At 71.2% G+C, this 56678-nt stretch carries 51 protein-coding genes and 1 pseudogene (1 of these 52 running past the window's edge); 22 read left to right on the forward strand and 30 right to left on the reverse strand.

Features of this window, described 5'->3' with window-relative positions; translation table 11 throughout:
• Positions 1–731: 731 nt before the first annotated feature.
• Positions 732–995, forward strand: coding sequence for a hypothetical protein (locus ACIPXC_RS08795; RefSeq protein WP_401614999.1), 264 nt, complete (start codon positions 732–734; stop codon positions 993–995).
• Positions 995–1927 carry a ribosome-inactivating family protein gene (locus ACIPXC_RS08800; protein WP_401615002.1) on the forward strand — a complete coding sequence of 311 codons (933 nt, stop codon included), beginning with the start codon at positions 995–997 and terminating at the stop codon, positions 1925–1927. Before ACIPXC_RS08795 ends, ACIPXC_RS08800 begins: the two co-directional genes overlap by 1 nt.
• 46 nt (positions 1928–1973) lie before the next feature.
• Here ACIPXC_RS08800 and ACIPXC_RS08805 read toward each other — a convergent pair whose 3' ends face one another.
• The gene (locus ACIPXC_RS08805) at positions 1974–4736 is read right to left on the reverse strand and encodes a LuxR C-terminal-related transcriptional regulator (protein WP_401615005.1); all 2763 of its coding nucleotides are present in this window, start codon (positions 4734–4736) and stop codon (positions 1974–1976) included.
• 289 nt (positions 4737–5025) lie between these two features.
• On the opposite strand from ACIPXC_RS08805, the gene ACIPXC_RS08810 reads away from it, so the two are divergent.
• Positions 5026–5937, forward strand: coding sequence for a helix-turn-helix domain-containing protein (locus ACIPXC_RS08810; protein WP_401615008.1), 912 nt, complete (start codon positions 5026–5028; stop codon positions 5935–5937).
• A gap of 10 nt (positions 5938–5947) precedes the next feature.
• Here ACIPXC_RS08810 and ACIPXC_RS08815 read toward each other — a convergent pair whose 3' ends face one another.
• The 7 genes from ACIPXC_RS08815 to ACIPXC_RS08845 form a co-directional block, all read right to left on the reverse strand.
• Entirely contained in the window at positions 5948–6820 is an 873-nt protein-coding gene (locus ACIPXC_RS08815; RefSeq protein ID WP_401615011.1) for an alpha/beta hydrolase, read from the reverse strand.
• 48 nt (positions 6821–6868) lie between these two features.
• Positions 6869–7729, reverse strand: a complete 861-nt coding sequence (locus tag ACIPXC_RS08820; protein ID WP_401615014.1) for an alpha/beta hydrolase — start codon at positions 7727–7729, stop codon at positions 6869–6871.
• Positions 7726–8247 carry a DoxX family protein gene (locus ACIPXC_RS08825; protein WP_401615017.1) on the reverse strand — a complete coding sequence of 174 codons (522 nt, stop codon included), beginning with the start codon at positions 8245–8247 and terminating at the stop codon, positions 7726–7728. Before ACIPXC_RS08825 ends, ACIPXC_RS08820 begins: the two co-directional genes overlap by 4 nt.
• Before the next feature lie 19 nt (positions 8248–8266).
• Entirely contained in the window at positions 8267–8941 is a 675-nt protein-coding gene (locus ACIPXC_RS08830) for a hydrolase (protein ID WP_401615019.1), read from the reverse strand.
• Positions 8942–9014: 73 nt separating this feature from the next.
• Entirely contained in the window at positions 9015–10913 is a 1899-nt protein-coding gene (locus ACIPXC_RS08835) for an amidohydrolase (RefSeq protein ID WP_401615022.1), read from the reverse strand.
• 43 nt (positions 10914–10956) lie between these two features.
• Positions 10957–11676, reverse strand: a complete 720-nt coding sequence (locus ACIPXC_RS08840; protein WP_401615024.1) for a hypothetical protein — start codon at positions 11674–11676, stop codon at positions 10957–10959.
• Positions 11669–12646 (reverse strand): alpha/beta hydrolase, encoded by a 978-nt coding sequence (locus ACIPXC_RS08845; RefSeq protein WP_401615027.1) that lies wholly within the window; start codon positions 12644–12646, stop codon positions 11669–11671. The genes ACIPXC_RS08840 and ACIPXC_RS08845 overlap by 8 nt, the downstream gene beginning before the upstream one ends.
• A gap of 223 nt (positions 12647–12869) precedes the next feature.
• Here ACIPXC_RS08845 and ACIPXC_RS08850 point away from each other — a divergent pair, with 223 nt between their 5' ends.
• From ACIPXC_RS08850 to ACIPXC_RS08870, 5 genes and pseudogenes are all read left to right on the forward strand, one after another.
• Positions 12870–13919: a helix-turn-helix domain-containing protein gene (locus tag ACIPXC_RS08850; protein WP_401615030.1), complete on the forward strand. Its 1050-nt coding sequence runs from the start codon at positions 12870–12872 to the stop codon at positions 13917–13919.
• A 433-nt stretch (positions 13920–14352) separates the two neighbouring features.
• Positions 14353–14682, forward strand: a pseudogene (locus tag ACIPXC_RS08855) (polyphosphate kinase 2); the annotation flags it as partial.
• 943 nt (positions 14683–15625) lie between these two features.
• Positions 15626–15811, forward strand: a complete 186-nt coding sequence (locus tag ACIPXC_RS08860; protein WP_401615033.1) for a hypothetical protein — start codon at positions 15626–15628, stop codon at positions 15809–15811.
• Positions 15808–16728, forward strand: a complete 921-nt coding sequence (locus ACIPXC_RS08865) for a pyridoxamine 5'-phosphate oxidase family protein (RefSeq protein WP_401615036.1) — start codon at positions 15808–15810, stop codon at positions 16726–16728. The genes ACIPXC_RS08860 and ACIPXC_RS08865 overlap by 4 nt, the downstream gene beginning before the upstream one ends.
• A gap of 233 nt (positions 16729–16961) precedes the next feature.
• Positions 16962–20447 carry an AAA family ATPase gene (locus ACIPXC_RS08870; RefSeq protein WP_401615039.1) on the forward strand — a complete coding sequence of 1162 codons (3486 nt, stop codon included), beginning with the start codon at positions 16962–16964 and terminating at the stop codon, positions 20445–20447.
• Between the two features lie 5 nt (positions 20448–20452).
• Here the strand turns inward: ACIPXC_RS08870 and ACIPXC_RS08875 are convergent, their stop codons facing one another.
• The gene (locus ACIPXC_RS08875) at positions 20453–21358 is read right to left on the reverse strand and encodes a TIGR03619 family F420-dependent LLM class oxidoreductase (RefSeq protein ID WP_401615041.1); all 906 of its coding nucleotides are present in this window, start codon (positions 21356–21358) and stop codon (positions 20453–20455) included.
• A gap of 76 nt (positions 21359–21434) precedes the next feature.
• Positions 21435–22067 carry a hemerythrin domain-containing protein gene (locus ACIPXC_RS08880; RefSeq protein ID WP_401615044.1) on the reverse strand — a complete coding sequence of 211 codons (633 nt, stop codon included), beginning with the start codon at positions 22065–22067 and terminating at the stop codon, positions 21435–21437.
• Positions 22068–23835: 1768 nt separating this feature from the next.
• Here ACIPXC_RS08880 and ACIPXC_RS08885 point away from each other — a divergent pair.
• From ACIPXC_RS08885 to mdlC, 4 genes are read left to right on the forward strand one after another with little or no spacing between them, the layout of a single operon-like run.
• Positions 23836–25605 carry a CocE/NonD family hydrolase gene (locus tag ACIPXC_RS08885; RefSeq protein WP_401615047.1) on the forward strand — a complete coding sequence of 590 codons (1770 nt, stop codon included), beginning with the start codon at positions 23836–23838 and terminating at the stop codon, positions 25603–25605.
• Entirely contained in the window at positions 25602–25970 is a 369-nt protein-coding gene (locus ACIPXC_RS08890; protein WP_401615050.1) for a nitrile hydratase, read from the forward strand. The genes ACIPXC_RS08885 and ACIPXC_RS08890 overlap by 4 nt, the downstream gene beginning before the upstream one ends.
• The gene (locus ACIPXC_RS08895) at positions 25967–26350 is read left to right on the forward strand and encodes a hypothetical protein (protein ID WP_401615052.1); all 384 of its coding nucleotides are present in this window, start codon (positions 25967–25969) and stop codon (positions 26348–26350) included. Before ACIPXC_RS08890 ends, ACIPXC_RS08895 begins: the two co-directional genes overlap by 4 nt.
• 48 nt (positions 26351–26398) lie before the next feature.
• Positions 26399–27985 carry a benzoylformate decarboxylase gene (gene mdlC, locus ACIPXC_RS08900; RefSeq protein WP_401615055.1) on the forward strand — a complete coding sequence of 529 codons (1587 nt, stop codon included), beginning with the start codon at positions 26399–26401 and terminating at the stop codon, positions 27983–27985.
• Positions 27986–28187: 202 nt separating this feature from the next.
• Here mdlC and ACIPXC_RS08905 read toward each other — a convergent pair whose 3' ends face one another.
• From ACIPXC_RS08905 to ACIPXC_RS08925, 5 genes are all read right to left on the reverse strand, one after another.
• Entirely contained in the window at positions 28188–28454 is a 267-nt protein-coding gene (locus ACIPXC_RS08905; protein ID WP_031004254.1) for a metal-sensitive transcriptional regulator, read from the reverse strand.
• A gap of 55 nt (positions 28455–28509) precedes the next feature.
• Entirely contained in the window at positions 28510–29406 is an 897-nt protein-coding gene (locus ACIPXC_RS08910) for a sulfite exporter TauE/SafE family protein (protein ID WP_401615058.1), read from the reverse strand.
• A complete protein-coding gene (locus ACIPXC_RS08915; RefSeq protein WP_401615060.1) occupies positions 29403–29987 on the reverse strand; it encodes a rhodanese-like domain-containing protein in 585 nt (194 codons plus the stop codon). Before ACIPXC_RS08915 ends, ACIPXC_RS08910 begins: the two co-directional genes overlap by 4 nt.
• 179 nt (positions 29988–30166) lie before the next feature.
• Positions 30167–31555, reverse strand: coding sequence for a rhodanese-like domain-containing protein (locus tag ACIPXC_RS08920; RefSeq protein ID WP_401615062.1), 1389 nt, complete (start codon positions 31553–31555; stop codon positions 30167–30169).
• 106 nt (positions 31556–31661) lie between these two features.
• A complete protein-coding gene (locus tag ACIPXC_RS08925; protein WP_401615064.1) occupies positions 31662–31988 on the reverse strand; it encodes a rhodanese-like domain-containing protein in 327 nt (108 codons plus the stop codon).
• 192 nt (positions 31989–32180) lie between these two features.
• On the opposite strand from ACIPXC_RS08925, the gene trxA reads away from it, so the two are divergent.
• From trxA to ACIPXC_RS08955, 6 genes are all read left to right on the forward strand, one after another.
• Positions 32181–32552, forward strand: a complete 372-nt coding sequence (gene trxA, locus ACIPXC_RS08930) for a thioredoxin (RefSeq protein WP_401615066.1) — start codon at positions 32181–32183, stop codon at positions 32550–32552.
• A 196-nt stretch (positions 32553–32748) separates the two neighbouring features.
• Positions 32749–33147: a DUF302 domain-containing protein gene (locus ACIPXC_RS08935; RefSeq protein ID WP_401615068.1), complete on the forward strand. Its 399-nt coding sequence runs from the start codon at positions 32749–32751 to the stop codon at positions 33145–33147.
• Positions 33148–33429: 282 nt separating this feature from the next.
• Positions 33430–33786, forward strand: coding sequence for a carboxymuconolactone decarboxylase family protein (locus ACIPXC_RS08940; RefSeq protein ID WP_401615070.1), 357 nt, complete (start codon positions 33430–33432; stop codon positions 33784–33786).
• A gap of 910 nt (positions 33787–34696) precedes the next feature.
• On the forward strand, positions 34697–36055 hold the full coding sequence (locus ACIPXC_RS08945) for a rhodanese-like domain-containing protein (RefSeq protein WP_401615072.1): 1359 nt from the start codon (positions 34697–34699) through the stop codon (positions 36053–36055).
• A 68-nt stretch (positions 36056–36123) separates the two neighbouring features.
• On the forward strand, positions 36124–36489 hold the full coding sequence (locus ACIPXC_RS08950) for a rhodanese-like domain-containing protein (protein WP_401615275.1): 366 nt from the start codon (positions 36124–36126) through the stop codon (positions 36487–36489).
• Positions 36486–37229 (forward strand): sulfite exporter TauE/SafE family protein, encoded by a 744-nt coding sequence (locus ACIPXC_RS08955; protein ID WP_401615074.1) that lies wholly within the window; start codon positions 36486–36488, stop codon positions 37227–37229. The genes ACIPXC_RS08950 and ACIPXC_RS08955 overlap by 4 nt, the downstream gene beginning before the upstream one ends.
• A gap of 570 nt (positions 37230–37799) precedes the next feature.
• Here the strand turns inward: ACIPXC_RS08955 and ACIPXC_RS08960 are convergent.
• Positions 37800–39131, reverse strand: coding sequence for a class I SAM-dependent RNA methyltransferase (locus tag ACIPXC_RS08960; protein WP_401615076.1), 1332 nt, complete (start codon positions 39129–39131; stop codon positions 37800–37802).
• Between the two features lie 101 nt (positions 39132–39232).
• Entirely contained in the window at positions 39233–41287 is a 2055-nt protein-coding gene (locus ACIPXC_RS08965; RefSeq protein ID WP_401615078.1) for an APC family permease, read from the reverse strand.
• 307 nt (positions 41288–41594) lie between these two features.
• On the opposite strand from ACIPXC_RS08965, the gene ACIPXC_RS08970 reads away from it, so the two are divergent.
• Positions 41595–42263, forward strand: a complete 669-nt coding sequence (locus ACIPXC_RS08970; protein ID WP_401615277.1) for a potassium channel family protein — start codon at positions 41595–41597, stop codon at positions 42261–42263.
• Complete coding sequence (locus ACIPXC_RS08975) at positions 42260–42922, forward strand: TrkA family potassium uptake protein (protein ID WP_030958102.1); 663 nt, start codon at positions 42260–42262, stop codon at positions 42920–42922. The genes ACIPXC_RS08970 and ACIPXC_RS08975 overlap by 4 nt, the downstream gene beginning before the upstream one ends.
• A gap of 505 nt (positions 42923–43427) precedes the next feature.
• Here ACIPXC_RS08975 and ACIPXC_RS08980 read toward each other — a convergent pair.
• The 7 genes from ACIPXC_RS08980 to ACIPXC_RS09010 all read right to left on the reverse strand — a co-directional run bounded on the left by ACIPXC_RS08980 (position 43428) and on the right by ACIPXC_RS09010 (position 50127).
• Positions 43428–44165, reverse strand: coding sequence for a DUF3159 domain-containing protein (locus ACIPXC_RS08980; protein WP_401615080.1), 738 nt, complete (start codon positions 44163–44165; stop codon positions 43428–43430).
• 6 nt (positions 44166–44171) lie between these two features.
• Positions 44172–44591 carry an OB-fold nucleic acid binding domain-containing protein gene (locus tag ACIPXC_RS08985; RefSeq protein WP_075971173.1) on the reverse strand — a complete coding sequence of 140 codons (420 nt, stop codon included), beginning with the start codon at positions 44589–44591 and terminating at the stop codon, positions 44172–44174.
• Positions 44592–44616: 25 nt separating this feature from the next.
• Positions 44617–45303 (reverse strand): response regulator, encoded by a 687-nt coding sequence (locus ACIPXC_RS08990; protein ID WP_401615082.1) that lies wholly within the window; start codon positions 45301–45303, stop codon positions 44617–44619.
• Positions 45300–47939: a DUF4118 domain-containing protein gene (locus tag ACIPXC_RS08995; protein ID WP_401615084.1), complete on the reverse strand. Its 2640-nt coding sequence runs from the start codon at positions 47937–47939 to the stop codon at positions 45300–45302. The genes ACIPXC_RS08990 and ACIPXC_RS08995 overlap by 4 nt, the downstream gene beginning before the upstream one ends.
• 271 nt (positions 47940–48210) lie before the next feature.
• Positions 48211–48996: a DUF3710 domain-containing protein gene (locus ACIPXC_RS09000; RefSeq protein ID WP_401615086.1), complete on the reverse strand. Its 786-nt coding sequence runs from the start codon at positions 48994–48996 to the stop codon at positions 48211–48213.
• 1 nt (position 48997) lies between these two features.
• On the reverse strand, positions 48998–49543 hold the full coding sequence (gene dut / locus ACIPXC_RS09005; protein ID WP_401615088.1) for a dUTP diphosphatase: 546 nt from the start codon (positions 49541–49543) through the stop codon (positions 48998–49000).
• Positions 49543–50127, reverse strand: coding sequence for a PaaI family thioesterase (locus ACIPXC_RS09010; RefSeq protein ID WP_386454469.1), 585 nt, complete (start codon positions 50125–50127; stop codon positions 49543–49545). Before ACIPXC_RS09010 ends, dut begins: the two co-directional genes overlap by 1 nt.
• Before the next feature lie 58 nt (positions 50128–50185).
• Here ACIPXC_RS09010 and ACIPXC_RS09015 point away from each other — a divergent pair, with 58 nt between their 5' ends.
• Positions 50186–50644, forward strand: coding sequence for a DUF3093 domain-containing protein (locus tag ACIPXC_RS09015; RefSeq protein WP_386454471.1), 459 nt, complete (start codon positions 50186–50188; stop codon positions 50642–50644).
• Between the two features lie 64 nt (positions 50645–50708).
• Here the strand turns inward: ACIPXC_RS09015 and ACIPXC_RS09020 are convergent, their stop codons facing one another.
• From ACIPXC_RS09020 to ACIPXC_RS09035, 4 genes are all read right to left on the reverse strand, one after another.
• Positions 50709–51638 carry a hypothetical protein gene (locus ACIPXC_RS09020; protein WP_401615090.1) on the reverse strand — a complete coding sequence of 310 codons (930 nt, stop codon included), beginning with the start codon at positions 51636–51638 and terminating at the stop codon, positions 50709–50711.
• 12 nt (positions 51639–51650) lie between these two features.
• Positions 51651–51947 (reverse strand): DUF4193 domain-containing protein, encoded by a 297-nt coding sequence (locus ACIPXC_RS09025; RefSeq protein WP_030036261.1) that lies wholly within the window; start codon positions 51945–51947, stop codon positions 51651–51653.
• Positions 51948–52329: 382 nt separating this feature from the next.
• Positions 52330–53574 (reverse strand): sensor histidine kinase, encoded by a 1245-nt coding sequence (locus ACIPXC_RS09030; RefSeq protein WP_401615092.1) that lies wholly within the window; start codon positions 53572–53574, stop codon positions 52330–52332.
• A gap of 4 nt (positions 53575–53578) precedes the next feature.
• The gene (locus ACIPXC_RS09035; protein WP_030036265.1) at positions 53579–54232 is read right to left on the reverse strand and encodes a response regulator transcription factor; all 654 of its coding nucleotides are present in this window, start codon (positions 54230–54232) and stop codon (positions 53579–53581) included.
• 246 nt (positions 54233–54478) lie between these two features.
• On the opposite strand from ACIPXC_RS09035, the gene ACIPXC_RS09040 reads away from it, so the two are divergent.
• On the forward strand, positions 54479–54658 hold the full coding sequence (locus ACIPXC_RS09040) for a hypothetical protein (RefSeq protein ID WP_392578225.1): 180 nt from the start codon (positions 54479–54481) through the stop codon (positions 54656–54658).
• Between the two features lie 97 nt (positions 54659–54755).
• Here ACIPXC_RS09040 and ACIPXC_RS09045 read toward each other — a convergent pair whose 3' ends face one another.
• A complete protein-coding gene (locus ACIPXC_RS09045) occupies positions 54756–55559 on the reverse strand; it encodes an inositol monophosphatase family protein (RefSeq protein WP_401615095.1) in 804 nt (267 codons plus the stop codon).
• Between the two features lie 16 nt (positions 55560–55575).
• Positions 55576–56678, reverse strand: the 3' portion of a protein-coding gene (locus ACIPXC_RS09050) for a ferrochelatase (protein ID WP_401615097.1). Its footprint extends 52 nt past the window's final position; only the last 1103 of its 1155 coding nucleotides appear in the window; its start codon lies off the right edge, out of view; its stop codon occupies positions 55576–55578.

The following is a 56678-nucleotide window of genomic DNA, read 5'->3' on the forward strand; positions in this document are numbered from 1 at the left end:
GACCAAGTCCGCCGACGAGATCTTCGAACGCCTCGCCGGCTACCTGAACCGCCTGCCGAACCCCAAACCCTAGATATGCACCTCTTCCGAGACTCGGGACACTAGCATCGCACCGAACCTGTCTGGCGGTTTACGGCCGAGGTGCAGCACTTGTGACGGACCCGCCACAGACCTCATCACGTTCCGCGCCCATCGCGAGCCCTGCTTCTCCGCTTCAGAGCCGGCGTGACGCCGTGGCCCACTCTGGCGGGCATCCGCCCGCACGTCAGCTACAGAGCGTTATCGCGCCCGGGGCTGTCCGGGACACCCGCAGGGAAGGGGCAGCACCACCCAACTACGGGAAAGCCACCTCCCCGACGGGACACACAGCCGTCTCAGGAGGTGGCTTTCCGACCATGACGGCCCGTCAGGGAAATCGTCCGGCGTGCGTCAAACGTGCGTCATGCGTGCGTCACGTGCGTCGAATTTGCGTCAAGATATCGCCCGTAACGCACCTATTGCACATAACGCACACTCGCCAAAACCGCAGGTCAGCGGGCCTTTTCGGCGGGCTCAAGGATCGCGACGCACTCAACATGATGGGTCATCGTGGAACACGTAGAGCCCAAAACAGGTTAAAGATAACCCCAGGTCAGCGACGCGCGAATCGCAATTCGGCCTCAAGATCAATGTGCACAGCGTGCACTACGGGCGCTACGTGCAACCTTTGACGCACCCCTGGAGGGCGTCAAATGCTCCGCGCCACCGAGAATCGCGTGCCCGATGAGCAGCTGCTCCGGTTCGTGTACGACAGCCACCTTGCGGTGGCCGCCGTCAGGGAGTTCAGCTCTTCCGCCATGAACGGCACACGGTCGCTGGCAGAGCAGGCCCTGTCGCTCCGGGACGACCACGCGCTGCGCGTCCTCCCTATGGTCACAACCTCCATGTTCATCAGAACGCGGTCCGCCCATGCCTCAAGACGGCTCACGGTGAACTGCGTTCAGAAGGAGGAGTGATGAAGAGAGCGACGGGCCGGGCCAGGGCGCGAGCGGTGATCGGCACCGCCCTGGCCACCCTGGGAGCACTGCTGGTGGGCCTGCTCGGGTCTGTCGGGACCGCTCACGCGGACACGGCTCCCTTCCAGGCTCGCCGTGTGTACGTGAACCTGTGGGGGCCGCCTGGCATCGGACTGCGGGACAGCTACTCGTACTTCCTGCAGAGCGTCCGGGATGCCGCCGGCCATGCCGGCCCCGGGGAGGTGATGCAGACACAGCACGAGGGCGTCGGCCTGATCTGGGTGACCCTGACCGCACGCAACGACCACAACCAAGAGCGCCGCATCCACCTGTGGATGAACCCAACCAACATGTACATCCTCGGCTTCACCACGCACGACGGCCGGACGTACGAGTTCAACGACACCGGCCGGGTCGGCAGCAACGACACCACCCTGCGCTGGCGCATGCGCAACACCCACGGCCAGGAGATCCAGGCCGCCGGGATCTCGAGCGATCCGATCCAGTTGAACTTCGGCGGCGGTTACGGCTCTCTGGAGAACACGGCCCAACGCAGCCGGGACCGGATGCCGGTGGGCTACTTCGACGTCCAGGCGTCCATCCTGCAGCTGGCGACGATCGCCAACCCCTCGGGGGTGGGCCGCATGGACAGCGCCCGGTCCCTGATGCTGATGATCCATTTCGTGTCGGAGGCCGCCCGGTTCCACGACATCGAGGGCTCCTTCCGGACGGCCATGGCCACGTACGAGCAGCGCCCCCTGCCGAGCTGGCAGGTGGTTCTCGAGAACGCCTGGGGTGCACTTTCCGCCTACTGGCGGCGCCTGCTCGACCCGCGAGTGGATGACAATCCCCCGTTCCTGCCCGGGGTGAGCAACTACTACGGGTCCGACAACGTGCGGCGCTACCTTTCCATCGCCAACAGCGGCGCCTGACCGCGTTCGGTCCCGGCACCGCGGCGGGCTGGGACCGACGGACAGGTCACCCGGGCAGGGCGGCCCTCAGGTGTCTTCGGGAGGTGACACCGAGCTTCCTGAAGACCTTGGCGAGGTGGTACTCGACAGTGCTCGCGCTGAGGAAGAGGTGAGTGGCGATCTCCTGGTTGGTGGCTCCGTCCGCGGCCATCCGCGCGATCCGTGTCTCCTGCGGCGTGAGGTCCGCGGCTGCGGGGGCGTCACGCCGCCGAGGGCGCTCACCGGTGGCCAGCAGCTCCGACCGCGCCCGTTCGGCGAACGCGGTCGCCCCCATCCGGGCGAAGGCCTGGTGGGCGGTGCGCAGATGTACCCGGGCGTCGGCGCGACGTCGCCGCCTTCTGAGCCACTCCCCGTGGAGGAGCTGGGTGTGGGCCTTCTCCGTACCGAGTGGAGTCGGTTCCAAGTGGGCGGCGGCGTCGCGGAACAAGGCGTCCGCTTCGGCGCCGGCGGCCATGAGGGCACGGCTGCGGGCGAGCAGCCCGAGCGCCCAGGGGGTACCGCAGGCCTCGGCCCGCTCCGCAAGCCGGTCCAGAGCCCGTTCGGCCGTGCCGGTGTCGTGATTGCGAAGAGCTGCTTCGACGAGTCCGGGCAGGACGAGGCCGCCGCCGTGCGGGGGCGGGTCGTCGAGGACCGGGGCGGCCGCCGCCTGGGCCTCGGCGTAGCGGCCCTGCCCCAGCCTGAGCACCACGTGGGCGGCCCGAACCAATTGCACCGGGACGCCGCCCGGCCGTTCTGGGTACAACTCCTGCTGGGCCCGTACGGCCGCCAGGGTGGCGGCTTCGTCGCCACGCCAGCCGTGCAGCATGGCGTCGGTGGGGTGGGAGAAGCGGGAGTCGGCGCCGGTCGCGTCGGCGACGTCCTTGAATTCGGCGAAGTGCAGCTGTGCGGTCGCCAGGTCTCCGCGGAAGACCTCCGCTGTGGCGTTGGCGTGTGCGGCGATCTGGAGCATGCGCAGGGCGCCGTGCGAGCGGGCCGCGTCCGCGTAGCGTCGTCCGCATGCGGACAGTGCGTCGATGTCCCAGGTCTCGATCGCGGCGAGCATGCCGAGCAGGCTCCAGCGGACGGCTCCACCATGTTCGGCTCCCGGCGCTCTCATGGCGGTCAGAGCCGCCTTCAGTACGGGCGCCGCCTGGGTGTGGCCGACCGCCGCCAGACGGGCGTGGCCTTCCAGGAGGAGATCGGCCGGATCGGTGGAGTCCTGTCGCTCTCCGGTACTCGGTTCACACATTTCCAGCGCGGTGCGGGCTATGCCGGCCAAGTCCGTGGTCGGACCGATCCAGGGGACGACCATGGCGGCGTCGACGGCTTCGAGCAGGGTGTCGCGACAGCCTCTAGGGTCGTGGGACGACAGTGCCTGTGCGGCCTGGTGCAGCAGTCCCACGGCGCCCTCCTTGCCGACCATCAGGTGGACCAGGCCGCGCAGGCGGTCGGCGTGAGCGTGTACGGCCGACAGCTCGGGGCCGAGTACCAGCCGCGTGAGGAGTTCCCCGGCGCGGTGCGGGGCGCCGCCCATGAGGGCTGCCGCACAGGCCTCCAGCAGGCGGACGGAGCCCGTGGCCGGGTCCTCGGTGAGTTCCGCCGCACGATGGAGGAACGCCGCCCGCGCGAGGTAACCACCGTTGTCCTTGGCCCGTTCGGCGCAGGCCTGCAACTCGTCGGCCACCCGTGTATCCGGGCCGTCGGCGGCCGAGGCGAGGTGCCAGGCACGCCTGCCCGGGTCGGCGAGCGGATCGGTGACGGCGGCCAGGGCGGCATGGGCGGCGCGACGCTCTGCCAGGCCCGCTCCCCCGTACACGGCGGACCGGATCAGGGGATGCCGGAACGACAGGCCCGCGATGTCGGTACCGAGACCGAGAACGTCCGCCCGTTCGGCTTCCTCGAAGGCTGCGTCGATCTCGTCGGGCGTCGAAGGGACCTGGCGCTGCACGGCACGGCGTACGAGGTCATGGTCTCCGGTGGCGTCCGCGGCGGCGGTCAGCACGGCCCTGCGGGTCAGTGCCGGGAGGAGCCGGAACCGCTCCAGGAACCTGTTCTCCAGGCTGCGGCTGACGGGAAGGGGCCGGCCGGCGGCACTCGGCGGGAGGGAAGCGGCGCCACGGGCCAGCTCGCGGATCGCGAGGGGATTGCCACCGGCCTCGGCGATGATCCGATCCCGCAGGAGGAGGTCCGTCGTGGAGTCGAGGTGTTCGGTGAGCAGGGCGCGGGCGTCGGCGTCCGCCAGCCCGGGAACCGACAGCTCCGGCAGACCTGCCAGGACCGCGGCGGAGCTGGGCTCCTCGCGCAACGCGAACAGCATGGCGATGCCCTCGGCGTGCAGGCGGCGAGCGACGAAGGCCAGGACGTCGAGGGATTCGCGGTCCAGCCACTGGGCGTCGTCACCTATCACCAGCAGCGGCTGCCGACGGGCCGCACCGGCGAGGAGGGTCAGCACGGCCAGTCCCACCAGGAAGCGGTCGGGGGCGGTCCCGGCCGCCATACCGAATGCGATCTCCAGTGCGGCGAGTTGGGGCCCTGGCAGGTCCGCGCGCCCTTCCAGGAACGGCAGAAGGAGTCGGTGCAGCGCCGCGAAGCCGAGCTCCTGCTCCGCCTCCACACCGGCGATACGCGCCACCCGGAGCGACGAGGCGGAGGCCACCGCGTGGTCCAGCAGTGCGGTCTTGCCGATCCCGGCGCTCCCGCGCAGCACGAGGACACCGCTCATGCCGGCCAGAGCCTCGGCGACCAGTCGCTCAAGCTCGGCACGTTCCGTCCGTCGCCCCTTCATGATCATGAGGTCGAAAATACCTCGTCGCACCGCGACATCGGTGTCCGTCCGACCCCCGCCCTTCCTCAGTACCGAGGGGATAACGGCGCATGGGGACTGGGGTGTTTCCAGGATTCGGGGACGGTCAGGTGCCCGGCACGCTGCGGGTATGCCCTGGACGACACAAGCACGTGCACAGCTCCCCGGCAGGGGCCCTTCCCCTGCGCATCGCAACCGGCCCCCCTTCGAGGAAGGCGCCGGGGCCGCCAAGGTGCTCCGGGCCGCAGGCTCCACGGAACCGGACGACGTCGACTTCTTGTCCGAGGCGCTGCGCAACGCGGTGGGCCCGTCGGCGGTGTCACCCAGGCATCAAGAGGCCCTTGCAAACCGGTTGACCGTCAACGACCACGGACTTCTGCGCGTGGTGACGCTCGACGCGGACGCCCACCTCATCCGATGTGCTGCCGAGCCGGTCAAGGTGCGGCAGGGCGCCGGCACTGATTTCGTCAGCATCGCGGTCCAGGTCTCGGGCACCAGCGTTCTCGTGCGTAGCGGCCGCAGGACGCGCCTGGAGCCGGCGGACGCGGCCTTCCTGCTCCCCGGCCACGCCTTCGGCCTCGAGTTCCTGGACAAGGGCCGGCTTCACCTTCTGCGCGCGCCCCGTGGGTTCCTTCCCCTGCCGGACGAGCACGTCCATTCCGGGTCAGCCGACGAGGCGGGCCAGGCTGTCGCGCCGCTCCTGGCGGGCCTGGCCGAGACGCTGACGCGGCTGCGGCCCGGAACCGGTGCCTGGATCGCAGAGTCCCTCGCGGAAGCCCTGGGTACCCTGGTCGCCCCGCGGGCGTCGTCCCGGTCCGACGCGGCGTGCGCGCTGATGGCCGGTGTGCGTGCCCACATCGATGGCCGGCTCGCGGATCCGGAGCTCTCCGCCGCGTCGATCGCGGCCGCGCATCACATCTCGGTCCGATACGTGCACCGGCTCTTCGCACAGGAGGGGACGACCGTCGGCACGTGGATCCGGCACCGCCGACTGGAGGAGTCCCGCCGCGACCTCACTCGTTCCGGGCCGTCGTCGCCGACGATCGCTGCCGTCGCCTTCCGGTGGGGGTTCGTCAGCGCGAGCCACTTCAGCCGTGTGTTCCGCCAGACGTACAGGATGGCGCCGCACGAATGGCGGGAACTTCACGCGCGGCCCGTGCGCGGCGGCCGGCGACCATCCGCGCTGTGACTGGCGGTCATCACACCGCGGGGTCCACGAACCGCCGTACGAAGGCGAGTGCGGTATCGGCGACCTCGCGCCAGCCGTGGTCGATGGTGAGAGCGTGACCGCGTCCCGCCATCTCCGTGATCTCGGTGACGGCGTGCTCGTTCTGCGCCTGCTTCTTGTACGAGGCGTTGGCGATGGCCCAGGGAACGGTGTTGTCCTTCTCCCCCGAGATGATCAGCAGGGGGCCGCGGTCGTCGGCGGTCGTGTCCACCTTGACCTCCGTCCACGGGTTGACGTTGGCGGCGGCCGCCTGGAAGAGGGGCTCGCCGGGGGCGGGGACGGCGAAGGTGTCGTACAGCTGCCGGGCTTCCTCCTCGGTCACGGCGTTCGCGAAGGAGTAGCGGAACTGGTCGTAGGTGAGCGGTACGGCCCGGTGGTAGTTGGCGGGGTTGCCGAGGACCGCGCTCGCCGCCCGCAAGGACGACAGCGGGAGCGGCAGGACTCCGCGGAACGGGGCCGGGTCGATGGCGACGGAGGCCTGTGAGAGCCCTCGTCCGGCGGTGATCTGGGTGATCAGGCCGCCGAAGGAGTGGCCGATGATGACGGGCCTGCGCTCCAGCTTGCCGATCAGGTCGCAGAAGTGGTCGGCGACCTGCCCGACGCTCTTGCCGGCGAACACCTCCGGGTGGGCGTGGGCTTCCTCGACCGTCTCCGGGTCGTCCGGCCAGCCGGCCAGGACGGGGGCGAAGCCGGCGTCCTCGAAGACGGCGGCCCACCGGTCCCAGCTGGTGGGCAGCAGCCACAGGCCGTGGATGAACACGGCGGGAACGCGGCCGGTGGCGTTGGCCCGTTCTATCTGGGCGAGGTCCCTCGCGTAGGAGGGGCCGGACGGAGGGTTGCTCATGTGGTCTCCTCGGTCGGTGGGGTGGGTGGGTCGGGAGGAGTCGTCGGGTCAGACGGTCCGGGCGGCGGCGCGGACGACCGACACGACGGCATCGGGCTTGCTGTGCAGAGGCAGGTGGGAGGAGGCCACTTCGGTCGTGCGGGAGCCCGCCCGACGGGCCTGGAAACGCTGGAGTTCCGGGACGATCCCCCGGTCCTGGCTGGAGACCAGGGCCCAACTGGGCAGCGTGCGCCAGGCCGCGGCGGAGCAGCGGTCGGTGAACGCCGTCGCGGAGAGCGGGCGTTGGCCCGCCGCCATGATCCGGGTGACGGAGCCGGGGACGTCCTGGGCGAAGACCTCGCTGAACCGGTCGGGCCGGATGTACAGGTCGGCGGACGGGCTGCCGTCGGGGCCGGGAACCGGGACCTGGGTGAGGGCCGCCTCCAGCCGGGAGCCGGGGAAGCGCCCCGCGAGCTCGCCGAGAACCTCCCCTGCGTCGGGCATGAAGGCCGCGATGTACACCAGGGCCTTGACGTTGCCCGCCGCGGCGGCGGCCTGGGTGATGACCGCCCCGCCGTACGAGTGGCCGACCAGGACGACCGGGCCGGGTACGGCGGCGAGGTGAGCGGCGAGGTGAGCGGCGTCGTGGGCGAGGCCGCGCAGCGGGTTGGGGGCTGCGATCACCTGGTGGCCGCAGCGCTGGAGGCGCTCCGTCACCGGGGTCCAGCCGCCGGCGTCGGCGAAGGCCCCGTGCACCAGGACGACGGTCGCCCGCGTGCCGTCCGGGACCGGGACGTGCACGGTCCCGGGGGCCGCGGCGACGGAGGTGGCCGCGGCGGCGGAGGTGGCCGAGGCGCCGAGCAGTCCGGCTCCCGTGGCGGCTGCTCCAGCCAGCGCGGTGCGCCGGGAGAGGAAGCGGTGTGCGGTCATCGGGGGCGGTCTCCTTCGAGTGAGGCGGGTGCGGGCGGAGGGCGGTGGAGCAGGGCGCGAGTAGCCAGGCCGGCGAGCACTCCGCCGGCCACGGCCGCCGGGGCGAGCCAGGGCGGCCAGGGCAGCAGTTCCAGGGCCCGGTCGAGGGAGTGGCGTCCGGGGCCGGTGAGCGCGAGGACGGCGGCGGTGACGACGAGGACCAGCGGGTACTCGTAGCCGTCCTTCTGCACCCAGAGGCCGTTGTGCCATTTCACGGTGAGGGCGACGGTCATCACGCCGATCGCCCCGGCGGCGGCGAGCGGGGTGAGCGCCCCGGCGGCAAGCAGCAGACCGGAGCCGATCTGGCCGGCTCCCGCGGCGAGGGCGGTGAGCGCCCCGCCGCGGAAGCCGTCGTGCCGGAACTCCTCGGTCCCGCCCGCCAGCCCGCTGCCACCGAGACGGAAGCTGACCTTCTGGACGCCGTGTCCGGCGATCAGCAGGCCCGCCACGAGGCGGAGGATGAGCAGACCGGTGTCCACGGGTTCGCGTTCCCGCCGCTCAGCCGGCCGCGTGCGGGTCGATCATGGAGTGGGCGTAGTGCACGCCCAGCCCGTAGGCGCCACCGTGCTCCTTGACCACGTCGGTGGTCGCCACGTACGTCTCGGTGCGGGCCCAGTCGCGCTGGAGCTCCAGCAGGACCTGGAGCCAGGTGACGGGTACGGCGCCGGCCGCGGTCATCCGCTGCATGGCGTGCTCGTGGGCGGCCGGGGTGACGCCCGCGGAGGCGTCGGCGACGACGTAGACCTCGTACCCCTGGTTCAGAGCCGACAGGGCGGGCAGGACCAGGCAGACCTCGGTCCACAGGCCGGACAGGATGATCTTGCTGCGGCCGGTTGCCTTGACGGCCTCGACGAGCGCCGGGTCCTCCCAGGCGTTCATGGAGGTGCGGTCGACTATCTCGTGCTTGGGGAAGACCTCGCGCAGCTGCGGCAGGATCGGGCCGGAGAAGGACTCGGCGGCCACGGTGGACAGGACGACGGGGACGTCGAAGACCCGGGCGGCCTTGGCCAGTCCGACGGTGGCGTTGATGACGGCGACACGGTCGGTGCTGCCCGCGCCGAAGAACATCTGCGGCTGGTGGTCGACGAACAGCATCATCGCGTTGTCGGGAGTGATCAGGTCGGGGCTGGGGGCGGCCTGCACCGAGTCGAAGTCGAGCGTGAAGTCGGTCATGAAGGGTTCCTCTCGGTAGTGATCCGGGATGGGTGCGATGAGAAGGCTCAAGGGGCCTGAGTGGTGTGCCTGGTCACAGCACGAAGCAGGGGTCGAAGGCGGGCGCGGGACCCACGGGCGCGGAACCGCGGGCGACCCGCCACAATCGGTGCCGCTCGGACTCGGCGGCGGCCTGTGCCAGCAGGTCGGCCTGGCGGGCCCCGGTGACGGACGGAGGCGGCGTGGCCCGGTAGCCGCCGAAGTGGGCGACCGGGCTCCAGGCCGGGCTGACGGGCGGTACGGGTTCGTCCAGGCCCTCGTAGGTGTCCGCGGCGTACACGATCCGGCCGCCGGTCACGGTCAGCACGGCCTCGATGTGCGGGATGTCGGCGGCCGGGACGGTGAGGTAGTCGTGGGAGAGGACCGCGAAGTCGGCGAACCGGCCTTCCGCCAGAGCGCCCTTCTCGGTCTCCTCGCCGGTGATCCGGGCCCCTCCGAGCGTGTACAGCTCCAGGGCCTGCTCGCGGGAGAGGAGCTGTGCTGCCGGGCGCAACGGGAGGTCGCCGACGGTGCGGCCGGTGACCAGCCAGTGCAGGGCGACCCAGGGGTTGTACGAGGAGACGCGGGTGGCGTCGGTTCCGGCGCCGACGGGGATGCCGAGCCGCAGCATGTCCGTGACGGGTGGAGCCGCCGCGGCTGCCTCGGCGCCGTACCGTTCGGCGAAGGCACGGCCCTGGAAGGACATCCGGTTCTGGACGCTGATCCCGCCGCCGAGAGCGGCGATCCGCTCCAGGCTCTCCCCTGAGACGGTCTCGGCGTGGTCGAAGAGCCAGCGGTTCCCGGCGGGGAACAGCCCGTCCGCGGCGAGTTTCTTGAAGACGGCCAGGTCGCGCCGGATGGTCTCGTCGTACGTCGCGTGGAGCCGGAAGCCCCAGCCGTGCTCCATGAGGAGTCTGACCGCGGCCTCGAACTCGCCTTCGTAGCCGGCCGCGAGGTCGGGCCGTGGTTCGGAGAAGTTCTCGAAGTCGGCTGCCGCCCAGGTCAGGTTCTCCCCGGCGCCGTTGAGCCGCAGCCACTCGTCGCCGTCATCGGGCCGGACCGTCTCGGTCCACCGGCGCAGGTCGGCCAGCTCCTGCCCGGCGGTCTGTGGGAAGAGGTGGTAGCCGATCCGTACGGTGAGTTCGCCGGCACGGGCCAGTTCGGTGACGGTGGCGTAGTTCTCCGGGAAGTTCTGGAACCCGCCGGCGGCGTCCACGGCCGAGGTCAGGCCGAAGCGGTTCAGCTCGCGCAGGAAGTGCCGGGTCGAGATCCGCCTGTCGGGCTCGTCGAGGGCGGGTGCCTTCGCCAGGGTGGAGTAGAGGATGAGCGCGCTGGGCGCGGCGAGCAGCAGTCCGTTGGGCTCACCGGTGCGGTCGCGGACGATCTGGCCGCCCTTGGGGTCGGCGGTGTCCCGGGTGAACCCGGCGGCTCGTACGGCGGCACGGTTGAGGATCGCGGACTGGTAGAGGTGCAGCACGAACACCGGGGTGTCCGGTGCTGCCGCGGTGAGTTCGGCCGGGGTCGGCATGCGGCGCTCGGCGAACTGCTCCGCCGTCCAGCCGCCGACGACGCGGATCCACTGGCCCTTGGGGGTGCGCCCGGCCTGCTCACGCAGCATCGCCAGGGCGATGCCGAGCGAGGGGACCCCGTCCCAGCGCAGCTCCAGTACGTAGTTGAGGCCGCCTCGGATGACGTGCAGGTGGGAGTCGTTGAGCCCGGGGACGACCCGCCTGCCGAGGGCGTCCACGACCCGCGTTCCGGGCCCCACCAGGTCGGCGACATCGGAGTCGTCGCCGAGGGCCGTGATGCGGCAGTCGCGTACCGCGAGGGCGGTCGCGGCGGGCCGGGCGGGGTCCTGGGTGTGGATCTTCGCATTGCGCAGGACGAGGTCGGAGTGCTTCCCGTCCGACGGACCGTGGGCGGGGGATATCCCGCCGACGGGCATGCTGGTCATGGTGCTCGCTTTCGGTGCGTACGGGAGAGGAGTCGGACCAGGGTCAGAGGGTGCGGCGTACGCCGGCCTGGCGTTCGAGGTCCCGCAGCTGTACGGACAGATCGCCCTCGACGGCGTGGCGGGCGGGACCGCTGCGGCCGATCGGCAGGACCTCCTCGCCGCGCATGTCCTCCAGCATCAGCGCGAACGCCGTGTACAGGGCGACGCCGGCCAGCAGCAGCCCGAGCCATCCGGAGAGCGTGCCCGTCCAGGCGGTGCCGGTGAGGTTGGCGAGGGCCGCCACCGCGAACCGGGGCACCGCCGCACACAGCACCAGCCACAGCGCCCGCTTCCGGCCCGCCACGGACGCCATGAGAACGGCGAAGAGGGCGAACATCGCGTTGAGGACTCCCAGCACCCGCACCCCGCCCGGAGGCTCGACCACGAGGGTGAGCGAGGTCGCGAGCCACAGACCCGAGAAGCAGGCCATCAGCGTGGCCGCCACCACGTCACGGGCTCCGAACGCGAACCAGCTCACCAGCAGTTGGAGCACGAAGGCCGGCAGCACCGCCAGACCGACGGCTCTGCGGGCGCCGTCCTCGAACACACCCAGCTGGAAGCAGCCGACGACCACGGAGGCGATGGCCACGGTGTAGAAGCCCAGCGGCATGGGGGAGGCGATCGGGCGCAGGTTGATCCGGGTCATCCGGCGCAGGTCCGCCTCGAAGTGCCGTCCGCCGTCGGGCGGATCCGCGCCCGGCACCGAGGCCGCCGGCTCAGTCATCGGCGAGGGCCTGCCGGAGGGTACGGACGGCGAGGTCGATCGCGGACTGGGCGGCGTGCGTCCCGCGCAGGGCGTTGAGCATCACGAAGTCGTGGATGACGCCCTGGTAGCGCACCGCGGTGACCGGCACTCCGGCGGCGCGCAGCTTGTTGGCGTAGGCCTCGCCCTCGTCGCGCAGGACATCGGCTTCGGCGGTGATGACCAGGGCCGGGGGCAGTCCGGTCAGCTGCTCGGTGGAGGCCCGCAGCGGGGAGGCGGTGATCTCGCTCCGCTGCTGTTCGTCGGTGGTGTACTGGTCCCAGAACCACTGCATGCCGTCGCGGCGCAGGAAGTACCCCTCGGCGAACTGGTGGTAGGCGCCGGTGTCGAAGGAGGCGTCGGTGACCGGGTAGAAGAGCACCTGCGCCCGCAGGTCCAGGCCGCCGCGCTCCTTGGCGATCAGCGTCAGCGCGGCGGACATGTTGCCGCCGACCGAGTCGCCGGCGACGGCGATCCGGGAGGCGTCGAGGCCGTGGGCGGCGCCGTCGGTGGTGATCCAGCGGGCCACCGTCCAGTTCTGCTCGATGGCCACCGGGTAGCGGTGCTCGGGCGAGAGGTCGTACTCGGGGAAGACGACCGCGGCGCCCGTACCGACCACGAGTTCGCGCACGAGACGGTCGTGGGTGTGGGCGTTGCCGAACACCCAGCCCGCGCCGTGGAGGTAGACGACGACGGGCAGCGCGCCAGAGACACCCGCGGGACGTACGATGCGGGCCCGGACCTCGCCGGTGGGACCGCCGGCGACCGTCACCCACTCCTCGTCCACGGCGGGCAGGTCGGCCGGCCCGGACTGGACCTCGTCGACGGCCTTGCGGCCCTCGGCCGGAGGGATCTGGAACAGGAACGGCGGCTTCGCGGTGGCCTGGGCGAACTCGGCCGCGGCCGGTTCCAGAACAGGAGTGACGGGCGCGTACGGGCTCTGGTCGGTCATGATCCGGCCTCTCACTGGGGCAGGCACGGTGCGGGCGGCAGGCGCCGGCGCACTGCCCTGCACGGGTTGCGGGGGCAGTCCGAAAGCTAGACGTGTTCAATCGGGCCGGGTCGCCCCTGTGTGCACGGATCTGGCCCGTGCGTGCAGAGTCCTCCACGCATGTGGCAGCGGGTACCGAACAATGAACCGCGTGCACCAATCGGGCTGCTGAGGGGGGAACTTCATGCTGCTGCTAGATCTTGAGACGATCCCGCCGGAGGACCGGGTGGAGGCCTTCCAGCACGCGATGAACGACACGTCGGTGCCGAACGACGTGGTCCACGAATCGCCCGAGGCAGGGGTACGAGCCCGCTTCGAAGCCTGGAGGGTGGGGGCTCTGGACCTCTTCGACGCCCGCAGTACCGGGTTCGAAGTCCGCAGGACCGACCGGCACGTGCGCTGGCACCGCGAGCGGCCGGTCGTCTCGATCTCCCTCCAGACCCGGGGAGTCCACCGGGCCGAGAACGGCGGCGAGCGATACCTGCTGGGGCCGGACGACATCAGCGTCTTCCACGAGTTGGCGCCCCGCAGGTACGGCTGGTCCGGAGAGGGGGCCTCCCGCGCCGTCACCATCGACACGGAACACCTCGGTGTGCCGGTCGACACCGTCGTAAGTGCCTCCATACGGCTGCGGGCCAGCCCCCTGCACGATGTGATGCTCGGGCACCTGCGGGCGCTCTGGCAGGACCCGGCCCGGTTGGAGTGCGACCCGGGTGCCGCCGCCCTGGGCAACGCCACCACGGAACTGGTCCGGGCCCTGCTGACCTCGGCAGCCCACGGAGAGGACGACCAGCGGTCCCGCTCCACGATGGACGACAGCCTCGTCCCCAGAATCACGGCCTACGTCCGCCGCCACCTCACCGACCCGGACCTCTCCCCGGACCGCATCGCCAAGCAACACGCGGTCTCCCGGCGGCACATGTACGCGGCGCTCAGCAGCGCCGGAATCAGCCTGGAGCAGTGGGTCATCGGCGAGCGGCTCGAAGCCGCGTGCCGCCTCCTCGCGTCCCCCCGCCACGTGGGACTCCCGGTGTCGGCCGTGGCGGCCCGCTGCGGCTTCGCAAGTCCCAGCCACTTCACCCGGCGGTTCCGGGCGGCGTACGGGGTCACGCCCCGCGAGTGGCGGCGGCACCGCTGCCAGGAAGCGGCCGGCGTGGGAGCCGGGGTGAGAGAAGGTGCCCCGTCGAGCGGCCCGGCAGCAGATCGCCGCAGTACGCCGACTCCGTCCCCGTGAGCAGGCAGCCGGCCGGCACGGCAACCTGACGAGTTGGCCTGAAGGACGCCCGTGCCACCCGCAACGTTCACCCACACGGGGAATCGTCCGCGCCACCTCGGCACACGTGCCTACGATGACAGCCGACGCGCGTGAGCCAGGCGGCATCACGGGCAGTCGGCGCGTAGGGCGGCCCCGAACCGTCCGCTCGCTCCCGAGTGGTCCCGGTGACGAATCGGGGCCACTCGGCTTTGCACATCTTCCCCGGACCGGCTCCGGGGCGAGCCCCCGTCAGTCGACGACTGCGGTGGCCTCGACTTCGACGAGGAGGCCGGGGGCGGCCAGAACGGCCCTCACCATCCGCAGTGTCGCCGAGCGGCTGGTGAAGGCGCACCCTCGTCTGGACGCTGCCGTGGTGCACGGGGCGGTGCGGACGGCGTACGACGAACTCCCGGCCTCACTGGACCGTTGGGACGCCTACACCACCACCAAGGTGGAGATGTTCCGTACCACCGACACCGCCCATGCGCCCTGGACCGTGGTGAAGAGCAACGACAAGCGGCGCGCACGCCTGGAGGCGATGCGCAGCCTGCTGTGGCGAATCGACTACACCAACAAGGACGAGGCAGCGGTCGGCCACCCCGACCCCCTGATCGCAGGGGCCGCCGACACCCTGCTCGAAGCCGGTGAGGCCCCTGCCGACCTCTCCTCAACACCTCTGACCGGACTGACCGTCGGCCCCGGCCACCACCCTCCCACCTCTCCACAGGAGGGCGCGCCCTGACAGGGCCTCCAGGCACCCGCGGAGCCAACGCACTCGCAGCGGTTGCGTGCGGGTCGACCTATGGGCCACCGAGGCTGATCAGGCCTGCGCGTAACCGTCTGCTGGTGTGGGAGCAGGCCGGCGACCGCCTGGATCGTTTCACTCACATGCTCGCGTGGCCATGGTGGCGGGCGAGTGCCCGCCAGTTCTTCAGGCGCGCGTGCGCTGGCGTCCGTAGACCTTCTCCTGCCAGGGCGCAGCTGCGGGCTGGGCCGCAGGAAAGGACTGCCAGCAGCGTCGGTGAGAACCATGGCTTTGACCGCGCCCCTTTCCTCCCTGCATTGCCGCATATGGGACCCCGTCCCGGAGCTGTCGATGACGACAAAGCCAGCGCGGGCGGCTACGACTGTGTCCACACTGGAGGCCAACGGGGCAGGCGGCCCGCAGCCAGCGCCACGCATGGAGCGGCTCGCCTCACTGAACACAGCGCCCCGGCTGCCCGACATCCCCGAACCACCAGTCGAAACCCCTGGCCGGCCCTTGCTCAGGGCATGGAGTTCCTGAGCCCCTGACACCACACGCTCCGGATTCCAACCTAACGTTACGGAACGTTACTACCGGTTAAGCCCGTGCCAACACCATCCACGCCCAGCAGTTGGGCCCGGTCAGACACCGGCTGACGACAGACTCGTGGAGATCCTCGCCGATGCGGGGCATCAGGTCCTGGGCGCGACCACACCCTCCAAGGGCGTGGTCGTACGTGATTGACAGGCCGGGGCGTTGACCGCGTACGGACCTGCGGGCGCCGGCAAACACGGAGCGGATGACCGTAGGCGGTGGGGCCTTCTGCATCCCAGGCCACACGTGAGGGCGGCGTCGGCAAGTCGACGGCAAGTCGCGGTCAAGCCGGTGCCGACACCGTGGGATCCCGCATGACCGCCTATCGATTGGAGAGGAACCGAACGTGTCGCCTTCTCTCGGCACCGACGCACACTTCGGGGACCGCCACCCCCTCGCCCGCCGGACCAGCGTCCCGGTCCTCGAACCGTCCGCAGCCGCCCGGCCGGCCCAGGCCATGACCGGCGCCGTCAAGGCTGCCCCTGCTGTGCGTGTCCGGCGCTGCCTGACTGGGGCCGGGGCCGCGTCGTGACGCTGCTCGGCCACGCTCTGGGCCAGGTTCTGGACTCCTACCGCACCTGTGAGTTCGCCACTCTGGGCAAGGGCGGTGCGCCCGCAGCCTGGCCCACCGCCGTCGAACGCCGCGACGACGGCACGATTCTGCTGACCACCTCGCTGGCTTTCGCTCAGAAGGCGCTGAACATACGGCGGGACGGCCGGGTCGCGCTGCTCTTCTCGGACCCGACCGGCTCCGGTCTGCGATCCGCCCCGCAGATCTCCGTCACGGGCCGGGCCCGGTGTCCCGACCTGGTGATGGCGGGCCCGCAGGGGGCCGAGGAGTACTGGCGCAGGCTGTTCCAGCGGCAGCCCCACAGCCGCTCCTACCTGTCACGCCCTATGAGGCCGCTGATGTCCTGGTACTACCTGCGACTGCTCATCACCGTCGAACCTCAAGAGGTCCTGACGCGACCCGCTCTGGACGAACTGCCCGCGGCCGGGGCGCCGGTGCACACACCGGGTGGGCGCCCCCTCCCCGGGGCCGCCCAGCTGGCAAGTCTCCCCACGGCCGTCCTGGCATGCCGGGACGCCGCCGGGGCGCCGCTCCTGGCCCGGACCCGGCCGCTGCCCACGCCGGAGGGCTATCTGGTGGAGGTACCGGGGGACTGCCCGGTGGAACCGGGGCCCGCCAGTTTGCTGGTCCACCGGCACGACGAGCACCTCAACCACATGTACAACGCCCTCGTACGAGGTGACCTGCGGCCCACCGCGGACGGCTGGGTACTGGTGCCCGCCAGAGTGATCGAACCCATGGGGTCGGGCGGTCCGAAGGACGCGCTGCGGGTCCTGCGGCAGGCGAAGCGGGCCACCGACCGATACCTCGCCCGGCGCGGCCTGGAGCGTCCGAAAGTGGAGTGGGACCGCTTCCGCAGTCTGGCGGAGCGGAGCTGACCATGCCGTTCCCGTTCCCGGTCCCGTCTCTGCCCCGGATTCTGGCACCCCTGGTCGCCCGCCTGCCCCTCACAACCGGCCGCCCCGCCACCCGGGCGTCGATGCGGCGATACCGCCCGCCCGCACCACCCTCCTCCCCGCCGGTTCCCGAGCGGCCCTGGCCGGTCCTGCGCTCACCGCACCACTGAGAGGTGCCAGGGCCACCACGGGGCGCCCCCTACGATGTTCCTGTCATGATCACAATGAAGGTGCTCGGCCCGTTCCGGGTCGAGGTCGACGGGCGCCCGGTCGACACACGAGGCCGCCTCGCGCGCATGGTCCTGGTCCAGTTGCTCCTGGCACGTGGCTCGGTCGTGCCGACGGAGCGGATCATCGAGAGGCTGTGGCCGACACGTGTCCCAGCGAGTGCGCAGGCATCCCTCCATGCCTATATCGCCCGCCTGCGGCGCACCCTGGAACCGCAACGGGCGCCCCGCACCCCGGCCCGGCATCTGGTCAGCGCACCCTACGGCTACGCCCTGATCCTGGACGGTGAGGCGGTCGACGCCTGGGCGTTCGACGCACGTGTGGCGGCCGCCTCGCAGCCGGGGACACCCCCACGCGAGGCAGCCGCCGCCCTTGCGGCAGCGCTCGAGGCCTGGGGTGGACAGCCGTACGCCGAGTTCGCCGACGAACCCTGGACGGCAGGGGAGCGCACCCGCCTGGAGGAGACCCGCCGCACCGCCCGTGAACGGCTGTCCGCCGCCCACCTCGCGTGCGGCCAGCTTGCCCAGGCGCTCGCCGAAGCCACCGCGCTCACCCGCGAACAGCCGCTCCATGAGGAGGGCTGGCGGCTGCTGGCGCTGTCCTTGTGGGCCCGCGACCGGCAGGGGGACGCCCTTGCCGCACTGCGCCAGGCCAGGCACGTCCTGGACGAGGAGCTGGGCATCATGCCCGGAGCAACACTCCTGGAGCTCGAACACGCCCTGCTGAACCAGCACCTGCCCTTCCTGCACCGGGCCACCGGCGGGTCCGCGGAACCCGCCGCCGACACGCAGCCCGCACCGCGGCCTTCCGCCACGCTCCGCGGCCCCGGGCAGCCCGGCTCGGCACCCGAACGTCCCAAGCCGGGCAGGACCATGACGACGGTGGAGACCACCGCCACGGCCTCGGCCGACGCGGATCCCGTACGCGCTACCGGTGCGGAACCGGCGGCCGGCCGGCTTCTGGGCCGTGACGCGGAGCTCGCCTCCCTCACCGCCGCCGCGGAACAGGCCCGCGCCGGCCGGGCTCAGGTCGTCCTGGTCTCCGGCGAAGCCGGCATCGGCAAGTCCAGCCTCTTCGAGACCGCCTTGCGGCACCTGGACCGGCAAGGATGGCTCACCGCTTCCGGGAACTGCCCCGAAACCGAGGGAGCCCCGCCCGGCCGGGCCTGGTTCGACATACTGCCGCGCCTGGCCCGGGAAGCCGCCCCGCCGGACGCGGACGCCGTCGAACTCGCACCGCTGCTGGAACCGGGCACGGCCGACACCGCACAGGACGGCAGCCCGGCCCGGCGGTTCCGCCTGCACAGGGCGCTCCTCAACTGGCTCCGTCACACGGCCCACCAGCGACCGCTGGCGATCTTCCTGGACGACCTGCATCGCGGCGACCAGGAAAGCATCGAACTGTTCCTGCTCTGCGCCGAACAGCTGGCCGACAGCAGACTGCTTCTGGTGGGCTCCTACCGCACCGGTGAGGGCGACCTGACCGCGGCACTCTCACGCCTGGCCGCCCGCTCCCCCCTACGACTCCGGCTCGTCGGTCTTACGGACTCGGAGTCGACGGCGCTCCTGCGCAGCGTCGCGGCCGGCATCAGCGACCACGCCGCGACCGCCCTGACCGCACGCGCCGGCGGCAACCCCTTCTACCTCAGGGAAAGCTCCCTGCTACTCATCGGCGAGGGCGAGGAACAGGCCCTGGCCCGCGTCCCTCAGGGTGTCCACGACGTCCTGCGCCGCCGCCTGGCACTCCTCGCACCGACCGTCACCGCCGGACTGCGCCTGGCCGCCGTCGCCGGACGCGAAGCACCCGTCGCCCTGCTGATCCACGCCGCGGACACCGACCCCGACCAACTCCTCGACGCCCTCGACGCCGGCATCACCGCAGGACTCCTGACCGAACCCCGACCCGGCACCGTCCGCTTCAGCCACGCCCTCGTACGCGACGCCCTGGAAGCGGACCTGACCCGGCTCCGGCTCGCCCGCATGCACTCCCGCCTGGGCCGAAGCATGATCGCCCTGGGCTCTGACGACATCGCCGCCACGGCCCACCACCTCCTGCGGGCCGCCACAGTCGTCACCACCGACGCCGTGGCCGCCGTCCACCACGCCCGCCTCGCCTGCGAACAGGCCATCCGTCGCTACGCCCCGCAGAACGCCGAATCCGTCGTCAACGCCGCCCTCGGCCTGTTGGACACCCACCCGACCGCCTTCGCCGACCAGGACCCGACCCTGCTGCGCGTGCTGCTCCTGGGTCAACTCGTCGACTGCCGCATCCGGATGGGTGCCGTCGTCTCCGCCCGCGAAGCGCAGCAGCACGCGGTGCGCGCTGCCCGCGCCGACGGCCGCCCCGAGCTGCTGACCGCCGCCTACACCACCTGGACCGAGCCCACTCCCTGGCGCGTGCGCCCCTACGCCGCCTCCGACGCCCAGGCGGTCGGCGAACTCACCGGGCTCCTGCGGAACGCGGACCTGAGCGCCCGGGAGCGGTGCCTGCTCCTCGACCAGCTCGCCGACGCCCTCGACGACACCGACCCCCGGGCGATGGAAGTCGCCCGCCGTGCCGTGGACCTGGCCCGCTCCCTGGACGAGCCCCGCCTGCGGGGCCTGACCCTCACCTCGCTGCTGCGCCGGACCGACTGCGAACTCGAGCCCGACACCTACCTCGCACTCCACCAGGAACTCACCGAGGCGGCCGCGTCCCCGGAACGTCCCGAGTACTCCTGGATGAGCGCCTACACCGCCGCCCGCATCGCCGCCGCCCGCAACGACCCGGGCACAATGGAGCAGTGCCTCCAGGACGCCGACCGCATCGCCCGCGTCTACCACCTCCACGGCGTGTCCGCGGTGAGCCGGCTGCGCCATCCCATGCTCGCCCTCGCCCAAGGCCGCTTCGAGGACGCCGAGCGCGAACTGGACACGGCCGTCGCCGAACTGCGGGCCCGCGGCTCCGTCGACGTCAGCGGTCTCGCCGGCCTCGCCCTCGGCTGCATCCGCCTGCAACAGCAACGGCTCACCGAAGTCCTGCCCGTACTGCTCGCCGTGTGGGAGCAGTACCAGCCACACAACGAGTCCCTCACCGCGCTCGCCCTGCTCGCCGGGGGCCGCCCGGAGGAGGCACGGGAGGTCTTCGAGCGGCGTAGGCCGTTGCTGCGCGATTTCGCCTACTGCATTCTGGCCGCTCTGCGCGGAACGGCCGCCATCGCCTTCGGCGACCGTGCGGCAGCAGACGAGGTCTACCAGGAACTACTGCCGCTGCGTTCGCTGGCCGGCGGCGCCAGCAGCCTCAGTCTCGTCTTCAGGCCCGTCGCACAGACCCTGGGCGACCTCGCCGGATTCCTGGACCGGCCCCAGGAGGCCCGTCACCACTACCTCGAAGCGGCGCGGGTCGCTGCCGCCTGGGACTCGCCGCACTGGGCGGAGGCCGCCCGCACCGCCTTGGCTGCCCTGCCGGATGACGTCTCGCCGCCGCCGTGCTGACCCGGTCAGGCCAGTTCGGCCATGAATTCCGCCGCCAGATCGAGGAACCGGCCTGAGCAGTCCACCGTCAGCTGCAGGTCCACCAGCACCTCGTCGCCCGGCGCCTCGCACATCGACTGCAGGTGGTCACAGATCTGACGTACCGTCCCGCGCCGGTGCTCCTCCCCCTGGGGCGCTCCGGTCGCGGTCACCTCAGGGTTCACCCGGAAGACCCGGCGCAGGCCGGCCGGATCCCGCCCGGCCCGTTCCGCCGCCTCCACCGCCACCGACCACAGATCGCGGAAGTACGGCAGGGGCATCGACGCACCGAGCCACCCGTCGGCCCGGCGCCCGACCCGTTCCAGCGCAGCCGCGGTGAAACCGCCCAGCAGAATCGGCGGCCCGGGCCGCTGCAACGGCTTGGGCAGCACCGTCGACTCCGCGATCGTCCACAACGGCCCCGCGTGCGCGACCGTCGCCGCACGCCACACCGCCTCCAGGACGTCCAGGGTTTCCTCAAGCCGGGCACCGCGCCCCCGCCAGGGCACCCCGGTGGCCTCGTACTCCTCCCGCATCCAGCCCAGCCCGAGCCCCACCTCCAGCCGCCCGCCACTGATCAGGTCGAGGGTCGTCAGCGCACGGGCCATTACCAGCGGTGGCTGCCACAGGGCATTGAGCGTGCTGCTGCCGAGCCGCACGCGTTCGGTGGCCGTGGCGGCCATGCCCAGCGTCAGCAGAGGATCGAGGTGGGTCCCGTACCGCACCGGCATTCGTCCGCCCGCATAGCCCACCGGCGCGATCAGCGGGGACAGCAAGCGGTCGGCCACCCAGAGGCTGTGACAGCCGATGGCCTCCAGATCAGAACACAGGGCGGCCGAGCGGTGCGGGTCTGCGAACGGGCCGAACTGCGGAACGCTGAATCCGATGCGCATCGGCAGAGACTCCTCGACAGGGACACGGGGCTGACGGAAGGCCGGCAACGGCGTGGTGAAGGACACGTCCACACCGTCACCGGAGCGGGCGTCGCCCCCGGATCCGCACCGTCTCGCGGTGGTACTGGCGCCGCCCGAGCAGCTTCCAGAGCACACGCGCGGGCACCGGCAACCGGGCCAGGAACGCTCGGCGCTCCTCGGGCGAACAGTCCTCCAGAATCGCGCCCAGCGCGATCATCAGCCGGTCGCGGGGGGTCTCGGCGAGACCGCGCTCACCGACCGCGTGCCAGTCCTTCTCCGACACGTGCAGTGCCACCAGGGGCATGACCTCCCGCTCCTCCTCATCGAGATGGGCGCACAGGTGCCGGTGATGCCGGCGCAACGCCTCCGCCAGCTCGTCGCGGTCCTCCGCCCGCGCCCCGGCCTGCCACCGGTCCATCAGCACCTGCACCTCCGCGATCCCCTCGCTCAGGTCACGGTGCTGGGCCTCCATCGCCAGCACCTGCTCCGCGTCGAGGTCGAGGTGAGGCAGGAGCACCGGCCACAGCATCTCGTCCTCCCCGGTGTGATGGGCGTGCAGACCGATGGTGTAGAGACGCCAGTGCTCGGCCAGGACCCGCGCGCGGCCGTTGTCGGCGGCCGGTACGTCCTGGACGAGTTCGGCCAGCAGGCGCGACTCTCGGCGGAACACCTGATGGATCATGGCCATCTCGCGGGTGTAGGGGTGAACGGAAAGATCGGAAGGATGTGCCTTGGTCATGCCCCCAGCCTTGCGAACAGGGATTGCAGCCCACTTGCAGCCGACTTGTCCACGGGCCCATGTGCCGGTTGGACGGCGCAGCTACGGGGTTCCACTCTCGGCAGGCGCGACGCTGGTGGTGGAACCGGGGATGGCAATACAGGCGTGGCCGTCGTCAACCGCTCTTCGGGAGCGCACGCGGGGGAGAGATTGCGGCCACCCCTGCGTGACCAATCCCCCGGATGAGGAATCCGCGGAATCCCTCTTTTGCCGGACAACCATGCGGCCCACAGAACCCGACCATCGAAACCTGGCTCCTGACTCACCGCCCACGGCGTCACCGGCGCCGCGTACTGAGACGTACTGACTTCCTTCACAAGCAACCGTGTAGACCAGGGCTCCTGGACCAGGATCCCGGCTTCGACTGCACTCCTCCCGGACACCTCAGCCACGTCCTCAGCAGCGGTCGGCCGCGCAGGTCGAGCGAGTGGGCCGAGACTCCAGGCAGCCCCTCACGCTTCGCAGTGAAGCCGCCGAACGTCGGCGCCTCGACGAGATCGAAGCGGCGCGTCAGAAACGTATCCGCTGGGAAACCGCCCTCGAAGAAGCGCGCGTCCAGTGCGCCGAGGCGCACCGAATCGGGCGCTTCGAGGCGCAGGGAGCCGAATGGCGCCACGCCACCCGACTCGCGGAGTACGTGAGCGCCTTACGCGCGAGGAGAGACCATCCCCGCAAGGCAGACCCGAACGGGGCTACGACAAGTACCGCCGCCTGCTCTGGGAGATGGGAGTCGAACCGGTGATCGCACGCTGCGGTGCGCCGCACGCTTCCGCCGCCTACGCATCCGCTGGGAACGACGGGACGACATCCCCGAGGCCTCCCTCGTCCTCGACACCTGCCCCATCACTCACCGACACGTTCGACGCCTTGTCGGGACCTCTTACTGGCGACTGCAATCACCGCCCCGTCGAACGACTCGACCCGCTGAGCACACCACCCCGACTGCCCGACATCCCCGAGCCACAAGTTGACGGCCTGCCCCAGCATCACGGAACGTCACGACCGAGAAGCGAGGGGGCGGGGCCGACCCACCGCGCGGCAGTCGGCCTCACCACCCCGCTGCGGAGGCCACTCCTCGCGAGCGCGCGCCTCGGACGGCACCCTTGAGCCACACATGACGTCCCATCAGTAATCACGCCGCCCGTGCGTCAAACGTGCGTCACGTGCGTCAGATATGCGTCAAGATATCGCCCGTAACGCACGTAACGCACATAATGCACACTCGACAAAGCCGCAGGTCAGCGGCCCTTCTCGGCAGGCTCAAGGATCGCGACGCACTCGACATGATGGGTCATCGTCAAACATGTAAGGCCGAAACAGGTTAAAGAAAGCCGCAGGTCGGCGGCACATGAGACACAGAACGGGCGCAAGATCAATGTGCATTACGTGCACGGTGTGCGCTACGTGCGATCCATGACGCACGACCGGGCGACACTCAGGGCTCCGCGCCACCGAGAACCGGCGATCCGGCCGATCCGAAGCGGACGCCCGAGGGGCGGAGCGCCGTGATCATGCGGTGTTCGGCCGGTCACGCACGCCCGGACCGGGACCTGCCCGACCGGAACACGCACTGACGCACAGAAAGAGCAATAGCCGCTAATTGCCTAAAATGCCCTGTTAATGTCTCGTCAGGTGCCGCACTTTGTCGACCGAACAGGGAATGAAGCTTGTGTCCAGGGTGGCAGGAGTCGAAGCGGGTCAGCGCCGCCTGAACGGTCCACAGACGACGGGCCGCGAGTACCGCAACCTGTCGGAGCCGGTGCACGGCATGCGGTGCGACCGGGACGTCACCGTGGGGATGCGCGACGGTATCGAGTTGCTGGCCGACGTGCATCGGCCGGACAGCGACGGCCGGTTTCCCGTACTGATCGCGGCATCACCGTACCCGCGCCAGATCCAGGACCTGGGCGCGCCGATGGGCTTCATCGAGGCCGGCGCGTCCGATTTCTGGGTGCCGCGCGGCTACGTGCATGTGATCGCCAACCTCCGGGGGACGGGGGGATCCGGGGGGACGTTCGGGTTCTTCGACGCTCAGGAGCGTCGCGACCTGCACGACCTGGTCGAGTGGGCTGCGGAGCAGCCGTGGTGCGACGGCAAGGTCGGAATGATCGGCATCAGCTACTTCGCCATGGCCCAGCTGGAGGCGGCCGTCGAGCGCCCCGCGCACCTGCGGGCGATCTTCCCGGTGGCTGTCACTACCGACCTGTACGAAGCGGCGATGCACCACGGGTTGTTCAGCTCCAGCTTCGTGACGCCCTTTCTCGCCATGGTGGGGCTCACCTCGGCTCGCAGCGACCGGTTCTGGCGCAACCGGCTGATCGATGCGGCCCGAGACGTTCTGCGTACGGCGCCGCTGCACAAGAAGTTCGCCACGATGAACGGCGAGTCGTCGGTCACGCTCCTGCATGCCGCGCTCAAGCTCCACCACGACCCGCACCCGTGGGACGACCTGTGGCGCGCCATGGCGGTCGAGCACCCGCTGCGTGACGCGTGGTGGGACGAACGTAATCTCCTGCCGCTCCTCGACCGCATCGAGGTTCCCACCTATCTCGGCTGCGACTGGCAGAACGTCCCGCTCCACCTCCCTTCCACGTTTCCCGCCGTGCGGGCGCTGACCGGTGCTCCGGTCGTCCGGGTCGCGATGCTCGGCGAGTTCGGACTCACATGGCCGTGGGAGAGCCTCCATGTCGAGGCACTCGCCTGGTTCGACCACTGGCTGAAGAATCACGACACGGGCATCCTCGACGGCCCCGCGATCCGGTACTGGATGCCCGGCGCCGACGAGTGGCGCACAAGCGATACCTGGCCCCCCGAGGGAACTGAGCAACGCGAATGGAGCCTGCGTGCCGACGGCACGCTCGGCGACGAACAGGACAGTCCGGGCGAGCGGTCGCTCATGGTGCTCGGCGCGGGGCTCGGTCGGTCGTGGTCGAGCGACGCCGACCCTCCCACCCAGCTGGCATGGACCAGCGAGCCGCTGACCGAGACGCTCGACTTCGTCGGCGACGTCGAGGTCGAACTCCACGCCTGCGCCACCGCCACCGACACCGCATGGATCATCACCCTCCAGGACGTGGCGCCCGACGACACCGCCGTCGATATCACCGCCGGGTGGCTCCGGGCCGGCCTTCGCCGGGCCGACTCTCACGCCGACGCGGCCGCGCCGCTGGAACTCCCCTGCCGCGGATCCGAGACTGTCGTCCCGGGCTCGGTCACCACGTATCGGATTCCACTCGTCACCAACGCCCGGAGGTTCGCCACCGGGCATCGCATCCGGCTCGTGGTCACCAGCGACGACCAGGACGAGAGCACCCCGGCCATCATGGGATTCCGCCACGCGCCCGTCGGCACGAGCAGCCGCAACACCGTGCGTTCGTCGTCGAGGCTCGTGCTGTCCGTGGCCGGGCGGCCCGACCGGCGCACCCCGGAAGCGGGCGTGAACTCGTGAAGGATGAGCCTGAGGAGAACGCCGGCTCCGACGGCCCGGGCAGCCTCGACCTCGAGCAGGCCCTGACCATCCTCGCCTGGAGCGATCCCGCACTGACCGAGAACCCCGGCGCGGCGTTGACCCGGCTCGGCATCGACGTACCTCCCGCCCTGCGGTTCGACGTGAGGGTCCAGCGTCCGGACACGCTGTACCTCGTCATCCCGCCCGTGTCCTGCGAAGAAGACGGCGGCGAGAACGTCGTGAACCAGATGGACCTGTGGCGCAGCGGCGAGCAGTTCGTCTGGATCCTGCCGCAGGACGCGAAGACGTCACTGCTGGGGATGCGCGAGCAGTACCGCAATCGTGGCGGCGGGGAGGGCCGATGAGCGGTGCCGATCGTTTCACCGAGCACTACCGGCTGCTCAGCACTGACCCGGCGATGAGGGCAGCGCTGCTGGCCGATCCCAAGGCGGCGCTCGCCGCCTACTTCGGCTCCGTCGTCGACGGCGCGTACCGCATCGAGGTCATCGAGCAACGGGCGGACACGATCACCGCGGTCATCCCGGCTCCTCCCGGGCCGGGTGTTGACCCGGCCGCCCGACTGGCCGACGTGTCCGGACGGATCTACGACATGCTGCACAGCAACGGCATCGGTGGCTACCTGATTCCCGACGAGGCACTCACCTGGGTGCTGCGGGACATGCGAGCGCTGTGGGCGGGAGGAGATGCCGCCGATGGCGGCGACGGTTCCACCCCGGGTCGCTGATCGTGCCGAGCGCGCACTGTGCTCCGTACTGTGGGAAAGGAAGGTGGCGTGAAGGTACGCGACGCGTTTTTCGAGGTGCTCCGGAGCCACGGCATCACCACCGTCTTCGGCAATCCCGGCTCGAACGAGCTGCCGCTGCTGCGTGACTTCCCCGACGACTTCCGCTACGTCCTCGCACTGCACGAGGGCGCGGCGATCGCGATGGCGGACGGCTACGCCCTGGCGACCGGTCGACCCTCACTGGTCAACCTGCACGCCGCGGCCGGCACCGGCAATGCCATGGGGAACCTGACCAACACCCAGTCCGGCCACGTGCCCGTGGTCGTCACCTCCGGACAGCAGGCCCGACGCTACACCGCCCTGAACGCGCTGCTCACCAACGTCGACGCCACGGCACTGGCCGACCCGCTGGTGAAGTGGAGCCGCGAACCGCTGCGCCCCGAGGACGTGCCCCAGGCGCTCTCCCAGGGCATCCTGCTGGCAGGAGCCGCCCCCGCCGGCCCCGTCTACCTCTCGCTGCCCCTGGACGACTGGGATCACCAGGCGGATCCCGGCGCACTGAAGCACCTCAAGGCCCGCACCGTGCAGGGCGACCCGGTCGTCTCCGAACCTGCCCTCGACCTCCTGCGCCGCCGGCTCGCCGTCGCGGCCAGCCCGGTCATGGTCGTCGGGCCCGGCATCGACGACGCCACCGGATGGGACGGAGCCTGTCGGCTCGCCGACCGGCTCGCCCTTCCCGTGTTCGTGGCGCCGAGCCCGTCCCGCTGCCCGTTTCCCACCCGGCACCCCGGCTACCGCGGTGTCCTGCCCTCGGACATCCCCGGGGTCGCACGCCACTTCGACGGACACGATCTCGTGGTCGCCTTCGGCGCGGCGATCTTCCGCTATCACTCGTTCGAGGAAGGCGACTACCTGCCTCCGGGCACCGAACTGTGGGCAGTGACCTCGGATCCCGACGAAGCCACCCGAGCACCGTTCGGGCAAATCCTGGTCGGCAACCCCTCCGACGCCCTGGCCCGCCTCGCCGAGACCGTCCCCGCCCGCCACCGACCGCCGCCACCACAACTCGAACGAACCAGCCGCCTCGACGAGACCGGCCCGGCATTCAGCGCGGAGGCGATCGTCGACGCCCTCGACGCCGCCAAGGACGAGAGCACCGTTCTCGCCCACGAATGGACGTCGGTCGACACGACCTGGGACCGCTTCGACATCTCACGACCGGGAAGCCTGTACTTTCCGGCGTCCGGAGGCCTTGGCTGGGGCCTGCCGGCAGCCATCGGCCTTCAGCTGGGCGATCCCTCGCGCCGCGTACTGGCCATGCTCGGTGACGGCGCCCTGCATTACACCGTGAGTGCGCTGTGGACGGCAGCCCGCTACCGCGTCCCCGTGGTCTTCGTCGTGGCCCGCAACGGCGAGTACGGGGCGCTCAAGAAGTTCACCGAGGCCATGCGGGCACCCGGAGTGCCCGGGCTCGACCTGCCAGGCATCGACTTCACCGGCCTCGCCGCGGCGTACGGGATTCCCTACACCCGTGTCGACACCCTCACCGGACTGACATCAGCGGTTACCGCCGCGCTGGCCATGGACGAGCCACACCTGATCGAGGTGCCTCAGCGGCCCCTGGGAACCGGCTGATCGGGATCCGGCCCGACCCGCCGGGGCGCGGGGACTGAGCCGGGCGCGCGTTCATCGTCGGACCCGTCCGCGAGCAGAGCGGCAGGCCTCGTGCCGTCAGGTGCGGCAGGACCCGTGCCGTTGGAGGCCGGGCGCGAGCGTCTCCGCCCGCGGCGTGACACACGACGGCGGCCGGCGGATGTCCGCCGGCCGCCGTCGTGTGTCACGCGAGCGTGAGGAAGAGCTTCTCCAGTTCCTGCTCGCTCATGGGGGGTGCGCCTTCCTCGCTCTCGGCGAGGCACTGGCGCATCCCGCTCGCGACGATCTTGAATCCCGCCCGGTCGAGGGCGCGGGAGACGGCCGCGAGCTGCGTGACGACGTCCTTGCAGTCGCGGCCGGCCTCGATCATGGCGATGACGCCCGCGAGCTGCCCTTGAGCGCGCCTCAGCCGGTTGAGGACCGCGGTCGCCGCCTCTTCTTCCACCTTCACCGAGTTCCTCCTTCATACCGACCATCGACTCAAGAATACCCCTGCGGGTATAACGCTAGGGGTGTGCGGCCGATTCCCGGGAGCCTACCCGGGGCGCGTCCATGGCGGGCCGTGGGCGGCGTACTCGCACTGCGCCCCAGGCCACCGCCGTCCCTGCCGCGAGTCCGAGGGCGGTCCAGGTGAGCGGGCTGGCCCAGATCGCGTGGGGCAGTTGCTGGCCGAGGACGAAGACACCCATGACGACGACGAACCAGCCGAACGCCTTGCGCAGGACGTCCTGGGGGATGCGTCCCGCGAAGCGGCTGCCGATCAGACTGCCGACGACGGCCGCGGCGGTCACCATCAGCGCCAGGCTCCAGTCGATCTGGACTCCGTCGAGGTGACCGGCGAGTCCGGAGAAGGACTTCATCGCGATGACCAGGAGCGAGGTGCCGACGGCGACACTCATGGGCAGTCCGCCGAGCAGGGCGAGGGCGGGAACGACGAGGAATCCGCCGCCGGAGCCGACCAGGCCGGTGACCGCGCCGACGACGAGGCCTTCCACGACCACGTGCTTGACGGGCATTTCCGCATGTACGGGCTTTGCCTGCATCGGCTTGCGGGGCTTACGGAGCATGGCGGCGGCGGTGGCGAGCATCATCAGGGCGAACGCGACGAGCAGGACGGTTCCGGGGACGTACTCGGCGAGGCGTCCGCCGCCATAGGCGCCGACCATGCTGACCGCGCCGAAGACCAGACCCGTGCGCCAGCGCACCCGACCCGCGCGAGCGTGCGGGACGAGCCCGACCAGGCTGGTGGCGCCGACGACGAACAGCGAGGTGGCAATGGCTTCCTTGGTGTCCATCCCGGCCAGGTAGACCAGGATCGGCACGGTCAGGATGGAACCGCCGCCACCGAGGATGCCCAGACTGACGCCGATCAGGACGGAGGCTGCGAGGACGAGCGTGATCACGAGCGGTCCCGGAGGGAGGCGATGACGGTGCGGATGTCGGTGCGCGGGCCGCGGTTGTAGGGCAGCTTGGCCAGCATCATGCCCATCGCGCAGGTGTTGCTGAGCGCGGCGAACGTCAGCCCGGCGCCGATCGCCGTGCCGATCAGGTGCGCTCCGGGCACGAACACACCCACGACGCCGGTGACGACCACGATCGATCCGGCGATGAGGCGGACCTGGCGCTCCAGGTCCCAGCGCGCCTCACCGCGGTTGACGGGAGCACCGGCAGCCTCCCAGGCCATCATGCCGCCGTCCAGAACCCGCAGGTTCGGCAGACCGGCCTCGGCGAGGGCCTGCTCGGCCTGGGCGGCGCGGGCACCGGAACGGCAGACGAGGACGACGTCCTCGTCCAGGTGGGTCAGGAGTTCGGCGCGGTGCTCGCGCAGGGTGTCGAGCGGGACGTTGTAGGCACCGGGGATGTGAACCGTCCGGAACTCGCCCGGGGTGCGCACGTCCAGCACGCGGGGGCCGCGTCCGCTGTCGATCAGCTGCTGAAGGGCGGTGGGGGTGAGGCCGGCGATACGGAAGGCGTCGGTCGTCATGAGAACTCCGTCGTGGCGAGGTGAGTCCGTACGCGAATACGGGGCGGGGTATATGCGAGGCCAGGGGTCGGGGCCGGCGCCCGCGCGAGGAGGGCCCGTCAGGGCAGAGGGCCTCCCCCGCAGGGGCGCCGGCGGTTCGTCGCGGCCGGGAAGGGCCGGCCTGCGGGCGCGCCAGCAGGTCAGACGGTCGCGGGGGTGTTCAGCAGCGCCCAAGCGGCGTAGCCGCCGAGGATGTCCGAGACGTCGGTGAAGCCGTGATGGCGCAGCAGGCTCGCGGCGATCGACGAGCGGTGGCCGCCGGCGCAGTGCAGGACCAGGGAGCGGTCGCGGGGAATCTCGTCCAGGCGGCGGGGCAGGTCGCCGAGCGCGATGTGCAGGGAGCCGTTGATGAAGCCGTTGTCTCCGCGCTCGCCGCAGTTGCGGACGTCGAGGACGACCGGCGGGTTGTCGCCCGCCAGGGCGGCACGGACCTGGGCGGCGGTGAGGCGGCTGGCCGGGGTGACCTCGTCGGCCAGGGCGTTCAGGGCGTCGTCCGGAGAGCGGAGGTATCCGGCCACGCGGTCGAAGCCGATCCGGGCCAGTCGCGTGATGATCTCCTCCTCGCGGTGCTGCGGGGCGAGGACCAGCAGGTCGGCGTCGGTGGGCAGGACGGTGCCGGCCTGCTCGGCGAAGCGGCCGTCGGCCGGCACGTTCACCGAGCCGCGCAGGTGTCCGGCGGCGAACTCCTGCGGGTCACGGGCGTCGACGACCACGGCGCCGGAAGCGCGGTGGTCGGTGAAGTCCTCGACGCTCAGCGGCCTCGGTGCGGCGGCCGGGTCGAACAGCTCGCGCTCCTTGCGGTTGAGCTCGGCGTCGTAGGCGAAGTAGCCGGGAGCAGCGGACTGGCCGGCGGTCACGATCGCCACGAAGTCCTCCTGCGACATGGGTGCGCAGGCGTAGTTGGTGGCTCGCTGCTCGCCGATGGTGGACTGCTTCTCGGTCGAGAGATTCTTGCCGCAGGCGGATCCGGCGCCGTGGGCGGGGAAGACCCGCACCTCGTCCGGCAGGGCCATCAGCTTGTGCTGCACGCTGTCGTGGAGCATGGCGCCGAGTTCCTCGGCGGTGACTCCGACGGAGGCGAGCAGGTCGGGGCGGCCCACGTCGCCGATGAAGAGCGCGTCGCCTGTGAGCACGCCATATGGGACGACGTCCCGGCCGTGCTCGTAGACCAGCACGCTGATCGACTCCGGGGTGTGCCCGGGCGTCTCCATGATCTCCAGGGTGACGTCGCCGAGGCTGATCGTCTCGCCGGAGGCAAGGTGGCGGATGGGGTACTCGGTCTCGGCCCGGCGGCCATAGCCGATCCACGCACCGGTCTCGGCCGCCATCTCCAGGTGTCCGGCGACGAAGTCCGCGTGGAAGTGCGTGTTGATGACGCCGACCACGGTCAAGCCGCGGGCCTCGGCGTCCGCCAGGTACTCCGAGACGTCGCGGCGGGGGTCGACGACCACCGCCTTGCCGGTGGTCTCGTCGGCGATCATGTACGACGCCTGGGAGAGGCAGTCGAGGTAGTACTGGGCGAAGAACACGGAAAACCTCCGTAAGCGATGACTCAGATACCCCGGGGGGTATCCGAGAGGTCAAAAGGCGGCCCGCTCCCCGGAAGGGCGGGCCCGCGTGAACGGGGGGGGAGGGTCAGACCACCCCGGGGGCGGACCCCGTCACGACCGGGCGCCCCACACCGACCCAGCCCCAGGTCCCACCGGCGACGGAAACGGCATCCATCCCAACGGCGGCAAGGCTGTCCGCAGCCCACTGGCTGCGATTGCCGCTCGCACAGATCACGTACACCGTTCGCCCCTCGGGTATGCGGGGCGGCGTGGCGGCCAGCGTCGACATCGGGGCGAGGCGCGCACCGGGCACGTGCCCCGCCCGGTACTCCTCCGGCTCCCGCACGTCCAGAACCACGGCGCCGGCAGTCCAGGCGCCGGCGAAGGTCTCCAGGTCCACTTCACGAGCCATGAGCGAGATTCACCTCCACATACCCCCCTGGGTATTTCGTCTTCGACGGTAAGCAACTGCTGTCAGGGTTGTCAAATACCCCCATGGGTATTTGAGGGCGCCGCCAGACGGTGGGCCATGGAACAAACCCGCACCCACCCCCGTTGAAGCTCCCATATACCCCGCCGGGTATATGGGAGGAGAGTGGAACCCATGTCGACCGTCGAGCTGACCAAGGAAAACTTCGAGCAGACCGTCACGGGCTCGGAGATCGTGCTGATCGACTTCTGGGCCGGATGGTGCGGACCCTGCCGCATGTTCGGCCCCGTCTACGAGAAGGCGGCCGAGCGTCACCCGGACATCGTGTTCGGCAAGGTCGACACCGAGGCGCAGCCGGAACTCGCCGGCACCTTCCGGATCTCCTCCATCCCCACCCTGATGGCCGTCCGCGACCGGACCGTGCTCTACGCGCAGCCCGGCGCCCTGCCTCCGCAGGCCTTGGAGGAACTGATCGCCAGGATCCGGTCCGTCGACATGGACGACGTCCACCGGCGGGCCGCCACCCGCGCGGCCGAGCGGAACTGACGCGCGCAGCGCTACCGCGAGATCGCGGCCGAAGGGCTGCGCACGGCCTCTCAGCGCCTGTCGTCCGCCTCCGGCCGGATGCGTCAGGACATCATGCTGCTGTACGCGTCCCGCTCGGGGCCGACCTCCAGCGCCACGACGAACCAGGGCGGCCACGCACCGACGCGGTCGCCATCCCAGCAGTGAGGTGAGGACCATGCCGTACGACCGCACCATCAAGGTCTCCGGAACCTTCGACGAGACGGTGGAGGCCGTTCGCCGCGCCCTCGCCGACCAGGGCTTCGGCATTTTGACCGAGATCGACGTCCGGGCCACACTCAAGGTGAAGCTCGACCACGACATGGAGCCGTACCTGATCCTCGGAGCGTGCAATCCCCCGCTCGCCCGTCAGGCCCTGGACGCCGACCGCTCGATCGGGCTGCTGCTGCCCTGCAACGTCGTGGTCCGCGCCGACGGCGACCAGGTGATAGTTCAGGCGATCGACCCCGCGACCATGGTCACGCTCACCGGCGTCGACGCCATGGCCCCCGTGGCGGACGATGCGGCGCGCCGCCTCGACGCCGCACTCGCCACCGTGGCGGAAGTCGGCACGTGAGCCGCGGGGACGCCGTACAGAGTCGACCACCGCCACTTTCGAGGCCGCGCCACGGTGCGCCCCGACATGACGCCCCCTGGGGCCGCGACGCACTGGCCCCCGGCAGGATGCGGCGCAACGATGGAGACACGGTCCGACCGCCGACCCTGCACGGCAACCGTTATGGCAAACAGGCCGGTGGTGAGCCTGTCGCGCATCACCACGGTCGCCCTCCACCGCCCCGGCGCCGCGTTCTCCATGCGTCGCTCCGGTGGCCGGCGGCCGCCAGAAGGGAGACGCATCATGTCGTACGGCACCCAGGTACGGGACGAACTGCGGGCACCCGGCCGTGAGCTGCGGCGCGCGATCCCGCAGGTGCACGAGGGCTACAAGCAGCTCCACGACAGCGCGCTGGAATCCGGTGCGCTGGACGCCAGGACCAAGGAGCTCATCGCGCTGGCCATCGCGGTGAGCAAGGAGTGTGACGGCTGCATCGCCCATCACGCCCAGGCCGCCGTCCGGCACGGCGCCACCGAGCAGGAGGCAGCCGAGGCGATAGGGGTCGCCATCTTGATGAACGGCGGGCCGGGCACGGTCTTCGGCCCGCGCGCCTTCGCCGCCTTCCGCGAGTTCCAGGAACAGAAGACCACCGCCGCTTGAGCACCCTGCCCGTGCGGCAGGGCGCGACCCCGACAGCACAGCACCAGCCCCATGGGCGGTGATCACGCATCAACCATGCCTGAGAGTCTTCGGAGTTGACTCGACGTCTACCTGATCACCCGAGTCGGGAATCGAGGCCGGACCAAACGCCTGGCGCACGAGGGCTCGACGTGCAGTGCGTGCACTCCCCCTCTTCGCAGGCAGGGACTCTTGGTGCCACGCATCCACGCCTCGGTTACCGCGAGCCCCGCTGCCGCGTGCTGATCACGAACCAGAGTCGGCAACCCGGTTGGCGCGGCAGCCGGCGACTCGCAAGCCACCAGTGACCCACCGACGAGTAACTGAAGAGCGGATGAGAGCAACCGCGGTCACCACGATGCCGATCAGCCCGCCCCAGCCGCCCACCAGCGACCGAGGCTGGCCGCGACCGGGGCGCCGCGCACGCCGTTGATGATGAGACCGCTCCCGGCGACGCCATGCCGTGGCACCGATCGACCGGCACGCTTCCCAGGAGGGGAGAAGCGGGCACACCACGCTTGCCGACCCGCGCTCGAAGCCCCTGGCCGAAGACCAGGAGACGGCGACCTGCAGGCCTGGATCATGGGACCGCGGACCGTGTGAGTGAGCCGGGAAGGCGACGAGCCTGGACATCGGTCTCGGTCAGGACGCCGAAGCCTGCTCGACCAGGGGCCTGCCGGACGGCCAGCCTGACCTCCTCGAATGCACCCTTGAGACTCACTCTGCCGTCGCGAGACACGGTCGCCGACCCCCCTTCCCGCGTGGTCGGCATCGCAGGCGCGCGGTGTGCGTGTACCGGCCACCACCCTTCGAAATATACCCCCAGGGGTAAGAATGCTAGAGTGGACTACATACCCCCGGGGGTAATTTTCACGTGAAGGGAGTATCACCCGTGTTCTTCGTCGACACCATCGAGCTCGAGGGTCTGGGCAACCGCGGCTACCTCGCCGGTGGCGAGCACGCGGCGGTCGCGGTCGACCCACCTCGCGACATCGACCAGGTACTCGCGGCCGCCGCACGACGAGGCGTGCGGATCACCCACGTCGCCGAAACGCACATCCACAACGACTACATCACCGGCGGCCTGGAACTGGCCCGCGTCACGGGCGCCATCTACCTGGTACCCGCCGCAGCACGCGTCTCGTTCACCCGGACCCCGGTCACCGACGGCGACACCGTGGACATCGACAACGAGCTCACCCTGACCGCCGTGGCGACCCCCGGGCACACTCCGCACCACACCGCCTACATCCTCGGCGAGGCGGGCCGGCCTGTGGCCGCGTTCACCGGTGGCTCCCTCCTCATCGGCACGGTGGGTCGGCCGGACCTGGTCGAGCCGCGGCTGACCGAGGAACTGGCCCGCGCCCAGCACGCCTCGGCCCATCGCCTCGCCGACGCCCTGCCCGACGACACGGCGGTCCTGCCCACGCACGGGTTCGGCAGCTTCTGCTCCTCCGCGCAGGCCGACGGTGACGCGACGACGATCGGCAAGGAGAAGGCGGCCAACACGGCTCTGACCGTGGACGTGGACACCTTCGTCGCCGACCTGCTCACAGGTTTGGAGGACGTACCGGCCTACTACGCGCACATGGGTCCGGCCAACGCGGCCGGACCGGCGCCGGTAGACCTCACCGCGCCCGCCGTCGCCGACCCGGAGGAGATCGCCGCACGGCTCGCGGCCGGTGAGTGGGTCGTGGACCTGCGCAACCGGATCGCGTTCGCCGAGGGGCACGTCGCGGGTTCCTGCAACTTCGAGGCGGACGGCAAGCTCGCCACCTACCTGGCCTGGATGATCCCGTGGGGCAAGCCCGTCACCCTGCTCGCCGAGTCGTCCGAGCAGTTGGCGGCGGCTCAGCGGGAGCTGGTCCGGGTCGGCATCGACCGGCCGGCAGCCGCCACGACCGGCGGTCCCGCGACCTGGCTCCGCGACGGCGAGAGCGCCGCCTCCTTCCCGCGCGCCACGTTCGCGGAACTGGCCGCCGAGGACACCGCCGGAGTCGTCGTTCTGGACGTGCGCCGCGACTCCGAGCGTGCCGAGGGCCGGATAGCGGGATCGCTCCACATCCCGATCCATGAGGTGCACCGCCGTCTCGGCGAGGTCCCGGACGGGACGGTGTGGGTGCACTGCGCGGGCGGCATGCGCGCGGGCATCGCGGCGTCGCTGCTGGACGCCGCCGGACGACAGGTCGTCGCCGTGGACGACGGCTTCGACGCCGCCGCCGAGGCCGGACTGGCCGTCATCACCGGCTGAGCCGGCAGCGCCCGGCCCTCCAGGCATGAGACAAACCCGAACGAGAGACGAGAAAGGTGACGTCGACGATGTTCCTCTTCCGCAGGAGCCGACAGCGCTTGTCCGTGGCCGAGGCGCGCACACGTACCGGCGGAGAGCGGCCCGATGCCGTGCTGCTGGATGTGCGGGAAAGGCACGAATGGAAGTCCGGGCACTCCCCGGACGCGGTACACGCCCCACTGACCGGCCTGACCGCGGGCGCCGCACTGCCCGCATCCGCGCAGGGCCGTCCGCTCGTGGTGATCTGCCGCAGCGGCCACCGCTCGCAGCAGGCCGCCAAGCTCCTTGCCGAACAGGGCGCGGACGCGGTGGACGTCAAGGGCGGCATGAACGCCTGGGCCGCCGCCGGGTACCCGGTCGTGGACGAACGCGGCAACGGCGGCTCCATAGCGTGAGTGTCCTGATCCTCGCCCTGATCGCCGGGGCCGTCATCGGCCTGGCCCTCGGCGCTCTCGGGGGCGGTGGCAGCGTGCTCGCGGTCCCGGCGCTGATCTACCTGCTCGGGTTCTCCCCGGCGGCGGCGACCACCGCCAGCCTCATCATCGTCACCGCGACCTCGGCCACCGCCCTCTACGCCCACGCCCGGGACGGCAACGTCGCCTGGAAGACCGGTTCCCTGTTCGCGCTCGCGGGCGTCGTACCGGCGTTCCTCGCCGGAGCGGTCGCAGGGCACGTCCCCGCCACGCTGCTCACCGGGGCTTTCGCGGTCGTCGCCGCGCTGGCCGCGGTGCGGATGCTCCGCCCCGCGCGGGCCGAACCGCCGCAGCGGATACGGCCCGCGAAGGCGGCCGGCGCCGGGGCAGGACTCGGCGCCGTGACGGGATTCCTCGGCGTCGGCGGAGGGTTCCTCGCGGTTCCCGCCCTGGTGGGCGTCCTCGGCCTGCGAATGAAGCAGGCGGCCGGCACCAGCCTGCTCGTCATCACCGTGAACTCGCTGGCCGCCCTCACCGCACGGACGGGGACGGGCGGAGACCTGCGCTGGGAGGTGATCGCCCCCTTCACCGGCGCGGCGATCCTCGGCGCCTGGGACGGCAAACGCCTCGCGACCAAGATCACCGGCGAGACCCTGCAACGGACCTTCGCCGTCGTCCTGCTGGCGGTGGCGGCCCTCATGCTCGCCGACGTGATCGCCTGAGCGGGGCGGATAACAGGCGGGCCGTCCGCCAGTCATCCGGGACCCTTCGCGACAACGACGTCATCCATCCCCACGCCGTCCGGCTGACGGAGTCGTGAGCCCCTTACGCATCCCGGGTCGAGGCCCTCCCCGGCCAGGACTGAAGCCGAAGCGTGGATCGCTGAGGGCAGGCACGCCTGGAGCGCCTCGCCCCGCTGAACAAACGCCCCGGCTGCCCCGCGTCCCCGCGCCACGAGCCGACGACCCCAGGCCCTGTCTCGGGCACTGGTCGCCCGTACGGCCCCCGACACAACACGCACCGGACACCCCGCCCGCCGTAACGGAACGTCACTGTCCTTTCAGGGATCAGTAAGGCCGGCCGATAGCTCAGCAGCCAGTGCCCCAGCCACTTCAGGGCGGCTACGGCTACACGACTGAGGGCTGCACCCGGTGATCACAGGGCGCGCATGGCGGTGCATCAGAAACAGGGCCGTCCGTGCGTCAAACGTGCGTCACGTGCGTCGAACATGCGTCAAGATATCGCACCTAACGCACGTAACGCCCATAACGCACACTCGGAGAAACGGCAGGTCAGCGGCCCTTTTCAGCAGGCTCAAGGATCGCGACGCACTCGACATGATGGGTCATCGGAAAGAGGTCGAAGACGCGGAGGGTGCGGGGCTTGTAGCCGGCTTCCGCGAAGTACGCCAGGTCGCGGGCCAGGGCTGCCGGGTCGCAGGCCACGTAGGCGATGCGGCGGGCGGAGAGGCCGGCCACGTGGCGGACCGTCTGCTTGCCCGCGCCCGCGCGCGGGGGGTCCAGGACGACCAGGTCGCACTCCGTGATGCCGGTCTTCGGCAGGACGGTCTCGACCTTGCCCTGTTCGATGCGGACCCGGGGGAAGTCGGCCAGGTTGTGCCGGGCGTCCTCCACCGCGCGCTTCGTGGACTCGATGCCCAGCACCGCGCCCGTCTCGCCGAGGCGCTCGGCCAGCGCGCCCGCGAAGATGCCGACGCCGCAGTACAGGTCGAGGGCCATCTCGCCCTTGCGCGGCATCAGGCCCTGCATGACGGCCTTGATCAGGGTGTCCGCGGCCTGCGGGTGGACCTGCCAGAAGCCGCCCATGCCCACGCGGTAGGTGCGGCCGTCCGCGCGCTCCCGTACGAAGGGTCGGCCGTGGACCCGGTGGACCCCTCCGTCCTTCTCCTCCACGCGGAGGACGGAGACGGGCCTGTCGAGCTCGACGAGCGGGAGGCGGCCGCCCGGGCGGGGAGTGAGGACCACCTGGCGGTCCTGGGAGCCGGTCGCGGCGATCGCCTCGACCGTGGCCATCTGGGGCCAGTCCTGCTTCTCGATGCCCAGCTCGCTGACGCCCGGCGCCGCGATCATGCAGTGGTCGACCGGCTCGATCTCGTGCGAGCGGTGCTTGCGCAGGCCCACGGTGCCGTCCGCGTCGACGGCGTACTGGACGCGGGTGCGCCACTGCGGCACCTGCCCGGCCGGCAGCTTGTCGCCCTCGGCGGGCATCACGGTGCCGTCCCAGCCGGCCTCCTCCGCCGTGAGCCCGGCGAGCCGCTTCAGCTGCTCGGCGACGACCTCGCCCTTGAGCCGGCGCTGCGCGCCCGGCTTGGCGTGCTGCCAGTCGCAGCCGCCGCACTTGCCGGGTCCGGCGTACGGGCACGGGGCCTCGACGCGGTCCTTGGAGGCGTCGAGCACGGTGATCGCGTCGGCACGCAGGAAGCGGGAGTCGGTGTCGCCCTCGGTGACCTTCGCGACCACCTTCTCGCCGGGCAGGGTGTGGCGGACGAACAGGACCCGGCCCTCGGCGGTGCGGGCGATGCAGTGGCCGCCGTGCGCGACGGGGCCGACCTCGACCTCGTACTCCTCCCCGACCAGTGACTGCTTCTCGTTCTGCTGCGTCATGGCGGGGTGGCTCCAAGGATGAGAAAGACCGGAAAAGTGAAACGGCCGGACGACCGACCCACCAGTTTACGTGGATCTCGTCCGGCCGTTCACCAACCCGTTCAGCCCTTGCCGGTCGGCGCCTTCGGCGGTCGCGGGGTGTCCACCGGACCGCGGCGCACCGAGCCCGGAGCGTTCCAGTCCTGGCGCTTCCTCGCCCGCCGCTTGGCGAGCTCCGAGGACTCCAGCTGGTAGGGCACCGAGGTGACCATCACACCGGGGGTGAAGAGCAGCCGGCCCTTGAGGCGCAGCGCGCTCTGGTTGTGCAGCAGGTGCTCCCACCAGCGGCCGACGACGTACTCGGGGATGTACACGCTGACCGCGTCGCGCGGGTTCTCGCTGCGCAGGCCCTTGACGTACTCGATCACCGGCCGGGTGATCTCGCGGTACGGGGAGTCGAGGATCTTGAGCGGGACGTTGATCCCGCGTCGGTCCCACTCCTCGCGCAGCGCCTTGGTCTCGGCGGGGTCGACGCTGATGCTGAGCGCTTCCAGGGTGTCCGAGCGGGTGAGCTTGGCGAAGGCCAGGGCGCGCAGCGTGGGCTTGTGCACCTTGGAGACCAGGACGATGGAGTGGACCCGGGAGGGGCGCACGCTGTCGTCGCTGGGGCCCTCGGCGGCGGCGATCTCGGCGGAGACCCGGTCGTAGTGCTTCCGGATCGCGCTCATCGTGCCGTAGAAGATCACCATGCCGAGCAGGGCGACCCAGGCGCCGTGGGTGAACTTGGTGGCCAGGACGATGACCAGGACCATGCCGGTGAAGAAGGCGCCGAAGGTGTTGATCGCCCGGGAGCGGTGCATGCGCCGGCGGGCGGCGACGTCGTGCTCCGTCTTCAGGTGCCGGTTCCAGTGCCGGACCATGCCGATCTGGCTCAGCGTGAAGGACACGAACACGCCGACGATGTAGAGCTGGATCAGCTTGGTCGAGTCCGCGTCGTAGATCCAGACCAGCAGTATGGCGGCGCCGGCGAGGAGCACGATCCCGTTGGAGAAGGCGAGGCGGTCGCCGCGCGTGTGCAGCTGGCGCGGCAGGTAGCGGTCCTGCGCGAGGATCGAGCCGAGCAGCGGGAAGCCGTTGTACGCGGTGTTCGCGGCCAGGAAGAGGACGAGCGCGGTGGCGGTGGCCAGCAGGAGGAACAGGATGCTGTCGCCGCCGAAGACGGCCTCGCCGACCTGGGAGATCACCGGGTCCTGGACGTATTCGGGGCCGACGGGGACACCGTTGTCCAGCAGGTCCACGGCCGGGTTCTCGGCCATCCGTACGTCGGTGGCCATGGCCAGGCCGATGATCCCGCAGAACATGGTGACGGCCAGGCCGCCCATGAGGGCGAGGGTGGTCGCGGCGTTCTTGCTCTTGGGCTTGCGGAACGCGGGGACGCCGTTACTGATCGCCTCGACGCCGGTCAGTGCGGCACAGCCCGAGGAGAAGGCGCGCAGCAGCAGGAAGACCATGGCGAAGCCGGCCAGGCCCTTCTGCTCGGGTTCGATCTCGAAACCGGCTGTCGGCGCCGACATGGTCTCGCCGAGGAAGACGGCCTTCCAGGCACCCCAACCGATCATGACGAAGACGGCGGCGACGAAGACGTACGTCGGGATTGCGAAGAGCTTGCCGGACTCCTTCACTCCGCGCAGATTCATCAGCGTGAGCAGAAGGATCATGACGATCGCCGAGAGCACCTTGTGCTCGATGACGAAATGCACGGCGGAGCCGAGATTCTCGACTCCGGAGGAAATCGACACGGCGACGGTCAGCACGTAGTCGACGAGCAGGGCGCTGGCCACGGTCAGGCCGGCTCGGGGGCCGAGGTTGGTGTTGGCCACCTCGTAGTCGCCGCCGCCGCTGGGATAGGCGTGGACGTTCTGCCTGTAGGAGGCGACGACCGTGAACATCAGCACCACGACCGCGAGGGCGATCCAGGGGCTGTACTGGTACGCGGAGACGCCCGCGATCGACAGGACCAGCAGGACCTCGCCCGGCGCGTAGGCCACGGACGAGAGGGGGTCGGACGCGAAGACGGGAAGGGCGATCCGCTTGGGAAGGAGGGTTTCCCCGAGGCGGTCGCTGTGCAGCGCCCGGCCGATCAGGATCCGTTTGGGCACGTCGGTCAGTTTGGACACGCAGAGGATCGTAAGCGTTCGAAATCAGACTGACGAACCCCCCACCCCCTCATAACCGCAATCCCGTCGCAATTCCTCCCCGAGCGCACCACGACCGCACCACGAGGGCGCCCCGGATACACCCGGGATACACCGCGTATACCCCCCGGGGCGCCCCTCGTACCTCCCGGGCGGGTCCCGGGAAGCCCCAAGAGGCCACGCCCGTGACCACCCGTGTGTAGCTTGGGGCATGGTCTGAGACCCTGTTAAACCAGAGCATGCAATGAGGCTGGGAACCAGCGAGTCGCTGACAGCCGGAAGGACGGCCGTGCACATCGTGATCATGGGTTGCGGAAGAGTGGGCTCCGCCCTCGCGCAAACCCTGGAACAGCAGGGTCATACGGTCGCAGTCGTCGACCAGGACCCCACCGCATTCCGCCGGCTCGGCGCCGGTTTCGGCGGCCGCCGCGTCACCGGGGTCGGCTTCGACCAGGACACCCTGCGGGAGGCGGGAATCGAGGACGCGGGCGCGTTCGCGGCCGTCAGCAGTGGTGACAATTCCAACATCATCGCGGCCCGGGTGGCCCGGGAGATGTTCGGCGTGGAGAACGTCGCGGCGCGCATCTACGACCCCAAGCGCGCCGAGGTCTACCAGCGCCTGGGCATCCCCACCGTGGCCACCGTGCGGTGGACCGCCGACCAGATGCTGCGCCGGCTGCTGCCCTCGGGCGCCGAGCCGCTGTGGCGGGACCCGAGCGGCGGCGTCCAGCTCGCCGAGGTGCACACCTCCCCCACCTGGATCGGGCACAAGGTCAGCAGGATCCAGGACGAGACCGGCGTCCGTGTCGCGTTCCTCACCCGACTGGGCGAGGCGATGGTGCCGACGTCGCAGACGGTGCTGCAGGAGGGCGACCTCGTCCACGTGATGATGCGCACGGACGAGATCGACAAGGTCGAGGCGGCCTTCGCCGAGGGGCCCGAGGAGGCACACGCATGAGGGTCGCGATCGCCGGGGCAGGCGCGGTGGGCCGCTCCATCGCGGGCGAGCTGCTGGAGAACGGCCACGAGGTGCTCCTGGTCGACAAGGCGCCGACGGCCATCTCGGTGGAGCGGGTGCCGCAGGCCGAATGGCTGCTGGCCGACGCCTGCGAGATCACCTCGCTGGACGAGGCGGCACTGCAGCGCTGCAACGTCGTCATCGCCGCGACCGGTGACGACAAGGTCAACCTGGTCGTCTCGCTGCTCGCGAAGACCGAGTACGGGGTGCCGCGCGTGGTGGCCCGCGTCAACAACCCGAAGAACGAGTGGCTCTTCAACGAGTCGTGGGGCGTGGACGTCGCGGTCTCCACGCCGCGTCTGATGTCGGCCCTGGTCGAGGAGGCCGTGAGCGTCGGCGACCTGGTACGGCTGCTGCGCTTCAGCCACGGCGACGCCAACCTGGTCGAGCTGACCCTGCCGCCGGACTCCTCGGTCGCGGGCACGCAGATCAGCGAGATCAACTGGCCCGAGGACACCTCGCTGGTCACGATCATCCGGGGCAACCGGGTGCTCACGCCGCACGGCGAGGAGACGCTGGAGCCGGGCGACGAGCTGCTGTTCGTGGCCGCGCAGGCGCGCGAGGAGCAGTTGGAGGACCTCCTCCAGGCCCGCCGGTAGCCCTGCGGGCACGCTCGACGGCCGAAGGGGGCGCACCCGGCGGGTGCGCCCCCTTCGGGCTTCCCGCCCCCGGGCCCCCGCACGCCCCCGGCGCCCGTGGGGCCTCGGCGCCGGTCGGCAGGGCCGGGCCGGGCCGCCGGTCGCGGCGAGCACCGTGGGGCCGCCCGGCCCTGCCCTCGGCGCCCGGACCCGGACGCCGCAGTCACGGAGACCGGGCCCGGAGACCCCACCCACCCATGCGCCACGGTCACGCAGACCACGCCCGAGACCCCAGCCACCCTTGCGCCACGGTCACGCAGACCACGCCCGGCCCGCCCCACCTGTACGCCTCGGCCCGCGAGGAACGGCGTCGGCGGCACCCGCCACCGCGCGCCACGGCCCCGCCGGACGACCGCGGGGGCGGGAGAAGGCGCCGCCCGCACCCGGACGACCGCAGGGGCGGGACCGGCCGTCCGGCCCGGTCCCGCCCCTGCGGTCGTTCGTCGTGTACCGGCCGGGCGGCCGGTCAGGGCTTCCGGTGGGACGTCGCCCGCGCCTTCGCCGCCTCCTCGGCCGCCTCCTTGGCCTCCCACTCCGCGATCACGTCGATCGGCGGCGGCGCCTTCGCCAGGAAGACCCAGGTGAAGTACACCGCGAGCACCATCGGCGGGAGCTTCAGGGCGATCAGCACCCAGCCCAGCTGCGTCGCGTCGCCCCACCAGTACAGCGGGAAGAGGATGGCGTACTTGGCGAGGAAGATCAGCCCCCAGGCCAGGCTGGCCTTGGTGTACGCCTTCTTGCGCCCGGGGTTGCGGGTGCGCCAGGAAAGGTTCTCCTTGAAGACCGGGCCGAGGATCACACCCAGCAGCGGGAAGCCCACCAGCGCCGAGACCGTGAAGGCCACGCCCAGGCCGACGCCGTAGATCATGCCGGGCAGGTAGAAGCCCTTCGCGCTGCCCGTGAAGAGGGCGAAGGCCACGCCCACGCCCACACCGAAGACCCCGCTGAACGCGTGCTTCACCGTGTCCTTGCGCAGCAGCCGCACGATCACCAGCAGCACGGCGACCGCGCCCGCCGCGAGGGCGGACATCTTCACGTCCTTGTTGATCGTGTAGATCATCACGAAGAGCAGCCCGGGGAGCATCGTCTCCACGGTGCCCCGGACGCCTCCGAACGCGTCGAACAGCGCCGCCTGCGTCACGGCCTTCTGGTCCTCGGTCGCCGCGGCGCCGGGCTCCGGGTTGGTCGGTTTGTCGAGTGACATCGCCGGTTACTGCTCCTGTCCGAGCGGTCGGAGTTCGTACTTCGGGTTGAACAGCACCCGACGGCCGTGACTCAGCGAGATGCGCCCCGAGGCGATCATGCGTCTCCCGGGCTCGATTCCCACGATCGAGCGACGCCCGAGCCAGACCACGTCCAGTGCGCCGGAGCCGTCGAACAGCTCGGCCTCCAGGGCGGGGACGCCCGCTCTGGGCCGCAGGGTGACCGTACGCAGGGTGCCGGTCACCTTGACTATCTGGCGGTCGTCACAGTCGCAGATCCGCGTACAGCCCGCGGCTTCTGCGTCCTCCTGCAGCTCCGCCGAATGCAGCTCCTCCTGCGAGGTCGACAGCCGCTCGATCATCCGGCGGAACCGGCCCGCCGGCCTGGCCGGCTTCGCGGGCTTCTCGGGACGCGGTTCAGCACTCATACAGGAAAGCCTACCGGCGCGCCCACTACCTCTCGAAGCGGTATCCCATGCCCGGTTCGGTGATGAAGTGCCGCGGACGCGAAGGGTCCGCTTCCAGCTTGCGCCGCAACTGGGCCATGTAGACCCGCAGATAGTTCGTCTCGGTGCCGTAGGTGGGACCCCAGACCTCCTGGAGCAGCTGCTTCTGGCTGACCAGCTTGCCGCCGTTGCGGACCAGTACCTCCAGCAGGTGCCATTCGGTGGGCGTCAGCCGTACGTCACGTCCCTCGCGCACCGCCTTCTTGGCGGCCAGGTCCACGGTGAAGCCCGCGGTCGCCACGACCACCTCGTCCTCGCCGGATCCGGCGGCCGGTTCGGCCCGGCGGACGGCGGCGCGCAGTCTGGCCAGCAGCTCGTCCATCCCGAAGGGCTTGGTCACGTAGTCGTCGGCGCCCGCGTCGAGGGCCTCGACCTTCTCGTCGGAGCTGTGCCGGGCGGAGAGGACCAGGATGGGCACCCGGGTCCAGCCGCGCAGTCCCCTGATCACCTCCACCCCGTCCATGTCCGGCAGACCGAGGTCGAGGACGACCACGTCGGGGTGGCGGGCGGCCGCGAGTTCCAGTGCGCTCGCGCCGTCGGTCGCCGCGTCGACCTCGTACCTGCGCGCCTTGAGATTGATCACGAGGGCTCGGACGATCTGCGGCTCGTCGTCCACCACGAGCACCCGGGTCATTGAGGTCCTGCCTTCTGTCGCGTCCTGCGGTCACGGTCGTGACCGGTCTGTGGTCCGTCCGCACCGGGGCCTGCGGGGCCGCCCTCGCCGGCGCTTCCGCCGGCGTCCACCGTGCCACGGGCCGGCGCGGGGCGGCGGGGCACCGCGCGCAGGGTCAGCACCATGGTCAGCCCGCCGCCGGGGGTGTCCTCGGCGGCGAGGGTGCCGTCCATGGACTCGGTGAATCCCCGGGCGACGGCCAGTCCGAGGCCCACTCCGGCGCCGCGCGGCGCGTCCCCGTACCGCTGGAAGGGGGCGAAGATCCGGTCCTTGGCCTCGTCGGGGACGCCCGGCCCGCGGTCGACGACCCGCACCTCGACGCGCTCGCCGAGGCAGCTGCCCGCCACCAGCACCGGCTTTCCGGCCGGGCTGTACTTGACGGCGTTCTCCACGACGTTGGCCACGGCCCGCTCCAGCAGACCGGGATCGACCGCCACCATGGGCAGCGACTCGGGCACGTCCAGCAGCACGCTGTCCTCCGGTACGCCGCCCAGCGCCATCGGGACCACCTCGTCGAGGTCGATCTCCCGGATCAGGGGGGTGACGGTCCCGGTCTGCAGCCGTGACATGTCCAGCAGGTTGCCCACCAGGTGGTCGAGACGGTCGGCTCCGTCCTCGATGCCCTCCAGGAGTTCGGCCCGGTCCTCCTCGGACCACTCCACGTCGTCGGAGCGCAGCGAGGTCACGGAGGCCTTGATGGAGGCCAGCGGGGTCCGCAGGTCATGGCTGACGGCGGCCAGCAGGGCGGTCCGGATCCGGTTGCCCTCGGCCAGCCGGCGGGCCTCCTCGGCCTCGCCCACCAGCCGCTGGCGGTCCAGGACCACGGCCGCCTGGGCGGCGAAGGCGCCGAGCACCCGGCGGTCCTCGGCGGGCAGGACCCGGCCGGACAGGGCCAGTGCCATGTGGTCGCCGATGGGCATGTCCACATCGGCGTCCTCGGGCCGGGCGACGGGTGCGGGGCCGACGCTGCCAGCCGGTTTCCACGGCTCCAGGTCGTTCCGCCGCTCCAGCAGGGCCACCGATTCCATGGCGAAGGTCTCGCGCACCCGCTCCAGCAGCGCGTCCAGGGTGGTCTCCCCGCGCAGGACGCTCCCGGCGAGGAAGGAGAGGATCTCGGACTCGGCGCGCAGCCGGGCGGCCTGGTGGGTGCGCCGGGCGGCGAGGTCCACCACCGAGGCCACCGAGACGGCCACGCCGAAGAAGACGGCGATGGCGACGATGTTCCTGGGGTCGGCCACGGTGAACCGGTGCAGTGGCGGGGCGAAGAAGTAGTTCAGCAGCAGCGAGCCGAGGGCGGCGGAGGCGAGGGCCGGCCGGAGCCCGCCCACCAGCGCGGCGGCCACCGTCAGCGCCAGGAACAGCAGCACGTCGTTGGCGAGCCCGGGATCGGCCTCGATGTGCGTGAGCACGATGCACAGCAGCACCGGGAGAAGCGTTCCCACCACCCAGCCGGCCACGACGCGGTTGCGGCCGAGCTGGGCCGCCGAGCGGGCGACGGGCAGGCCGCGCCCCTTGGCGACCTGCTCGTGCGTGACGATGTGGACGTCGAGGTCGGGTCCCGAGTCGCGGGCCACGCTGGCGCCGACGCCGGGACCGAAGACGTACTGCCAGGAGCGGCGGCGGCTGGAGCCGAGCACGATCTGGGTGGCGTTGACCCCGCGCGCGAAGGCGAGCAGCGCGTCGGGGATGTTGTCGCCGATAACGTGATGAAACGTTCCTCCGACGTCTTCGACCAGCGTCCGCTGGACCGCGAGCTCCTTCGGCGAGGCAGCGGTCAGGCCGTCGCTGCGGGCGATGTAGACGGCGAGGATCTCGCTGCCCGAGCCCTTGGCCGCCATCCGCGAGGCGCGCCGGATGAGGGTACGCCCCTCGGGTCCGCCGGTGAGCCCGACGACGATCCGCTCCCGCGCCTGCCAGGTCGAGCGGATGCCGTGCTCGCCCCGGTACTGCTGGAGGTACTCGTCGGCCCGGTCGGCCACCCACAGCAGCGCGAGTTCGCGCAGGGCGGTGAGGTTACCGGGCCGGAAGTAGTTCGAGAGGGCCGCGTCCACCTTCTCGGGCTCGTATATGTTCCCGTGCGCCATGCGCCGGCGCAGCGCCTGCGGGGACATGTCGACCAGCTCGACCTGATCGGCCCGGCGGACGACCTCGTCGGGCACGGTCTCCCGCTGCCGCACCCCGGTGATCGACTCGACCACGTCCCCGAGGGACTCCAGGTGCTGGATGTTGACGGTGGACACGACGTCGATGCCGGCCCGCAGCAGCTCCTCCACGTCCTGCCAGCGCTTGGCGTTGCGGGAGCCGGGGACGTTGGTGTGCGCGAGTTCGTCCACGAGCGCGATCGCCGGTCTGCGGGCGAGGACCGCGTCCACGTCCATCTCGGTGAAGGAGGCGCCGCGGTGGCCCAGGGTCCTGCGTTCCACCTGTTCGAGGCCGTGGAGCATGACCTCGGTCCGCGGCCGCCCGTGGTGTTCGACGAAGGCGACGACGCAGTCCGCGCCCCGCTCCGCCCTGCGGTGCCCTTCGGAGAGCATCGCGTAGGTCTTGCCCACACCGGGTGCCGCGCCGAGGTAGATCCTGAGCTTGCCGCGTCCCATGGGCTCATTCTCGGGGACGTCCGGACCGCGCACGCACCGATCGCGGGCTCCGGGCCGATCCCTGACGGATCCCTGACGCGGGGCGGGCGCCGCACCGCGGGGGCCGCCCCGCGGGCGCCGGTCAGCGGGCGCCGGTCAGCGGGCGCCGCACCGCCGGGGCCGGTCAGCGGTACGCGAAAGCCGGTGGGCCCCACCCGAAGGAGTGGGGCCCACCGGCCGGGAACACGACGCACCCCCCTGTGCGCGAGGGCGGTCCGGGTCGGCCGCGGTCTCAGCGGACCTCGGTGATCTCCGGGCCGCGCTCCAGCTGGCCCATGCCGCCGCCGAAGCGGGAGCCTTCCTGCTCCTCCGTCGTCTGCACGCCGTCCGGCACCATCTGGGCGTCGCTCGGCAGCTTCAGGACGATCGGGTCGCGCGGGGCCATCGGGCCGTCGCCGCGGACGACGACGGTGTCCCGGAAGATCTGCTCCAGCACGCCCGCCGACTCGGGGCGCACCGCGCCCTGGCCGGAGATGACGCCCCGCAGGAACCAGCGCGGCCCGTCGACGCCAACGAAGCGGACCAGCTGGGCGCCGGTCTGCCCGTCCGGCAGCGGGACGGGGACCTGCGCGCGCAGCTCCCAGCCCAGCGAGCCCTGGACCTCGTCGATGATGCCGCCCTGCTGGGTGATGCCCGCGGCGATCTCGTCGCGGACCTCGCCCCAGATGCCCTCCTTCTTGGGCGCGGCGAAGGCCTGCAGCTGCACGGCGCTGTCGCCCAGGACCACGGTGGCGGCCACGATCGCGTCCCCGGCGACCTCGACACGCAGTTCCATGCCGTCGACACCGGGTACGAAGATGCCGCCCAGGTCGACCCGGCCGTCGGCCGGGTTCCCGAGCACCTCGGAGACGTCCCACGGGCCGTCCGGCCGCGGGGCCGGGGGCAGGTTGATCCGGCGCGGCGCGGCGCCTTCCGGCTCGCCCGCGTCATCCTGCTCAGAGGCGGCGACGCCGTCTACGACCTGCTCGGCCGCGCCGCCGTCCTGGGCGGAGTCGTTCTTCTTGCGACGTCCGAACACGTCACTGTCCTTCCCGGTCGGTTACGACCGAAGCGTAGCCATTCCCACCCTGCTGACCAGCCCCGGATCCGGCCACGGCCGCATGACCGCCGGTGGAGCCGAAACCCCCCTCGGCCCGGGCCGAGCCGGGAAGTTCCGCCACCTCGTGGAAGCGCACCTTCTCGACTCGCTGGACAACCAGCTGGGCAATGCGGTCGAAACGCTCGAACCGGACGCTTTCGCGAGGGTCGAGATTGACCACGATCACCTTGATCTCTCCACGGTACCCGGCATCCACCGTCCCCGGGGCATTCACGAGCGCGAGCCCGCAGCGCGCGGCCAGGCCCGACCGCGGGTGCACGAAGGCGGCGTACCCGTCGGGCAGGGCGATCGCCACCCCGGTGGGCAGTACCGCGCGCTCGCCGGGCTCCAGTACGGCGGCCTCGGTGGTGACGAGGTCGCAGCCGGCGTCACCGGGGTGACCGTACGCCGGAACGGGCACCTCCGGGTCGACGCGGCGCAGCAGCACGTCGACGTCGTGGCGGGATCCGTTGGTGTTCAGGGACATCAGGGGTTCACCTCAAAGGCGCGTGCGCGCCTGACCTGGTCCGGGTCGGCCATGGCCGCCTGGATCTCCTCGGGCCGTCCGTTGTCGATGAAGTGGTCGACCTTCACTTCGATGAAGAGCGCGTCGGCGCGGACCGCGACCTCGCCCTCCGGCCCGCCTATCCGGCCCACCGCCGTGCAGTAGATCTTGCGGCCGGCGACGGCGGTGACCTCGGCGTCCAGGTGCAGCAGGGTGCCCACGGGCACCGGCCGCACGAAGTCCGTCTCCAGCCGTCCGGTCACGGCGATCACGCGCAGCAGCCAGTTCAGCGAACCCAGCGTCTCGTCGAGCGCGGTGGCGAGCACCCCGCCGTGGGCGAGCCCGGGTGCGCCCTGGTGGGCGGGCTTGACGGTGAACTCGGCGGTGACGCGCACGCCGTGACCGGCCCGGGCCTCCAGGTGGAGTCCGTGCGGCTGGCCCCCGCCGCAGCCGAAGCAGTGCTCGTAGTGGGCACCGAGGAGCTCACCGGGTGCCGGCGCATCGGGGTGCCGGACCGGTGCGGCGGCATCGGCCGGGGGCGTCAACGCTGTGTTTCGTCCACTCACAGCCGCAGACCTTACCCGCGCGGCTACCCGCCGGTCGCCTCGTGGCAGGCTTGAGCACATGCAGCTCTCCACCGCGCACCACGACGAACGTCTGACCGCCCCCCGCTCCTGGTGGGGCATCGCCGTCATGACCGGCCTGGCGGGCGCGCTGATGCTGCTGCCCCTGGGCACGCTGCCGCTGCTGGCCGGCCTGGTCGGGGGCACCGCGCTGGCCGGGCTGCTGGTGAGCTCGTACGGATCCGCGCGCGTGCGCGTGGTGAACGGGGCGCTGGCCGTCGGCGACGCGCGGATCCCGGTGTCGGCGCTGGGCGAGCCGGAGATCCTGGACGCCGAGGAGGCGCGTGCCTGGCGCACGTACAAGGCGGACACCCGGGCCTTCATGCTGATGCGCAGCTACGTGCCGACCGCGGTCCGTATCGAGGTCACCGACCCCGCCGACCCGACCCCGTACGTCTACGTCTCCACCCGCGAGCCGCAGGCCCTGGTCTCGGCCCTGCGCGCGGCGCGGACGGCCTGACGGCATCCGTTCCGAGCCGCCGCACGACCACGCCCCCGACCGCTCCGCGGTACCGGCGGGCGCGTCAGTCGCGCGCGAAGTACTCCGGACCCTCCAGGGCGGCCCTGGTGGCCTCGGGAAGGGGCTCCAGGGGGCGTTCCAGGGGCGGCAGGGCGCGCAGGGCCTCCCAGGCCACCGCCTGCCTGCGCAGGTCTCCACGGACCTTCTCGGCGAGTTTGCGGGTGTCGCGGCGGTTCATGACCGCTCCGACCGCCGCGCCCACCATGAACGGCATGAGGTTCGGCAGGCTGCGGATCATCCGCTTCATGATCTGCTGGCGCAGTTCGCGCTTCATCTGCCCACCGAGGGCGGCGTTCAGCGTGGTGGGCTTGGTCAGGTCGACCCCGCGCTCTTCCGTCCACGCGGTCAGGTAGGCGAACGTGCGCTCCTTGAGGTTGCCGTGCGGACGCCGGCCGTAGACCTCGTGGAGTTCCGCGATGAGCTTCAGTTCGATCGCCGCGACGCCGGTGATCTCCGCCGCGAGTTCGGCGGGCATCGCGGGCGGCACGGGCAGCATGGCCGCCGCGCCGATGCTCGCCCCGACGGTCGCCGAGGCGGCGCAGGCGCCCGAGATCAGCTTGTCGGCCAGCTGGTCGGGGCCGAGGCCGGGGAACTGCGCGCGCAGCGTCGCGAGGTCCCGGACGGGAACGCGCGGTGCGTTCTCGATGATCCTGTCGGTGACGTAGAGGGCGGCGCCGCGCACGCCTTCGCCACCCTTGCGCACGCCGTTCCTGACGGCTTGCAGCCGACGGCCACCGGGGCCGCGCCGGGGCCCCTCGCCGGGCTCCGTGCCCGACGCCGCCGGGGCGGCGGCGGAGGGAACGGCGAGTGCCGCACTGGCGGAGCCGCCGGGGGCTGCGGGACCCGTCTCCGGGTCCGTGGTCACCACCTGCGTCTCCGCCGGATCACCTGGCTTCCGGAAGAGACCCTTCCGAAAGGGTGTCGAGCCAGCCACGGCCGACGCCTCTCAGTCGCAGTCGCGACAGATCGGCTGACCGTTCTTCTCGCGCGCCAGCTGGCTGCGGTGGTGCACCAGGAAGCAGCTCATGCAGGTGAACTCGTCGGCCTGCTTGGGCAGGACCCGAACGGCCAGCTCCTCGTTGGAGAGGTCCGCGCCGGGAAGCTCCAGGCTCTCGGCCGAGTCGAATTCGTCCATGTCGACGGACGAGGACGACTTCTCATTGCGTCGAGCCTTCAGCTCTTCAATGCTGTCGTTGTCAACGTCGTCGTCGGTCTTGCGCGGGGTGTCGTAGTCCGTTGCCATTGTTCGCTCTCCCCCTCTGGGTGTTAGCGGTGTCTCAGCGCACGTAACGCACGAGAGGCCGGACTTGTGCCCGACCTGAGGCGGAGATTTTGCCTCACATCAAGGTCTGTTACTCAATCGACACCCAGCCGCCCGCCTGAAGGGGCGATCGGCTGGGATGACGAGCGGACCGTACACGGTCCGGGCGCCGTCTTGCACAAACGCCACCCCGTGTATTTCCCGCCATTCGAGGGGCCGGAAACCCGGACTTCCCGGGCGTTCCGGCCTCCCCGGAGTCACCGAACGCACAGGGCCGGACACCGGCCTGTGTGATCGATCACACAAAGGCCGATGCATTCAAAGGCCATGGATTCAGCCAAAAGCGAACATGGAGTGGGGGGTCTCACAGGGGCAGAGTGACACGCATCACGAGGCCACCGCCCTCCCGGGGCATCGCCTGGATCCTGCCGCCGTGTGCGCGCGCCACGGAGCGCGCGATCGACAGCCCCAGCCCGACACCCTTGTCACTGCCCGTACGCTCCGTACGCAGCCGCCTGAACGGCTCGAAGAGGTTGTCCACCTCGTACGCGGGAACCACGGGACCCGTGTTCGACACCAGGAGCACCGCCTGACCGTGCCGGGCCTCGGTGGTGACCTCCACCCAGCCGTCCTCCGGCACGTTGTACCGGACGGCGTTCTGCACCAGGTTCAGGGCGATCCGCTCCAGCAGGACGCCGTTGCCCTGCACGACGGCCGGCTCGCGCTCGCCGCGGATCTCCACGCCCTTGGCCTCGGCCTCGCCGCGCACCTGGTCGACGGCGCGCGAGGCGACCTCCGCCAGGTCCACGGGCTTGCGCTCGACGATCTGGTTCTCGCTGCGGGCCAGCAGCAGCAGGCCCTCGACCAGCTGCTCGCTGCGCTCGTTGGTGGCGAGCAGGGTCTTGCCGAGCTGCTGGAGCTCCACCGGGGCGCCCGGATCGGACAGGTGCACCTCCAGCAGGGTCCGGTTGATCGCCAGCGGCGTCCGCAGCTCGTGCGAGGCGTTGGCGACGAACCGCTGCTGGGCCGTGAAGGCCCGCTCCAGCCGGTCGAGCATCTCGTCGAAGGTGTCGGCGAGCTCCTTGAGCTCGTCGTCCGGCCCGTCCAGCTCGATCCGCCGGGTCAGGTCGGAGCCCACCACCCGGCGGGCGGTACGGGTGATCTTGCCCAGCGGAGAGAGCACCCGGCCGGCCATCGCGTAGCCGAAGGCGAAGGCGATGATGCTCAGCCCCAGCAGAGCCATCAGCGAGCGGCTCAGCAGGTCGTCCAGGGCGTGCCTGCGCTGTTCGAGGATGCACTGGCCGATCGCCGCGTTGAACTGGTCGGGCGTCAGTTCCAGCCCCACCACTCCCGGGCAGGAACTGCTGGTGACCTTCACCTGGCCGCCGACGATCTGGAACGGCAGGGCGTTGCCCTGCCGCAGGGCCTGCGCCGCCAGCAGGTAGATGATCGACAGCAGCAGGATGCCCGCGATCAGGAACATCCCGCCGTAGAGCAGGGTGAGGCGTATCCGGATGGTCGGCCTCAGCCACGGGAAGGGACCCTCGGGCTGGCCGGGGTCCCAGGTCGGTTTCGGTGGCGCCGTCGGTGGCGCCGGAGTGGCCGCCACGCGGTCAGATCCGGTATCCGGAGCCGGGCACCGTCACGATGACAGGCGGCTCGCCCAGCTTGCGGCGCAGGGTCATCACCGTCACGCGCACCACGTTGGTGAACGGGTCGGTGTTCTCGTCCCAGGCCTTCTCCAGCAGCTGCTCGGCGGAGACCACGGTCCCCTCGCTGCGCATCAGGACCTCCAGGACCGCGAACTCCTTCGGGGCCAGCTGCACCTCCCGGCCCTCACGGAACACCTCGCGCCGGTTCGGGTCCAGCTTGATGCCGGCCCGTTCCAGTACGGGCGGCAGCGCCACGGTGGTGCGCCGGCCGAGCGCCCGCACGCGGGCGGTCAGCTCGGTGAAGGCGAAGGGCTTGGGCAGGTAGTCGTCCGCCCCGAGCTCCAGGCCCTCCACACGGTCGCTCACGTCACCGGAGGCGGTCAGCATCAGCACCCGGGTGGGCATGCCGAGCTCGACGATCTTCCGGCAGACGTCGTCACCATGGACGAGCGGGAGGTCCCGGTCGAGCACGACCACGTCGTAGTCGTTCACGCCGACCCGCTCCAGGGCGGCGGCGCCGTCGTACACGACGTCCACGGCCATGGCCTCCCGGCGCAGGCCGGTGGCCACCGCATCGGCGAGCAGCTGCTCGTCCTCGACGACGAGTACGCGCACGTCGTTTCCTTCCTCCGAGCCCAGAAGGGCACACGTGTATTGCGTCGTACATCCTGCCCGTTTCGGCCGTAAACCGGCTGTAAGACGGGTCCTGCGGAAACTCACGGGGCGGAAGTGAGGATTCCCTGGCCTTGAGAGGTTTCTGTGCCCAGGGTGCCGGGGAGGACGTGAGGACACCCCATCCACTCCCTGACGGCGGTATCGCCACGTGCCGCCGCCGACCCACGAAGAGGGGGCGAACCCATCATGGACGCATTCAGCGCGGGTCTCCTGCAGCGCATCAGGGCCACGCAGTCGGATCTCAGGCACGCCCGTGAGACGGGCGACGACTTCCTCGCGGAAGTGGAGCAGGCGGAGCTGGAGGACCTCCAGCGCTTGGCCGCCGAGCACGGCGTCCCGGTCTCGGCCGCCGTTCACGCCTGCTGACCGGTTTGCCGAACGGCTGCTGAGCGCCGGCTCCAGGACATGCGTGGACCCCGGCCGCCCCCTCGGGCGGCCGGGGTCCACGCATGTCCGGCCGCGCTCAGTCGTGCCAGGCCCCGGCCTCCTCCAGCAGGGGCTGGAGCGAGGTGAACACCGCCGGGGTGGCGGCCAGGGCCAGCTCGCCCGAGGCCGGCTCCCCCGGCCGGCCACCGGTCACGGCTCCCGCCTCCCGGGCGATCAGCTCCCCGGCGGCCAGGTCCCAGGGGTTCAGGCCGCGCTCGTAGTAGCCGTCCAGGCGCCCCGCGGCCACGTCGCACAGGTCCAGCGCCGCCGAGCCGCCCCGCCTGATGTCCCGCACCAGCGGGATGATCCGCTGCGCCACGTCGGCCTGGTGCGCCCGCCGGGTCTGGACGTAGGCGAACCCGGTCCCGACCAGCGCCTGGTCCAGCGGGGCCGCCGGACGGCAGGCGAGGCGTGCGGGGCCCAGCCAGGCACCGCCGCCGAGGACGGCGTGGTAGACCTCCCCGCGCATCGGCGCCGCCACGACGCCCACCACCGTCTCGCCCTCGTACTCGGCGGCGACGGACACGCCCCAGCTGGGGAGTCCGTAGAGGTAGTTCACGGTGCCGTCCAGCGGGTCGACGACCCACCGCACCCCGCTCGTCCCCGGGGTGTCCGCGCCCTCCTCGCCCAGCAGCCCGTCCTCGGGCCGCCGCTCGGCGAGGATGCCGGTGATCAGCTTCTCCGCCGCGATGTCCATCTCGGTCACCACGTCGATCGGGCTGGTCTTCGTCGCCGCCACGGCCAGATCGGCCGGCCGGCCGTCGCGCAGCAGGGCCCCGGCCTGCCGGGCGGCCTCCAGGCCGACGTCCAGCAGTTCGGTCTTCAGTTCTTCGGAGATCACGGTTCCCCTCCTCTTCCTAGGCGTACGGGCTGTCCGCGCCCGCGGCGGCCGGCCGCGGGGCCCGCGCCGGGCAGCAGCCCACCGCGCACAGGTCGTGGCTCTGTTTGAGTGTGCCCACCCAGCACTCCCGCGCCGCCTCGCCGCGCTCCTTGGCGGCCCGCTCCAGGACGAGCTCCCGCACGGCCGCGGCGAAGCGCGGGTCGGCGCCGACGGTCGCGGAGCGCGCGACCGGCAGGCCCAGCTCGGCGGCCTTGGCGGTGGCCTCGGTGTCCAGGTCGTACAGGACTTCCATGTGGTCTGAGACGAAGCCGATGGGGACCATGACCACGGCGGGGGCGCTCTCGGCGTGCAGCGTCTCCAGGTGGTCGCAGATGTCCGGCTCCAGCCACGGGATGTGCGGGGCGCCGCTGCGGGACTGGTAGACGAGCCGCCAGGGGCGGGTGACGCCGGTGCGCACCGCCACTTCGTCGGCGATCACCCGGGCGACGTCGAGGTGCTGCTTGACGTACGCGCCGCCCTCGCCGCCCCCGGTGTGGTCCTCCACGGGGCCGGAGGTGTCGGCGGCGGCGGTCGGGATGGAGTGCGTGGTGAAGGCGAGGTGCGCTCCGGCGCGCACCTCCTCGGGGAGCGCGTCGAGCGAGGCCACGACGCCGTCGATCATGGGCTCCACGAAGCCGGGGTGGTTGAAGTAGTGGCGCAGCTTGTCGACGCGCGGCGGCTGCACGCCCTCCTGCTCCAGCGCGGCCAGCGCGTCGGCGAGGTTCTCCCGGTACTGCCGGCAGCCCGAGTACGAGGCGTACGCGCTGGTGGCGAGGACCGCGATCCGGCGGCGGCCGTCGGCGGCCATCTCCCGCATCACGTCGTTCAGGTACGGGGCCCAGTTCCGGTTGCCCCAGTAGACCGGCAGGTCCAGCCCGTGACCGGCGAAGTCCTTGCGCAGCGCGTCGAGCAGCTCGCGGTTCTGTCCGTTGATCGGGCTGACCCCGCCGAAGCCGAAGTAGTGCTGCCCGACCTCCTTGAGCCGCTCGCGCGGGATGCCGCGCCCGCGCGTGACGTTCTCCAGGAACGGCACGACGTCGTCGGGTCCTTCGGGGCCGCCGAAGGAGAGCAGCAGGAGTG

This window comes from Streptomyces sp. NPDC090021 (genome assembly GCF_044748225.1).
Taxonomy (GTDB): Bacteria; Actinomycetota; Actinomycetes; order Streptomycetales; family Streptomycetaceae; genus Streptomyces.

Bases quoted from the DNA above. Each gene is read 5' to 3' on its own strand.
- ACIPXC_RS08960 (WP_401615076.1), bottom strand. From the start codon at position 39,131: ATGACGCAGCAGAACGAGAAGCAGTCACTGGTCGGGGAGGAGTACGAG.
- ACIPXC_RS08985 (WP_075971173.1), bottom strand. From the start codon at position 44,591: ATGAGTGCTGAACCGCGTCCCGAGAAGCCCGCGAAGCCGGCCAGGCCG.
- trxA (WP_401615066.1), top strand. From the start codon at position 32,181: ATGTCGACCGTCGAGCTGACCAAGGAAAACTTCGAGCAGACCGTCACG.
- ACIPXC_RS09040 (WP_392578225.1), top strand. From the start codon at position 54,479: ATGGACGCATTCAGCGCGGGTCTCCTGCAGCGCATCAGGGCCACGCAG.
- ACIPXC_RS08925 (WP_401615064.1), bottom strand. From the start codon at position 31,988: ATGGCTCGTGAAGTGGACCTGGAGACCTTCGCCGGCGCCTGGACTGCC.
- ACIPXC_RS09015 (WP_386454471.1), top strand. From the start codon at position 50,186: ATGCAGCTCTCCACCGCGCACCACGACGAACGTCTGACCGCCCCCCGC.
- dut (WP_401615088.1), bottom strand. From the start codon at position 49,543: ATGTCCCTGAACACCAACGGATCCCGCCACGACGTCGACGTGCTGCTG.
- ACIPXC_RS08935 (WP_401615068.1), top strand. From the start codon at position 32,749: ATGCCGTACGACCGCACCATCAAGGTCTCCGGAACCTTCGACGAGACG.
- ACIPXC_RS08805 (WP_401615005.1), bottom strand. From the start codon at position 4,736: ATGATCATGAAGGGGCGACGGACGGAACGTGCCGAGCTTGAGCGACTG.
- ACIPXC_RS08815 (WP_401615011.1), bottom strand. From the start codon at position 6,820: ATGAGCAACCCTCCGTCCGGCCCCTCCTACGCGAGGGACCTCGCCCAG.
- ACIPXC_RS08840 (WP_401615024.1), bottom strand. From the start codon at position 11,676: ATGACTGAGCCGGCGGCCTCGGTGCCGGGCGCGGATCCGCCCGACGGC.
- ACIPXC_RS08895 (WP_401615052.1), top strand. From the start codon at position 25,967: ATGAGCGGTGCCGATCGTTTCACCGAGCACTACCGGCTGCTCAGCACT.
- ACIPXC_RS08850 (WP_401615030.1), top strand. From the start codon at position 12,870: ATGCTGCTGCTAGATCTTGAGACGATCCCGCCGGAGGACCGGGTGGAG.
- ACIPXC_RS08915 (WP_401615060.1), bottom strand. From the start codon at position 29,987: ATGACGACCGACGCCTTCCGTATCGCCGGCCTCACCCCCACCGCCCTT.
- ACIPXC_RS08950 (WP_401615275.1), top strand. From the start codon at position 36,124: ATGTTCCTCTTCCGCAGGAGCCGACAGCGCTTGTCCGTGGCCGAGGCG.
- ACIPXC_RS08980 (WP_401615080.1), bottom strand. From the start codon at position 44,165: ATGTCACTCGACAAACCGACCAACCCGGAGCCCGGCGCCGCGGCGACC.
- ACIPXC_RS09025 (WP_030036261.1), bottom strand. From the start codon at position 51,947: ATGGCAACGGACTACGACACCCCGCGCAAGACCGACGACGACGTTGAC.
- ACIPXC_RS08830 (WP_401615019.1), bottom strand. From the start codon at position 8,941: ATGACCGACTTCACGCTCGACTTCGACTCGGTGCAGGCCGCCCCCAGC.
- ACIPXC_RS08870 (WP_401615039.1), top strand. From the start codon at position 16,962: ATGATCACAATGAAGGTGCTCGGCCCGTTCCGGGTCGAGGTCGACGGG.
- ACIPXC_RS08990 (WP_401615082.1), bottom strand. From the start codon at position 45,303: ATGACCCGGGTGCTCGTGGTGGACGACGAGCCGCAGATCGTCCGAGCC.
- ACIPXC_RS08995 (WP_401615084.1), bottom strand. From the start codon at position 47,939: ATGGGACGCGGCAAGCTCAGGATCTACCTCGGCGCGGCACCCGGTGTG.
- ACIPXC_RS08795 (WP_401614999.1), top strand. From the start codon at position 732: ATGCTCCGCGCCACCGAGAATCGCGTGCCCGATGAGCAGCTGCTCCGG.
- ACIPXC_RS08940 (WP_401615070.1), top strand. From the start codon at position 33,430: ATGTCGTACGGCACCCAGGTACGGGACGAACTGCGGGCACCCGGCCGT.
- ACIPXC_RS08880 (WP_401615044.1), bottom strand. From the start codon at position 22,067: ATGGCCATGATCCATCAGGTGTTCCGCCGAGAGTCGCGCCTGCTGGCC.
- ACIPXC_RS08835 (WP_401615022.1), bottom strand. From the start codon at position 10,913: ATGACCAGCATGCCCGTCGGCGGGATATCCCCCGCCCACGGTCCGTCG.
- ACIPXC_RS08820 (WP_401615014.1), bottom strand. From the start codon at position 7,729: ATGACCGCACACCGCTTCCTCTCCCGGCGCACCGCGCTGGCTGGAGCA.
- ACIPXC_RS08800 (WP_401615002.1), top strand. From the start codon at position 995: ATGAAGAGAGCGACGGGCCGGGCCAGGGCGCGAGCGGTGATCGGCACC.
- ACIPXC_RS08975 (WP_030958102.1), top strand. From the start codon at position 42,260: ATGAGGGTCGCGATCGCCGGGGCAGGCGCGGTGGGCCGCTCCATCGCG.
- ACIPXC_RS08875 (WP_401615041.1), bottom strand. From the start codon at position 21,358: ATGCGCATCGGATTCAGCGTTCCGCAGTTCGGCCCGTTCGCAGACCCG.
- ACIPXC_RS08845 (WP_401615027.1), bottom strand. From the start codon at position 12,646: ATGACCGACCAGAGCCCGTACGCGCCCGTCACTCCTGTTCTGGAACCG.